This window comes from bacterium (genome assembly GCA_028820935.1).
GTDB lineage: Bacteria > Actinomycetota > Acidimicrobiia > Spongiisociales > Spongiisociaceae > Spongiisocius.
On sequence record JAPPHZ010000050.1, the window covers coordinates 1 to 52797 of the forward strand.

At 65.5% G+C, this 52797-nt stretch carries 47 protein-coding genes and 2 tRNA genes; 15 read left to right on the forward strand and 34 right to left on the reverse strand.

Annotated features, from left to right (window positions below):
- Window positions 1–137 precede the first annotated feature (137 nt).
- The 3 genes from OXM57_14655 to OXM57_14665 are packed head-to-tail and all read left to right on the forward strand — an operon-like array spanning window position 138 to window position 5101.
- Window positions 138–1334 carry an amidohydrolase family protein gene (locus OXM57_14655; GenBank protein MDE0353919.1) on the forward strand — a complete coding sequence of 399 codons (1197 nt, stop codon included), beginning with the start codon at window positions 138–140 and terminating at the stop codon, window positions 1332–1334.
- Between the two features lie 28 nt (window positions 1335–1362).
- Window positions 1363–3402: a hydantoinase/oxoprolinase family protein gene (locus tag OXM57_14660; GenBank protein MDE0353920.1), complete on the forward strand. Its 2040-nt coding sequence runs from the start codon at window positions 1363–1365 to the stop codon at window positions 3400–3402.
- Entirely contained in the window at window positions 3395–5101 is a 1707-nt protein-coding gene (locus OXM57_14665; GenBank protein ID MDE0353921.1) for a hydantoinase B/oxoprolinase family protein, read from the forward strand. Before OXM57_14660 ends, OXM57_14665 begins: the two co-directional genes overlap by 8 nt.
- Before the next feature lie 272 nt (window positions 5102–5373).
- Here OXM57_14665 and OXM57_14670 read toward each other — a convergent pair whose 3' ends face one another.
- Window positions 5374–6180, reverse strand: a complete 807-nt coding sequence (locus OXM57_14670; protein MDE0353922.1) for a hypothetical protein — start codon at window positions 6178–6180, stop codon at window positions 5374–5376.
- A 122-nt stretch (window positions 6181–6302) separates the two neighbouring features.
- A complete protein-coding gene (locus OXM57_14675; GenBank protein MDE0353923.1) occupies window positions 6303–7298 on the reverse strand; it encodes a hypothetical protein in 996 nt (331 codons plus the stop codon).
- 203 nt (window positions 7299–7501) lie between these two features.
- Here OXM57_14675 and OXM57_14680 point away from each other — a divergent pair, with 203 nt between their 5' ends.
- Window positions 7502–9526: a CocE/NonD family hydrolase gene (locus OXM57_14680; protein ID MDE0353924.1), complete on the forward strand. Its 2025-nt coding sequence runs from the start codon at window positions 7502–7504 to the stop codon at window positions 9524–9526.
- A gap of 96 nt (window positions 9527–9622) precedes the next feature.
- Entirely contained in the window at window positions 9623–9895 is a 273-nt protein-coding gene (locus OXM57_14685) for an aminotransferase class III-fold pyridoxal phosphate-dependent enzyme (GenBank protein ID MDE0353925.1), read from the forward strand.
- Window positions 9896–9906: 11 nt separating this feature from the next.
- On the opposite strand, the gene OXM57_14690 is transcribed toward OXM57_14685, so the two are convergent.
- The 3 genes from OXM57_14690 to OXM57_14700 all read right to left on the reverse strand — a co-directional run bounded on the left by OXM57_14690 (window position 9907) and on the right by OXM57_14700 (window position 12077).
- Window positions 9907–9980: transfer RNA gene (locus OXM57_14690), tRNA-Ile, on the reverse strand.
- Window positions 9981–10024: 44 nt separating this feature from the next.
- Window positions 10025–10879, reverse strand: a complete 855-nt coding sequence (locus OXM57_14695) for a universal stress protein (protein MDE0353926.1) — start codon at window positions 10877–10879, stop codon at window positions 10025–10027.
- Between the two features lie 130 nt (window positions 10880–11009).
- Complete coding sequence (locus OXM57_14700; protein ID MDE0353927.1) at window positions 11010–12077, reverse strand: mechanosensitive ion channel family protein; 1068 nt, start codon at window positions 12075–12077, stop codon at window positions 11010–11012.
- Between the two features lie 115 nt (window positions 12078–12192).
- Here OXM57_14700 and OXM57_14705 point away from each other — a divergent pair, with 115 nt between their 5' ends.
- The 6 genes from OXM57_14705 to OXM57_14730 all read left to right on the forward strand — a co-directional run bounded on the left by OXM57_14705 (window position 12193) and on the right by OXM57_14730 (window position 20900).
- Window positions 12193–12855, forward strand: a complete 663-nt coding sequence (locus OXM57_14705; protein MDE0353928.1) for a phosphoribosyltransferase family protein — start codon at window positions 12193–12195, stop codon at window positions 12853–12855.
- A 75-nt stretch (window positions 12856–12930) separates the two neighbouring features.
- The gene (gene dxs, locus OXM57_14710; protein ID MDE0353929.1) at window positions 12931–14781 is read left to right on the forward strand and encodes a 1-deoxy-D-xylulose-5-phosphate synthase; all 1851 of its coding nucleotides are present in this window, start codon (window positions 12931–12933) and stop codon (window positions 14779–14781) included.
- Between the two features lie 64 nt (window positions 14782–14845).
- Window positions 14846–15991 carry an amino acid ABC transporter substrate-binding protein gene (locus OXM57_14715; GenBank protein MDE0353930.1) on the forward strand — a complete coding sequence of 382 codons (1146 nt, stop codon included), beginning with the start codon at window positions 14846–14848 and terminating at the stop codon, window positions 15989–15991.
- A 99-nt stretch (window positions 15992–16090) separates the two neighbouring features.
- Window positions 16091–17644 (forward strand): ABC transporter permease subunit, encoded by a 1554-nt coding sequence (locus tag OXM57_14720; protein ID MDE0353931.1) that lies wholly within the window; start codon window positions 16091–16093, stop codon window positions 17642–17644.
- 1 nt (window position 17645) lies between these two features.
- The gene (locus tag OXM57_14725; protein MDE0353932.1) at window positions 17646–20132 is read left to right on the forward strand and encodes an amino acid ABC transporter permease; all 2487 of its coding nucleotides are present in this window, start codon (window positions 17646–17648) and stop codon (window positions 20130–20132) included.
- A gap of 24 nt (window positions 20133–20156) precedes the next feature.
- A complete protein-coding gene (locus OXM57_14730; protein MDE0353933.1) occupies window positions 20157–20900 on the forward strand; it encodes an amino acid ABC transporter ATP-binding protein in 744 nt (247 codons plus the stop codon).
- A gap of 87 nt (window positions 20901–20987) precedes the next feature.
- Here the strand turns inward: OXM57_14730 and OXM57_14735 are convergent, their stop codons facing one another.
- Window positions 20988–21905, reverse strand: coding sequence for an SPFH/Band 7/PHB domain protein (locus OXM57_14735; GenBank protein MDE0353934.1), 918 nt, complete (start codon window positions 21903–21905; stop codon window positions 20988–20990).
- Window positions 21906–21944: 39 nt separating this feature from the next.
- On the reverse strand, window positions 21945–22400 hold the full coding sequence (locus tag OXM57_14740; GenBank protein ID MDE0353935.1) for an NfeD family protein: 456 nt from the start codon (window positions 22398–22400) through the stop codon (window positions 21945–21947).
- A gap of 140 nt (window positions 22401–22540) precedes the next feature.
- On the opposite strand from OXM57_14740, the gene OXM57_14745 reads away from it, so the two are divergent.
- Window positions 22541–22720, forward strand: a complete 180-nt coding sequence (locus OXM57_14745; protein ID MDE0353936.1) for a hypothetical protein — start codon at window positions 22541–22543, stop codon at window positions 22718–22720.
- 46 nt (window positions 22721–22766) lie between these two features.
- Here OXM57_14745 and OXM57_14750 read toward each other — a convergent pair whose 3' ends face one another.
- From OXM57_14750 to OXM57_14760, 3 genes are all read right to left on the reverse strand, one after another.
- Window positions 22767–23666: a 1,4-dihydroxy-2-naphthoyl-CoA synthase gene (locus OXM57_14750; GenBank protein ID MDE0353937.1), complete on the reverse strand. Its 900-nt coding sequence runs from the start codon at window positions 23664–23666 to the stop codon at window positions 22767–22769.
- Window positions 23666–24016 (reverse strand): hypothetical protein, encoded by a 351-nt coding sequence (locus OXM57_14755; protein ID MDE0353938.1) that lies wholly within the window; start codon window positions 24014–24016, stop codon window positions 23666–23668. Before OXM57_14755 ends, OXM57_14750 begins: the two co-directional genes overlap by 1 nt.
- A gap of 69 nt (window positions 24017–24085) precedes the next feature.
- Window positions 24086–24583 (reverse strand): glycine/sarcosine/betaine reductase selenoprotein B family protein, encoded by a 498-nt coding sequence (locus OXM57_14760; GenBank protein MDE0353939.1) that lies wholly within the window; start codon window positions 24581–24583, stop codon window positions 24086–24088.
- Between the two features lie 103 nt (window positions 24584–24686).
- On the opposite strand from OXM57_14760, the gene OXM57_14765 reads away from it, so the two are divergent.
- Window positions 24687–25574 carry an alpha/beta hydrolase gene (locus OXM57_14765; GenBank protein ID MDE0353940.1) on the forward strand — a complete coding sequence of 296 codons (888 nt, stop codon included), beginning with the start codon at window positions 24687–24689 and terminating at the stop codon, window positions 25572–25574.
- 41 nt (window positions 25575–25615) lie between these two features.
- Here the strand turns inward: OXM57_14765 and OXM57_14770 are convergent, their stop codons facing one another.
- The 11 genes from OXM57_14770 to dnaX all read right to left on the reverse strand — a co-directional run bounded on the left by OXM57_14770 (window position 25616) and on the right by dnaX (window position 36510).
- Window positions 25616–25858 carry an acyl carrier protein gene (locus OXM57_14770; GenBank protein ID MDE0353941.1) on the reverse strand — a complete coding sequence of 81 codons (243 nt, stop codon included), beginning with the start codon at window positions 25856–25858 and terminating at the stop codon, window positions 25616–25618.
- A gap of 74 nt (window positions 25859–25932) precedes the next feature.
- The gene (locus OXM57_14775) at window positions 25933–26394 is read right to left on the reverse strand and encodes a DUF3151 family protein (protein MDE0353942.1); all 462 of its coding nucleotides are present in this window, start codon (window positions 26392–26394) and stop codon (window positions 25933–25935) included.
- 15 nt (window positions 26395–26409) lie between these two features.
- Window positions 26410–26826: a helix-turn-helix transcriptional regulator gene (locus OXM57_14780; GenBank protein MDE0353943.1), complete on the reverse strand. Its 417-nt coding sequence runs from the start codon at window positions 26824–26826 to the stop codon at window positions 26410–26412.
- Window positions 26827–26887: 61 nt separating this feature from the next.
- Entirely contained in the window at window positions 26888–27979 is a 1092-nt protein-coding gene (gene dnaJ, locus OXM57_14785; protein ID MDE0353944.1) for a molecular chaperone DnaJ, read from the reverse strand.
- 19 nt (window positions 27980–27998) lie between these two features.
- Complete coding sequence (locus tag OXM57_14790; GenBank protein ID MDE0353945.1) at window positions 27999–28661, reverse strand: nucleotide exchange factor GrpE; 663 nt, start codon at window positions 28659–28661, stop codon at window positions 27999–28001.
- Window positions 28658–30490 (reverse strand): molecular chaperone DnaK, encoded by a 1833-nt coding sequence (gene dnaK, locus OXM57_14795; protein MDE0353946.1) that lies wholly within the window; start codon window positions 30488–30490, stop codon window positions 28658–28660. The genes OXM57_14790 and dnaK overlap by 4 nt, the downstream gene beginning before the upstream one ends.
- 186 nt (window positions 30491–30676) lie before the next feature.
- Entirely contained in the window at window positions 30677–31156 is a 480-nt protein-coding gene (locus OXM57_14800) for a CoA-binding protein (GenBank protein MDE0353947.1), read from the reverse strand.
- A 3-nt stretch (window positions 31157–31159) separates the two neighbouring features.
- A complete protein-coding gene (locus OXM57_14805) occupies window positions 31160–32434 on the reverse strand; it encodes an O-acetylhomoserine aminocarboxypropyltransferase/cysteine synthase (protein MDE0353948.1) in 1275 nt (424 codons plus the stop codon).
- Window positions 32431–33624, reverse strand: a complete 1194-nt coding sequence (locus OXM57_14810; protein MDE0353949.1) for a homoserine O-acetyltransferase — start codon at window positions 33622–33624, stop codon at window positions 32431–32433. Before OXM57_14810 ends, OXM57_14805 begins: the two co-directional genes overlap by 4 nt.
- An 84-nt stretch (window positions 33625–33708) precedes the next feature.
- Window positions 33709–34344 (reverse strand): recombination mediator RecR, encoded by a 636-nt coding sequence (gene recR / locus OXM57_14815; GenBank protein MDE0353950.1) that lies wholly within the window; start codon window positions 34342–34344, stop codon window positions 33709–33711.
- Window positions 34345–34701: 357 nt separating this feature from the next.
- Entirely contained in the window at window positions 34702–36510 is a 1809-nt protein-coding gene (gene dnaX / locus OXM57_14820; protein MDE0353951.1) for a DNA polymerase III subunit gamma/tau, read from the reverse strand.
- A gap of 43 nt (window positions 36511–36553) precedes the next feature.
- Between dnaX and OXM57_14825 the strand changes: the two genes are divergently transcribed.
- Together OXM57_14825 and OXM57_14830 are read left to right on the forward strand one after the other, a co-directional pair.
- Window positions 36554–37549, forward strand: a complete 996-nt coding sequence (locus OXM57_14825; GenBank protein ID MDE0353952.1) for an HD domain-containing protein — start codon at window positions 36554–36556, stop codon at window positions 37547–37549.
- Window positions 37550–37555: 6 nt separating this feature from the next.
- Window positions 37556–38587: a mannose-1-phosphate guanylyltransferase gene (locus OXM57_14830; GenBank protein ID MDE0353953.1), complete on the forward strand. Its 1032-nt coding sequence runs from the start codon at window positions 37556–37558 to the stop codon at window positions 38585–38587.
- A gap of 58 nt (window positions 38588–38645) precedes the next feature.
- Here OXM57_14830 and rpoC read toward each other — a convergent pair whose 3' ends face one another.
- The 13 genes from rpoC to rpmG all read right to left on the reverse strand — a co-directional run bounded on the left by rpoC (window position 38646) and on the right by rpmG (window position 52708).
- The gene (gene rpoC / locus OXM57_14835) at window positions 38646–42599 is read right to left on the reverse strand and encodes a DNA-directed RNA polymerase subunit beta' (protein ID MDE0353954.1); all 3954 of its coding nucleotides are present in this window, start codon (window positions 42597–42599) and stop codon (window positions 38646–38648) included.
- Between the two features lie 83 nt (window positions 42600–42682).
- Window positions 42683–46051 carry a DNA-directed RNA polymerase subunit beta gene (locus tag OXM57_14840; GenBank protein MDE0353955.1) on the reverse strand — a complete coding sequence of 1123 codons (3369 nt, stop codon included), beginning with the start codon at window positions 46049–46051 and terminating at the stop codon, window positions 42683–42685.
- A gap of 427 nt (window positions 46052–46478) precedes the next feature.
- Window positions 46479–46865, reverse strand: a complete 387-nt coding sequence (gene rplL / locus OXM57_14845) for a 50S ribosomal protein L7/L12 (GenBank protein ID MDE0353956.1) — start codon at window positions 46863–46865, stop codon at window positions 46479–46481.
- A gap of 67 nt (window positions 46866–46932) precedes the next feature.
- Window positions 46933–47454 (reverse strand): 50S ribosomal protein L10, encoded by a 522-nt coding sequence (gene rplJ, locus OXM57_14850; GenBank protein MDE0353957.1) that lies wholly within the window; start codon window positions 47452–47454, stop codon window positions 46933–46935.
- A 314-nt stretch (window positions 47455–47768) separates the two neighbouring features.
- Entirely contained in the window at window positions 47769–48485 is a 717-nt protein-coding gene (gene rplA / locus OXM57_14855) for a 50S ribosomal protein L1 (protein MDE0353958.1), read from the reverse strand.
- A 259-nt stretch (window positions 48486–48744) separates the two neighbouring features.
- Window positions 48745–49173, reverse strand: a complete 429-nt coding sequence (rplK, locus tag OXM57_14860) for a 50S ribosomal protein L11 (protein ID MDE0353959.1) — start codon at window positions 49171–49173, stop codon at window positions 48745–48747.
- Window positions 49174–49237: 64 nt separating this feature from the next.
- Window positions 49238–50092 carry a transcription termination/antitermination protein NusG gene (nusG, locus tag OXM57_14865; GenBank protein ID MDE0353960.1) on the reverse strand — a complete coding sequence of 285 codons (855 nt, stop codon included), beginning with the start codon at window positions 50090–50092 and terminating at the stop codon, window positions 49238–49240.
- A 2-nt stretch (window positions 50093–50094) separates the two neighbouring features.
- Window positions 50095–50406, reverse strand: a complete 312-nt coding sequence (gene secE, locus OXM57_14870; GenBank protein MDE0353961.1) for a preprotein translocase subunit SecE — start codon at window positions 50404–50406, stop codon at window positions 50095–50097.
- Window positions 50407–50464: 58 nt separating this feature from the next.
- A tRNA-Trp gene (locus tag OXM57_14875) sits at window positions 50465–50540 on the reverse strand.
- Window positions 50541–50626: 86 nt separating this feature from the next.
- The gene (locus OXM57_14880) at window positions 50627–51034 is read right to left on the reverse strand and encodes a hypothetical protein (GenBank protein ID MDE0353962.1); all 408 of its coding nucleotides are present in this window, start codon (window positions 51032–51034) and stop codon (window positions 50627–50629) included.
- Window positions 51031–51579 carry a sigma-70 family RNA polymerase sigma factor gene (locus OXM57_14885; GenBank protein MDE0353963.1) on the reverse strand — a complete coding sequence of 183 codons (549 nt, stop codon included), beginning with the start codon at window positions 51577–51579 and terminating at the stop codon, window positions 51031–51033. The genes OXM57_14880 and OXM57_14885 overlap by 4 nt, the downstream gene beginning before the upstream one ends.
- A 19-nt stretch (window positions 51580–51598) precedes the next feature.
- Entirely contained in the window at window positions 51599–52480 is an 882-nt protein-coding gene (locus tag OXM57_14890) for a MaoC family dehydratase N-terminal domain-containing protein (protein ID MDE0353964.1), read from the reverse strand.
- Between the two features lie 45 nt (window positions 52481–52525).
- Window positions 52526–52708: a 50S ribosomal protein L33 gene (gene rpmG / locus OXM57_14895; GenBank protein MDE0353965.1), complete on the reverse strand. Its 183-nt coding sequence runs from the start codon at window positions 52706–52708 to the stop codon at window positions 52526–52528.
- Window positions 52709–52797 lie beyond the last annotated feature (89 nt).

Here is a 52797-nt window from a genome sequence, read left to right on the forward strand (position 1 = left end):
ACAGGGTGGGGAAATTCACTGATCGAGACCGGGGAATCTCGACGATCGTCAACAATGGCTGCATCGAAGGCGGGGACGACTTGTTCCAACTGCCTCGTACGAGTTGGGCACGCGTGTCCTGCCGATGTGAGGCTCCGTTGACCGCCAATCTGCTGTCGATCGTGAACGGTCTGGTGTTCGACGGTGTCGGCCCCGAGCCGGTGGAGTACCCGATCCACACCGAGGGTGGGCGGATCGTGGGCTTGGAGGGTCCACCTCCGGAGGCGGCGCGGGTGATCGACGCCCGGGGTCGTGTCGTGACACCCGGCCTGATCGACGCCCATTTGCATGCCTACACGGTGAGCGTGGATCTCTTGGAGAACGAGGCCTTGCCGATGAGCTACGTGGCCGCCAAGGCGGCCCGCCGCCTGGAAGCCACCCTACGCCGCGGGTTCACCACCGTACGAGACGTGGCGGGCGGCGACATCGGCCTCCGGACCGCCATCGACGAGGGGATCATCGACGGTCCCCGCTACCTCTTCACCGGTCCGGGCCTCACCCAGACCGGAGGGCACGGCGATGCCCGTCCCGGTCACCTCGCCATCGAGGTCCTCGGCCACCATGCCGGGGAGATCGTCGACGGGGTCGACGATCTGCGACGGGCGGTGCGGGAGCGTTTCCGGACCGGTTCCCACGCCATCAAGATCTTCACTTCCGGGGGTGTGGCTTCGCCCACGGATCCGCTCCGTATCAGGCAGTACTCCGCTGAAGAGGTGAGGGCCGTCTGTGACGAGGCATCACGGCGGGACTCCTACGTAGCCGCCCACGCCTACTCCCCAGAGGCGATCGCCCACTCGGTGACGAACGGCGTGCGGACCATCGAACACGGAAACCTCATCAACGAGCAGGCAGCCGTGCTCATGGCGGAACACGGCGCCTATCTGGTCCCCACCCTGATCGCCTATGACGCCATGGGACGGCGCGGCCCCGGTCTCGGCCTTTCCCCGGTCTCCGAGCGCAAGAACCGCGAGGTACTGGAAGCGGGCCTGTCGTCGATCGGCATCGCCCGCCGGGCCGGAGTACGCATCGGTCTCGGAACCGACCTGGTCGGCGACCTGGAGGACGAACAGCTCCTCGAATTCAGGAACCGGTGCGAGGTGGATACGGTAGGCGACGTCCTCCGCTCCGCCACCTCGGTCAACGCATCCATCCTGCGGCGACCGGACCTGGGGGTGATCCGGGAGGGCGCCATCGCCGACCTGGTGGTGCTGGGAGGCAACCCCTTCGAGCGAACCGACGTGCTCTGGTCACCGGATCGGCTGGTCATCCGATCGGGAAAGGTGGTGGAACCATGATGCGCACCTTCATCGGCGAGGAAGGCCGATGAGCCCCAACCGCCTCGCCGTCGACGTGGGCGGCACGTTCACGGACGTGGTCCATCTCGACGGCAGCGGAGAGATCCGCTTCGAGAAGGTACCCACCACGCCGGACGACCCGAGCCTGGGGGTGATCGATTCCATCGCCCGGGTCGACGCGGCGCTTGACCGCACATCCCTGTTCACCCACGGCACCACCCTGGCCCTTAACGCGCTGCTGACCCGCTCCGGCTCCCGAACCGCCGTAGTGGCCACAGCGGGGTTTCGGGACGTTTACCTGCTGGGGCGGACCTCCCGGGACGGGAACTACGACATCCTGTACCGGACCCCTCCCCGCCTGGTGCAACGATGCGACACCTTCGAGGTGACGGAGCGCCTCATGTACGACGGCTCCGTCCGCACCGAATTCGATGAAGCCGACGCCCGCCGGATTGCCGCACTGATACGCGACGGAGGCTACGAGGCGGTGGCCGTTGCCTTCCTGCACTCCTATACCAACCCTGCCCATGAAGTGGCGATGCGGCAGGTTCTGGCAGAGGTCATCCCCGAAGTGGAGGTGTCGATCTCGTCGGATCTTTCCCGCGAGTACCGGGAGTACGAGCGGACCAGTACGGCGGTCCTTGACGCATACATCAAACCGATCGTGCGGACCTACCTGTACGACCTGGGCGCAGAGTTGGCGGCAGGAGGCTTCAAGGGTCGGTTCCTGATGATGCGGTCCGGCGGTGGCGCCATGACGGCGTCTTCCGCCCGTGAGAACCCCGTGAACCTGATCCTGTCAGGACCGGCGGGAGGCGTGATCGGAGCGGCGGGGTTCGCCCGGATGATCGGGGAGCCCAACCTCGTCACGGTCGACATGGGCGGTACCAGTCTGGACGCCTCGCTCGTCATCGAGGGGCAACCGGTCATGCACCAGGGCGCCGAGTTCGAGAGCCTGCCCATAAACATCTCGTCGCTTTACATCCACACGATCGGAGCCGGCGGTGGCTCGATCGCCTGGACTGACGAAGCGGGCGGACTCCAGGTCGGGCCGCACAGTGCCGGCGCGGATCCGGGGCCCGCCTCCTATGGATCCGGTGGAAGCGAGGCCACGTTCACCGACGCCGCCCTCGTAGTGGGTTATCTCGGCCAGGAGACCCCGCTGGGAGGGACCTTGACCCTCGACGCGGATCTAGCCCGCGGCGCACTGGAACCGCTCGCTGAGCGCATGGGCATAACAGTGGAGGAGCTCGCCCTCGGTGTGGTACGGATCTCGGCGGTCAAGGTCATGGGAGCGGTGCGCTCGATCACCGTCGAGTTGGGCCGCGACCCGAAGGACTTCGCGCTCCTGGCGTTCGGCGGCGCCGGCGGGATAGTGGCGGTCGACGTGGCCCGAGAGTTGGGTATGGGCACCGTCATCATCCCTCCGGGCCAGGGCGCCTTCTCCGCGCTGGGAATGCTGATGGCGCACGTACAGCACGACTTCGCGCAGACCGCCTTGATGCCGCTGGAGTCTCTCGAGGCCGGACGGCTCGAAAGCTCGTACGCCGAGATGTCGGCGCGAGCAGTAGATACGCTGCAGTCGGAGGGCTTTCCTGTCGAGAGGCAGGTGCTGGCGCGCTCGGTCGACGTCAGGTACTCCGGCCAGGAACATCCGGTGTCGATCACCCTCCCGGCCGGGACAGCGGACCCGATCGCATATCTGGGACAGCGGTTCGCCGAACTCCACCATCGCCAGTACGGCCATACGATGACCGATCCGGTCGAGGTCACGACGCTGCGTCTGAGCGCCACCGGGACGGTCGATCAACCCAGGTTGCCGACACTTCCCCGCCGGGAGGCCGGGCTGCCCGAGCCGTTCGCGACCCGGCCGGTCCTTGACGCCGGGGGCGCCTACCGGGCCCCTGCCGGGGTGTACAGGAGGGAGGACCTCTGCCGTGATGACGAGATCGCCGGACCGGCGGTGATAGTCGAGCACACCGCCACCACCGTCATCCATCCGGGCGACCATCTGGTGGTGGGGGAGCATGGCGAACTCGTGATAACACTGGGGGTTACCGATGGTTGACGCCATAACGACCGAGATCATCCGTCACGGGCTTCTCTCGGCCTGCGAGGAGATGGCCCGGAACCTGTGCCGTACGTCCTACAACACGGTCGTCTACGAAACCCACGACTACGGGGTGGGACTGCACGATGTGAACGGAGACATCGCTGCCGACGCTCCGGGCATCGCCGTGTTCACCCGCGGCAACGACTACGGCATCAAGCGATCGATCGAGTTCCTGGGAACGGATTCGATGAAGCCCGGGGACGTGTTCATAAACAACTATCCGTACTGGTCGTCGGCCCATACGCTCGACCCGCTCGTGTTCGCTCCGATCCATTTCGACGGGCGCCTGGTCGGGTTCGCGTCCTGCCGGTGCCATGTGCTCGACCTCAAGCAGAAGGACCCGGGATACGTACTCGACTCCACCGACATGTACCAGGAGGGGATCTTCTTCCCGGTCGTGAAGCTGTACCGGGAAGGCGAGATCAACGAGGACGTATTCAACATCGTGCGCTTCAACAGCCGGATGCCCAGCCACACGATCGGGGATTTGCAGGCCCAGGTGTCGGCTGTCGTCACCGGGGTCAGGCGAACCCGTGAAATCGCCGACAAGTTCGGGGTCGAGACCCTCACCGCCGCCATGGACGCCATCAACGTCCACGGCGAACGGCTGGCGCTGGCGGCCCTGCGGCGAATGCCCAAAGGCACGTGGAGCGCCGAGGACTACATGGACAACGACGGGGTGGATCTCGACAGACCGATAAAGATGGCCGTGACTATCACTATCACCGACGACGAGATGATCGTCGACTGGACGGGGAGCGACGAAGGGGTTCGCGGTCCGATCAACCTACCGCGGGGCTTGACCGAGGCGTTCAACTGCCTGATCTTCAAGGCTCTCACCACTCCCGAATGGCCGGTGACGGCCGGCAACTTCCGCCCGTTGCGGGTGATCACCAAGGAGGGATCGGTGATGCACGCCGTTCCACCCATGCCCACCTTCACCCTGTGGGGTGGATTGCTGGGCGGCGAGGTGATGCTGAAGGCCCTGGCACAGGGGATGCCGGACCGCGTACCCGCCTGTTCCGGGGGCGACGTGTGTTCCGTCATGGCTCTCGGAGACGATCCCCGGACCGGAGGACCGTGGCTGGAGGGCATGAACGACGCGGTCGGCTTCGGCGCCCACGCCGGCGGAGATGGTGAAGACGGCATCATGCATCTGAGCGAGCCCGGCTGCCGCAACAATCCCGTGGAGGTGCTGGAAATCAAGGGTCCGCTGCTGATCGACCACTACGGCTACCGGCCCGACACCGGAGGCCCCGGTAAGCACCGCGGCGGCGTGGGTATCAGCAGGGTCTACCGGTTCCTCGCCCCTGCCACCGCCATAGCGATCCTGTACAAGACCGTGAGCCCTCCATGGGGCATCAACGGCGGGAAGGAAGCCGACCCCAACCACGTCGTGATCGACCCGGGAACGGAAAACGAGGAGCGGAAGGCAGGCAGCTACAACTTCCTCGAAGCCGGACAGGTTCTCGCCAACAACACCGGAGGCGGCGGCGGCTGGGGCAACCCCTTCGAGCGCGACCCGGCACTGGTGGCGAAAGACGTCCGCAACGGCTTCGTATCCGTCGAGGCAGCCGAACGCGACTACGGCGTCGCAGTGGACCCCGCCACCTTCAACGTGGACACCAAACGAACGGCAACCCTCCGCGCATGATGGAAACTCGTCTCCCGGCCACCCTTCATCTTCGTCCGGATTGACACTCCGATTGAAGGAGCGAAACGTCTGGCAACCCCTCCCGGTCAGGGCGCGGCAGCATGTCGACCAGGAAGCGGATCAGGTTCTCGGGACCCGTTGCCGTACCTCGTGGCCTTTGTGATGGCCGAATGAGCCGAGCACGCAACGGGGCGGACGTCAGCGTCTACGGCGCCCTCTTCCACCACCCGGTACCCGACATCCGGAGTCGGTGGCACGGTACTCTGGCCGCTCTAGGTGGTGGTCGTCGTCTCTCCCTCCGTGGTATCGGTCGTTTCCCCCTCGGTGGTGGTCGTCGTCTCTCCCTCCGTGGTATCGGTCGTTTCCCCCTCGGTGGTGGTCGTCGTCTCTCCCTCCGTGGTAGTGGTCGTCTCTGCCTCGGTCGTGGTGGTGGCCTGAGCCGCGGTCGTGCCCGTCGTGGGCAGAGACACCCCCGCCCCCACCCCGATGATCTGAACTATCCGGTCGAAGGCACCGGCGAACCGTTCGTACGCCATCAGGAACTCCGTCAGCGCGGGGCGCCGATGGTGTACGGTGTCGGGCGAACGAAACCCGGCCAGGGCGTCGACCGCCGCATCGGCCATCTGGCCCAGCGCCAGCCAAGCCGTCTGGTGTTCCACCGGCAGACCCCGATCCGGTGGTGGTTCGATCAACCCGATGTCGTCGCGGAGGGCGAGAGCCCGACGTTCGATGTCCTCCAATCGCGTTTCCGTATCTCCGTACATCGCTCCGGTCTCGAAGCGGTTGTCCCAATCGTTGTTGGCCGCCCTCATGTCGACCACCAGTTCGCCGACCCGGACCGCTATCCCTTGCATGTCCTCCAGATAGTTGAGAACGTCTCGGCTCGGGAAGAGCTCCGCGGTCGGAGTGGTGGGCGGCTCCGGTTCGGGTTCTGGCAGTGGAGTACCCACCACCGGGGCGGCGGTAGTGGCCGGAGCGGCGGCGGCGACCTTCGCAGCGGATGCGTCAGTCTCCGGCTCGGGGTCATCCCCGCATGACGTGATGGCAGCGACCAGGGAAAGGAGAGCGACCAGGGCCACGATCCTTCGGACAGTGGGAGCGCAAGACCGTCGGTCCGGCACGCCCTTAGCTTCGGATGCTCTTGTCAGCCAACGATGATTTCCCTTCTCTAGGCCTGTCCCAGTTGCAGCACACCGCTGTCTCATCGAACGATTGTCACGTTGACAACCTGGTTGGCCGTCCGGGACAAGTCGACGTTTCTGAAGGCGAAGTTCGAGTCTCCGCCCGGAAAGTCAAGCGCCAGTCCGTCTATATGCAGTGTCCAGTCGCCTGTGCCGGCAACCGGTGCCTTGAATGCCAGATAGAGCTTCCGCTGCGGCGCAAAGTACCAAAGCGACTTTATTTCAAGTTGGATGGTGCTCGTTACGTTCGAGAACAGGGTGTCGTCGAGGTAGGCGCCGAGGCTGGCGTTGCCGTAGTCCGCCACCGTCATCTGCCCCGACCACAACGTCTCGACCGGGTTTTCGCCCACCGCAGCCGTGGCGGCGCTGGTCAATGTCTCCGAGTACCCGTGGTCATCCGTGAAACTGACCTGCACTTTGATCGTCTTGCCCTGGTCGTCTGGTGCCAGGGTGTGGGTCTGGCCGGTAGCGCCGGGAATGTTCGTGTCCGAGTTACCGTCATTGCGGATCCACTGGTCGGCGAACTGCACGCCTGTGAGCCCATTGGCGTCACCGATCCCCGACGTATCCGCGCTGAGCGTCTCACCCACCTGCGGGGTCCCCGAAATCGTGGGCAGGCCGGTGGCCGCCTGGTTCGGCGGCTGTGAAACCTGGGTCGTGGCGGCGCTGGTCAATGTCTCGGAGTAACCGTCGTCGTCGGTGAACGAGACGCTCACCTTGATGGTCTTGCCCTGGTCGTCTCCTGTCAGGGTGTGCGTCTGACCGGTAGCGCCGGGAATGCTCTCGTCCGAGTTACCGTCATTGCGGATCCACTGATACGCGTACTCCACGCCTGTGAGCCCATTCGCGTCACCGATCCCCGACGTATCCGCGCTGAGCGTCTCACCCACCTGCAGGGTCCCCGAAATCGTGGGCAGGCCGGTGGCGGCTTGGTTCGGCGGCTGTGAAACCTGGGTCGTGGCGGGGCTGGTGAGGCTCTCCGAGTACCCGTCGTCGTCGGTGAACGAGACGCTCACCTTGATCGTCTGAGGTCCAGTACGTCCATGTCGGGTGCGTTCACACCGTGCCCCTATTGGAATCTGGGGAGAGCGTACCGCCGGTGGCGCCGCCGTGTCCGGTCTCGGCGGGGCCCGGGTCGTGGCGCTCGGTCGCGCATTGTTAGCCCGCGGGAATCGGGTGGTGCAGGCGGGCGTTCAGGCACGGTGTTAGCCTGCGGCTTATGACCGGCTGGCTCGAAGAAAGACCCGCCGCGGCCCGAACCCGGCCCAATGTCCGTATCCCGATGCGCGACGGTGTCGAGTTGTCGGCCGACCTGTTCTACCCGGAGTCGGACGAGCCCGCTCCGGTGATCCTCAAGTACTACCCATACCGCAAGGACGACCTGCTGCGCGGCGCCACGGTGGATAACGTGGCCTATTACGGCGCCCACGGGTACATAACCGCCCTGCTCGACATCCGCGGGACCGGTGCCTCGGCAGGTGTGTCCGACCGGATGTTACGCCTCCAGGAGTGGGAGGACGGTTACGACGCGGTGGAGTGGGTGGCCGCGCAGCCATGGTGCGACGGCTCGGTGGGCATGACCGGGGTTTCCTACGGTGGTTACTCGACCCTGCTCACCGCTGCCCAGGCGCCTCCCCACCTCAAGGCCATCGCGCCGGTCTACGCCGGATGGGACCTCTACGAGAACAGCCATCCGGGAGGGATGTGGCAGACGTTCATCTGGTCGGGCGCCTACAACGCCATGATGAGCGCGTTTTCCGCGGCGCCTCCGGCGGCCGATCCAGAAGGCGCCTGGTTGGAGATCTGGGAGGAACACCTCACCAACAACAAGCCGTGGCTCAACTCCTGGTTGCGGGACCAGGTCGATGGCCCCGCGTGGCATGAGGGCTCGATCCGGTACGGGCTCGAGAACATACAGTGCGCCACCTTCATCATCGGCGGCTGGCACGACATCTTCGTGTCGGACCCGTTCTACATGTATATGGGCCTGAATCCGGACGTTCCCAAGAAGCTAATGGTGGGCCCATACCTGCACACTCCGCCCAATATCGGGTTCCCGGGGCCGCGCGTCGATCATCTCCACGAGATCGTGCGGTGGTTCGACCAGCACCTGAAGGGAGAGGACACCGGGATCGTCGACGAACCTCCCATCGCCATATGGGTGCGGGGTTACGACCAGCCCCAAGCTCGCCGGGAGACGGCGGCCGGTTACTGGCGGAGCGAATCCGACTGGCCCCTGGCCCGGGCCGAGAGCGAGACCCTCTATCTCCAGCCGGGAGGGCGCCTGACGGATGAGGCGCCCGAAGATGGAGGGGGCGGCAGCGTCTCCTACGCGTGCGACCCCGCGGTGGGTGTGTCGACGATGGGGTTGATGACCGGGCTCGCCGGGGATACGGGCCTGCCCCTGGACCAGCGCCGGGAAGCGCCCGGGTCGGTGGTGTTCATCGGAGAGCGGCTTGAGGCCGATCTCGAATTGACCGGTTTCCCCCACGCCACGCTGTACGTGTCCTCGACCGCCGAGGTCACCGCCTTCTCGGTCAAGCTGGTAGACGTCCATCCCGATGGGCCGTGGGCGCTGGTATCCAGGGTGATCAAGAACGCCACCCAGCGGAACTCCCGGACCGATCCGGCACCCCTCGTGCCGGGGGAAGTTATCGAGCTGAACATCGAGCTGGAACCCGTTTCCTACGTGTTCGGCGCGGGCCACCGATTGGGGATAATGGTCGCCAGCTCCGATTTCCCACTGGTGTGGCCGCTGCCCGAACATGCGACCAACACCGTCCATATGGACCGCGATCACCCCTCGCGGGTCACCCTGCCGGTGGTGAGCCGGCACGACTCCGGCCTGCCCGCGCCGGACTACCGGCCCGCGCCGCCCCTTCCCGAGGCATCGGGGACCACCGAGCCCTTGCGCTGGGAGCTGGTGGAGAGCCTCTCCGGCACGGGGGTGAGCGTGGTTGTCTCATGGGGCAGCGACGCCATCCAAGACAACGGTGCCCGGATCTGCTGGCACGTGGACTTCAGGGCTACCACCGACCGGGCCAAGCCGGCGGAATCGAGCATCGAAGCCGCCTTCCGCTTCGACGTGGACCACGGGGCTTCCACCACCGAGGTCCGGACGACCAGCCGCGTTGCCGGAAACAGTGACGCGTTCCACGGCGTTACGGCGGTCGAGGTTAGAACTGATGGAATGCCCTGTTTCTCGCGCACCTGGCACTGCTCGGTCCCACGGGGATTCCTGTGACCATCGACGTCGCCCACCGCTCGGCGATCGGACGAGACCGCTCGCACGTCCTCCACCCGTAGCCAACTGGCCACCACCGAGGTCACGCCGGACGACATGTATGTGGGCGCGGCCGGGTGCTACCTGGAGGACACCCACGGCAACCGGCTCTTCGACGCCAACGCCGGCCTGTGGTGTGTCAACATCGGCTACGGGCGCGAGGAGATGGTGGAAGCCATCCGGGAACAGGCCGGACGGATGAGCTACGGACAGATCTTTGGCCGGGATCGCAGATCTGGCCCCACCGGGTCTCAACAGAGTCTTCTTCAGCACGGGGGGCTCGATCGCCAACGAGACGGCGGTGCGGACCGCCCACCGGCTAGGGACTAGAAGAAACGGTGTGGGCCCGGCAGGACTCGAACCTGCAACCAACGGATTATGAGTCCGCTGCTCTGACCGCTTGAGCTACGGGCCCTGTGGGGGAAGGATAATCCCGGCGAGTGACCGACCTGGCGGGGGTTAGGGGCGGTAGAAGCGACCCGGCACGCGGGCTATGGCCACATCGCAGGGGACGGTGCGCATGAGGGCTTCGGCGTTGCTGCCCAGGAGGACCATGTTGGCGTTGCCGGCGCCGCGGCTGGCGGCCACCACCAGGTCGGCGTTGCTGATCCGGGCGAACTCGGCCACGGTTTGGGGCGGGGGCCCGTCCAGGACCACCGGGGTGACCAGGCCGCCCCAGCCGGCTACGAACTTCTGCATGCGCTCCTCCAGCAGGGAGAGGCGCTCGCGGCGCAGCACGTCGAGCCGTTCGGGCATGACCCCCGCATCGGAGAGCATGGTCTCGTCGTCGGTGGGTAACGACGCTACGGCCGTCACCGTGTCGGCGCCCGTCGCCAGGAGGAGGGCCAGATCGACGGCTGAAGTGCTGGCCTCGGAAAGGTCTACGGCCGCTATCGCCCGGCGATACGGGGAACGCAGCAGCCTCCGCACGCTGAGCACCGAGGCATGCAGCTTGCGGGCCAGCCTGGTGGTGCGGGGGCCGATCCTCGTTTGATCGACTGAGGACGTGCCGGTGATCACCAACCCGGCTTTGCGGGACAGCTTGGCCAGTTCGATGGCCATGTTCCCCGACCGGACCTCCAGATCCGCCTGGCATCGGGCGCGGGCATTGATCCAGGTCAGCAGGTCCTCCGCCTGGCTCTGGCGGTACAGGTGTATCCGCTCCAGCATCTCGTCGGGGAGCGGGACGTCGGGCGGTTCGGCGACATGGACCAGCCTGAGTTCGGCCTGGTGTGCCTCTGCGAGTATCCGGCCTCGATCGGCCACGCGGCGGGACATCGGGGACAGATCGACCGCAGCGAGCACTTGCTGCATGTCAGCCAAACCGAGCCCGGGGAACCAGCACGGACAGGTACCTTAGCCAACCCCACGGGCGCACGTTCCCGCAACGGGTCATGCTCGAACGAGAGTGAGAAAAAAGGGCAACCGCCCCGCCGTCAGACCCCTAACCGGAGCTACCCGCACCGCCTTCACCCGGCAGGGCGACCCCGCCCGGCTGCGAACGCACCCAGATGGTGCGCTGCGGGAACGGGATCTCGATCCCCGCGTCGTCAAGAGCGAACTTGAGACGCTTTCGCAGTTCCCGCGCCGTGCCGAACTGCTCTCCGGGCTCGGTCCTGACCATCAGGCGCAGGGCGATGGAGTTGTCCCCGAACGCCTGAACACCCGCCATGGTCGGCTCCTGGATGATCGTGAACGACTCGAGTTGCTCACGCCACAACCCGTCCGCCACTTCCTTGATGAGGGCCATCGCCGCCGCGATATCGGTGTCGTAGGCGACCTCGATGTCGACCACGGCCTGGCCCCAGTCCTGGGTGAGGTTGGCTACCCGGGCGATCTCTCCGTTGGGGATGTACCAGAGCGTCCCGTTGATGTCGCGCACCTGGGTGGTACGGAGCTTGACCTCCTCCACGACGCCGACCGTGTCCCCCACATCGACCACGTCGCCCACCCCGTACTGGTCCTCGAGCAGCATGAACACACCGGAGAGGAAATCCTTGACCAGGCTCTGGGCGCCGAAACCGATCGCCACACCGGCTATGCCGGCGCCGGCGATCAGGGGGCCCAGGTTCACGTCGAACTCCGCCAGGGCCATCATCAGGGCCATGCCGTAGATGATCGCCGAGGAGACCGACCGCAGCACCGAACCGAGCGTTCTCGTCCTCTGGCCGCTCCGCTCCTGCTGGTCCACCATGCGGCGGGCCCTCTCGAGCGCGGCCTCGCCCAGTCCGGGCCCGTCGTCATCCGGCTCGAGGGTTCCGGAGATGGCCGCCGCCACCTCAGAGCGCTTGGACAGCCAGCCCTCCACCAGCCTGTCCAGCCATCGGCGCACGATCCGGCTGACGATCCAGGCCAGCAACAGGATGAGTACCACCTTGATCGGACGGGCCGCCAGTTCCGCAAGGCGAGCGGTCCCGCTGCTACCGGTCAGGTCATAGACGAGGCCGCACACGGACCCCGGATCGACACCGCATGCGTCCGCAACGGACTGGGCGATCAGGTAGGAAGACATATGGCGCCACCATTCGATTGAAAGACTCTCTTGGAGGCCGGATGGATGGGTACCGGCCCGAAGGGCAGGTTAGCCCTGTCGGATGGCACAATCACCGCATGGCACGGGACGAGGCATGAGGTTCACCGACCGGGCGCACGCCGGCAGTGTGTTGGCCGGAGAACTCGGCCACCTCGCCGGCCAACCCGCCGTGATCCTGGGCCTGCCCAGGGGCGGGGTCCCGGTCGGCTACGAGATCGCTAGGCGTCTCGGCGCTCCCCTGGAGGTGTTGCTGGTCCGCAAGCTAGGGGTACCGGTCCAGCCGGAACTGGCCATGGGCGCCATCGGCGAGGGCGGGGTACGCGTCCTGGACGAGCAACGGATCGAACGGCTCGGTATACGGTCGGCGGCCGTCGAGCGGGTGGAGCGTAGAGAGCGCCGCGAACTGGCCCGCCAGGCGGAACGGTTCCGTGGCAATGCCCGTCCCGCAGATCTGGAGGGCAAAACCGCGGTGATCGTCGATGACGGCATCGCCACGGGCGCCACCGCCCGTGCCGCCTGCCTGATCACCCGGCGCCTCGGGGCCGGGCGGGTCGTGCTGGCCGCTCCGGTCGCTCCCCGCGACGCATCGGCAACCTTCGCCGAGGTGGCTGACGAGCTGGTGGTGGCCCACACGCCGCGGCGCTTCGCGGCCATCGGCATGTTCTATCGCGACTTCCGGCCCACCCCGGACCATTCGGTGGTCGAGCTACTGGACCTTGCCCGGCAATGGACGCCCGGCCACGAGCCGGGGCGCTGAGCCGGCTTAGCCGGTACTCTCCGCAACCCTCGAAAGTTGGGCGGTGAACAGGGTTTCGCCTGTAGAGTAGTGATAATGACACTTCCCGACACTCCCCTGCTGGATACCATCCGGGGGCCTGCCGATCTCCGATCCCTCGGCTTCGAGGAACTCGAGGAGTTGGCCACCGAGATCCGCCACCTCATCGTGGCCACGGTCACCCGGAACGGTGGCCACCTGGGGTCGAACCTGGGGATAGTCGAGCTCACGCTGGCGCTGCACCGTGTCTTCCGGTCCCCCCACGACGCCATCCTGTTCGACACCGGGCACCAGGCCTACCCCCACAAGCTGCTGACCGGGCGGCGGCGTCAATTCGCCACCCTCCGGCTTCCCGATGGTATGTCCGGTTATCCCAGCCGGGCGGAGTCCGAACACGACTGGATCGAGAACAGCCACGCCTCGACCGCGCTCTCCTACTCCCACGGTCTGGCCGCCGCCTTCCAGGCCGGTGGTGATGACCGCCGGGTGGTGGCGATCGTGGGCGATGGCTCGCTGACCGGGGGCATGGCACTCGAGGGGCTCAACAACATCGGCCATTCCGGTGCCGACGTCACCATCGTCCTCAACGACAACGGCCGTTCCTACGCACCGACCATCTCCAGGCTGTCCGAGAGCCTCATCAAGCTCCGGACCACCTCCGTCTACGAGCGCGGCCAGGGCGTCGCCCGCTCGATTGCCGAGTCGATTCCCTGGGTGGCGGACCTGGTGAGCCGTGGGATAGACGCGACCGAAGTGGCCATTCGCCAGATGTGGGAACCGCCCCAGATCTTCGAGCAGTTCGGCATCCGCTACTTCGGTCCGTTCAACGGCCACGATCTGCCCGAGCTCGAACGCATCCTCAAGAACGTCCGGGCGATGAGCGGCCCCACCGTGGTGCATGTGATCACCCAGAAGGGCCGCGGCTACGCGCCGGCCGAGAACGACCCCATCAAGGCGATGCACGACCTCTCGTCCATCAAGGAAGGCAGCTACACGGCCGCATTTGCCGAACACCTGCTGGCGCTCGCCGGCCGCCATCCCGAGCTGGTGGCGATCACCGCCGCCATGCCCGACTCGACCGGAGTGCTACCGCTCCAGAACCGGTTCCCGGACCGGGTCTTCGACGTCGGGATCGCGGAGCAGCACGCGGTGGCGATGGCCACGGGCATGGCCATGGGAGGCCTCCGTCCGGTGGTGGCCATCTACTCCACCTTCCTCACCCGGGCGCTCGACCAGATCAACCTCGACACCGCGCTCCACGGCTGCCCCGTCATCTTCTGCCTCGACCGGGCCGGTATCACGGGAGACGACGGCGCCTCCCATCACGGACTGCTCGACATGGTGCTGCTCTCGAAGATCCCGGGCATGACCATCTTCGCTCCCTCCTCGTACGAGGAACTCCCCGTGATGCTCGACACCGCGCTCGAGATAACCACCGGCCCCTCCGCCATCCGGTGGCCCAAGACCCCGCCCCTCCGAGCATCGATCGATGAGGTGGGATCCGGGCTGTCGGCTCGCCGGGTCCGCGAGGGATCCGAAGTCTGCCTGATCGGCATCGGCAAGATGCTGGAACCCGTCTCCGAAGCGGCCGACGTCCTCGAACGTGAGGGAGTCAGCTGCTCCGTTTGGGACCCGAGGGTGGTGAAGCCGCTCGATCCGGTGATGATCGGCGACGCCGCCCGGCACGAACTGGTGGTTACCGCCGAGGACGGGCTGCGCGCCGGCGGCATCGGGCAGGCGATCCGCGACCAGGTGGATGGCCCGGGGTCAGCCCGGGTGGTGACGATCGGCCTCCCGACTGCACACCTTCCTCATGGTAAGATCGAAGAACTTCTCGCCCGTTACCGGATGGACGCTTCTGGGATCGTCTCGGCGGTCAAGGAACACCAGCATGCGGCGGTGTTATAGCCAGAAGTCCCGGCAGGTGGGGAATGACGCCAACCAAGACGCGAGAACGGAAAGGGGCCTACTAATGACTCGAAGGCTAGTACCTGTGTTCGTGGTGCTTGCGATGGTCGTTGCTTCATGCGGAGCCGACGACGAGCCTGCCGCCACGACAGCCGCCCAGGAGACGACTACGGCCGCAACCCAGGCTGCCACCACCCAGCCCGAGGAAGTGACGGTAACTCCTCTGCAGGGCGGCACGCTGGGCGAGATCCAGGCCCGCGGTAGCCTGCGATGCGGTGTGTCAACCGCCGCCATCGGTTTCGCCGAGCCCCAGGACGACGGTTCCTACACCGGATTCGACGCCGACTACTGCCGAGCCCTGGCAGCAGCTGTGCTAGGTGATGCCAATGCGGTCGAGTTCGTGGGCACCACCGCCGCCGAGCGCTTCAACGTGCTCGCCGCCGGCGAGGTCGACGTGCTGTTCCGTAACACGACCTGGACCCAGAGCCGAGATACGGAGATCGGCGGTGACTTCGGACCCACCACGTTCTACGACGGCCAGCAGATCATGGGTAAGGCCGACTTCGGCTTCACCGATGCTTCGACTCTGGTGGACGTGGACGGCGCCAGGCTCTGCACCAACGCCGGTACCACCACCGAGAAGAACATCACCGAGGGCGCCCGCGTGGTCGGCGCCGAGATCGAGCTGGTGACCGTGGAGAACTTCCCGGAGGCCATGGACCTCTTCCGGGCGGGTTCCTGCGACCTGGTGACCACCGACGGCTCGGCCCTGTTCGGCCACCGCTATGCCGCCATCCAGAACGGCGAGATCGCCGAGGGAGACTGGATCATCTTCCCGACCACTCCGATCTCCAAGGAGCCGCTCGGCCCCATGTACCGGCAGAACGACAGCCAGTGGGCCGACGTGGTGAACTGGTTGGTGTACATCCTGATCATCGCTGACGAGAAGGGCGTTACGTCCGAGAACATCGACGAGATGGTGGCGAACCCGCCCGACCCCGAAGCGGGTCGCTTCCTCGGCGTAGGCGAGGACGAGCTCCAGACCAAGATGGGTCTCGCGGCTGACGCGTACGCCCAGGCCATCCGGCAGGTCGGCAACTACGACGAGATCTACGCCAACAACCTGCACCCGCTCGGGTTCGCCCGAGCCGGCTCGGCCAATGCCCGCTGGACCGAGGGCGGTCTCGTCTACGCACCACCGGCCCGGTAAAACCAAGTAGATCCGAATCAAGGAGGGGGCGCCTAACCGGTGCCCCCTCCTCGCGTTGTTGGTATCGTTTAGGAGGCCGGCAAAATAACGGAAGGTCAATTGGTCACGCCCCCCGACCGATCCTCTCAGACCCGCGTACCCATATGGCGCAACGTGGTCGTCATCAAATGGGCCACCCAAATCGGCATCCTCGTCGGCCTCCTCTGGCTGGGCTATGTGGTCATAACCCAGGCCACCAGCAATCTTCGGGCCACCGGCATCCCGTTCTCGTGGGACTTCCTAGGCGAACCACTGGGCGTCAAACTCGGTGAGGGGTTCAACACCGATCCCGAGTCGGGCCTGGAGGCGCTGGCGGTGGGAATGGTCAACATGTTGAGGGTCACCTGGAGCGGTGTCATCGCCGCCACCATCCTCGGCACGGTGATCGGGATTTCGAGGCTGTCATCCAACTGGATCGTCTCGAGGATCGCCAACGCCTACATCGAGTTCTTCCGCAACATCCCGCTGCTCGTCCAGATCCTGTTCTGGCAGGCACTGATCGTCGGGCTCCTGCCGGATCTGACCCCCGAGATGGAGGGGTCCCGGTGGCTGTTCGCCAGCCCCAAGGGCATTGCCATGCCCTGGCTCACCCCCCTGGCCGGCCGCTGGCAGTACACCGTGCTGCTCATCCTCGGCGTGGTGGCGGCACGCTGGGTGTACCGGCGCCGGATCGCGCTCCAGGAGCGAGAGGGGCACGATACCCACGCCTTCGCCTGGTCGATCGGCACTTTCGCCGTCTTCCTGGTGGGAGGCTGGTTCGCCCATCCCGTCGCCGGAGCGTTGGGATGGCTGTTCACCGCCCTCGCCTGGGTGGCCGGGGTAGTACCGGTGATCGGTCTCCAGCTGGTACTGGCCGCCCTCGCTGTCTTGTTGGCGGCCCGCTACATCGTGCGGTATCTGAGGCGGCTCCGGTCGCCCGCCGGGATGGCCAAACTCTCGGATGACGACTACTTCCGCCTGGCAGTGGCGGCCGTGGTGGGAATCGGGGTGATGCTGTTCTTCGTATCCGGGGCCGGGCAGGCAACCCTCTCCAGTGTTCTGGGACGGACGCTCTGGTACCAGATGAACTGGGGGTTCGAGCCGCTCTTCGACTTCCTGGCGTCACGGTTCGACTTTGCCGGCGGCGCCCCCCTGCGCTTCACCCTTCCCGAGGTGGTAGTGCCCACCAGATTCCCCCAGTACTCCCACGAGGTCGGTAAGGCACTCACACCGGGCTTCATGGCGGTCTGGATGGGAGTCACGCTCTACACCGCGGCCTTCATCGCCGAGATCGTGCGGGCCGGGATCATGGCCGTGCCGCGCGGTCAGGGTGAGGCCGCGGCGGCGGTCGGTCTGCGCCGGGGCCAGGTGCTGCGCCTGGTCGTGCTGCCCCAAGCCTTCCGGATCATCCTTCCCCCGCTCGGTTCCCAGTATCTGAACCTGGCCAAGAACACCTCCTTGGGTATCGCCGTGGCCTACGCCGACATCGTCCAGGTCGGCCAGACCATCTTCAACCAGGAAGGCCAGGCATTGGCGGTGTTCATCTTCTGGATGGGCTTCTACTCGCTCGTAAGCCTGATCCTGTCGGGCATCGTGAACTACTACAACCGCAAGATGGCCCTGGTGGAGCGCTGATATGACTGATCCCGCATCCGCCGGCGTTGCCGCCGACATGACCGAGCGGGCTCCCGAGCCCCCGCCCACCGGGCCGTGGCGCTGGATGCGCGAGAACCTCTTCTCGGGCCACACCTGGGGACAGATCGCCTTCAACTCCTTCCTCACCTTGGCCTTCGCCCTGGTGCTCCTGAACATCCTGCGGTTCATCACCTCTTACCTATTCGCTCCGGAACGCAAGTGGGCGGCGGTCACCCACAATGCGAAGCTGCTGATGGTCCAGGCCTTCCCGCAGGACGACCTGATCCGGATCTGGATGTCCCTGGGCATATTCATAGTGCTGGTGGTCTGGTCCCTGGCGTCCTGGAAGGTAGGAGGACGGCTCGAGCTCACCACCTTCGCGGGAGGCGTGAGGAGCGGCGCTGTCCTGGTGGCGGTGACGGCGATCATGCACCACGCGGCCGAGGCGCGCACCTTCGGTGTTCCCATCCTGGCATTCGACTCGCCCGCCGACTGGAGCAACGTACGTGCCTGGATACTCGTGGCCGCGGTGCTGGTAGGCGTCCTGGCCCACTTCGCCGTCCGGTGGAGCCGCGCCGCCGCTCCGTCACCGACGATCCCACTGCTGAGCGTGCCGGTGATGGTCATGGCGGCGGTGTCCGCCGTCCTATGGACCGTGGAGCTCCCGGTTCCGTTGGGTCAGTTCGACCAGACCACCGCACCGATAGCCGCCACCACCGCCAGACCGTGGACGATTCTGTTCGCTCTGGCAGTGGCCGCCTATCCCCTCGGGATCCTGGCCGAACGCATCTGGCCGCGCGCCTTCCGGCGGTTCCTCATCTCGGCCTGGGTCCTTTCCTATCCACTGATCATCTTCATCATCCAGCGCAACCCGGTCCTCGACTGGACCGACATGATCTTGCTGCTGGGCATAGTGCTGGGCGCCGGCGCGCTCCGGGTGCTGGTCGCTCTGCCCAGAGGGCCGACCGGCGCCGCGGTGGTGGCGGCTATCGGGCTGGTGATAGCCGCCCTGCCACTCACTTCCGGCGAGGAGCCGCTCTGGGTCGCGGCGGGGTTGGTGCTGATCGGGTTGGCGACACTGATCGCCGCCCTGACGATCAAGGAGCCGGTGGTGACGGTCAGGGCGGCGGCTGCAGGCCTTGTCCTGGCTTGCCTGTTGATCTGGCTCGTCCCGATGCCGTTCCTCTTCCGGGTCCTGGTCACTGCCTTCACCCTGTTCCTGCTCGTAACGCCCACCGTCGGAGGAACGCAGCGGGGGAGGACCTACCTGGTCCGGGTCTGGGTGGCGGCCACGGTGCTGACGGTGGTGGCGTTCCGGCTGGGTGCCACGTTCGTCGACGAATCGGGCCTGACCGCCTTCGTGCGCTCGGATGTCGTCTCCATCCTCCTGGCGGTGGCACTGGGTGGCGGCGCGCTCTGGGTCCTGGGCCTCCCCCCGAGAGGGCATGCCTCCACCGCGGTGGTGGCGGCCATCGGGCTGGTGACAGCAGCCCTGCCATTCGCCTCCGGGGAGGAGCCGCTCTGGCTCACCGTGGGGTTGGTGATAGTCGGCCTGGCGATACTGACCGCCGCCTTCACGATCAAAGAGCCGGTGGAGAAGGTTCGCGCATCGGCTGCAGGCCTTGCGGTGGTGTGCCTGTCGATCTGGTTCATCCCGATGCCGTTCCTCTACCGCACACTGATAGTCGCCTTCACCCTGTTCCTGCTGGTGACGCCCACCTTCGGAGGAACCCAGCGGGGAAGGACCAACCTGGTCCGAACCTGGACAGTCGTTGCGGTGCTGACAGTGGTGGGGTTCCGGCTGGGCGCTGCCAGCACATCCCTCGAGTTCCAGGGAACCACCTTCCTGGGTGGTTTCAACCTGACCATCCTGCTGGCCGTCAGCGGCATCGCCCTGTCCCTTCCCGTCGGCCTGATCCTCGCCCTGGCGCGAACCTCCTCGATGCCCATCTTCCGGCTGCTGGCCACCGGGTACATCGAACTGGTCCGAAGCGTGCCGATGATCACCTGGCTGTTCTTCGGCTCGGCCATGCTGACCGCCTTCCTTCCGGCCGGAGTGGAGTTCGACGAGATCGTCCGGATAGTCGCGGCCATCACCATCTTCAACTCGGCCTACGTGGCCGAGAACATCAGGGGAGGACTGCAGGCCATCGACCGGGGCCAGTACGAGGCGGCCAGGGCTGCGGGCCTGAGCATCGTCCAGTCCACCTCGCTGGTGATCCTGCCCCAGGCGGTGCGGACGGTGATCCCGGCACTGGTCGGGTCGATCATCGTCGCCTTCAAGGACACCTCGCTGGTGGCCATAATCGGGCTGGCCGACATCCTGCTGATCGCTCGCAGCTTCATACCTCAGCAGAGCGACCCCAACTTCCAGGGCACCCTGCCCCAGATGATGTTCTTCATGGCGTTGTTCTACTGGATAGTTACCTTCACGATCTCGAAGCTGAGCATGCGCTACGAGCGCAGCCTCGGTCTTGGAGAACGCTGATGCCGAATCACTGAGGAGGATGTAATGACCACCAACGGATCCCAGGCGATCATCTGCGAAGACGTAAAGAAGTGGTTCGGTGACTTCCAGGCTCTGAGCGGGGTGTCAACCTCGATCGGCTGGGGCGAGGTGGTGGTGGTGATCGGACCCTCCGGCTCCGGCAAGTCCACCTTCATCCGTTGCATAAACCGCCTCGAGGCCCATCAGGCGGGGCGGATCGTGGTCGACGGGATGGAGTTGACCAACGATCTCCGCAACATCGACGCCATCCGCCGCGAGGTGGGCATGGTGTTCCAGCAGTTCAACCTGTTCCCCCATCTCACGGTCCTGCAGAACATCACCCTGGCGCCGATCTGGGCTCGCAACCGGACCAGGTCGGCTTCCGAGGCCGCCGCCATGAAGCTCCTCGAGCGGGTCGGCATACCCGAGCAAGCGCACAAGTACCCCGGCCAACTCTCCGGCGGGCAGCAGCAACGGGTCGCCATCGCCCGGGCCCTGGCCATGAACCCGAAGATCATGCTCTTCGACGAGCCCACCTCGGCGCTCGACCCCGAGATGATCAAGGAAGTCCTCGATGTGATGAAGGAGCTGGCCGAATCGGGCATGACGATGATCGTGGTCACCCACGAGATGGGGTTCGCCCGCGAAGTCGCCGATCGAGTCCTCTTCTTCGACTACGGGATGGTCGTCGAGGAAGGAACGCCCGAACACTTCTTCCACAACCCCCAGCACGACCGCACCAAGCTCTTCCTCAGCCAGATCCTTTAACTAGTTGCGAGTTTGTAGTTGCTAGTTTCTAGTTAGTAGTTGAAAATAGTGGTTAATAACTATTGACTAGCGACTAGCAGCTAACAGCTATTCGGTTGTGCCCTCCTTGAACATCTCGCCGATCGCGGCCACCGCGCCCAATAGGCCCGACGTGTCGAGCGGCAGGAAAATCTTGGTGGCCTGACCGTCGGCGATGCCCTGCAGAGCCTCCAGGTATTTGATAGCGATCAGGTCATCGGTCGGATCGCCGTTGTGGATCGCCAGGAAGACCCTTTCGATGGCCTGTCCCTCACCCTCTGCCACCGTGAGCTTCTGGTACTTGTCCGCGTCGGCCACCCGCTTGATGGCCTCGGCCTCGCCCTCGGCCTGGAGGATCGCGGCCTGCTTGACACCCTCGGCCTTGAGGATGGCGGATCGCTTGTCGCCCTCGGCTTCGGTCACCACCGCCCGGCGGCCCCGCTCCGCCTTCATCTGGCGGTGCATGGCTTCGGTCACGTCCGGCGGCGGCTCGATCCGCTGGATCTCCACCCGCACAACCCTCGTTCCCCACTTGTCGGTGGCGTCGTCGAGGATCTGGCGGAGCTTGCTGTTGATGACCTCGCGGGAGACCAGAGCCTCGTCGAGCTGGAGGTCGCCGACCACGTTACGCAGGTTGGTCTGGGCCAGCTTGGTGATGGCCAGGATGAAGTTCCCGACCGCGTACTTGAGCTTCACCGGATCGGTCGCCTCGAAGTAGATCACCGCGTCCACCGTGACCACCACGTTGTCCTTGGTGATGACCTCCTGCGGCGGCACGTCCACCACCTGCTCCCGCATGTCGACCTTGAGGATTCTCTGCACGAACGGGATGACGAACCGGAGCCCGGGCGAGACGGTCCTCTGGTACTTGCCGAGGAACTCGATCAGACCCTGCTCGTACGGCCGCACGATACGGAACCCGCTCGCTGCGATCAGCAAGACCGCCAGGGCAATGATGCCTAAGAGCAATACGCCCGCTACCTCCATCGGATTTCCTTTCTCTGGTGTTCTCTAGTGGGTTGGTCTCTAGTGGATTTCTCTGACTACCAGGCGGGTGCCTCGCAGGTCCACCACTTCCACCCTTCTACCCTCGGCAATGGGCTCACCTTCGGTGACGGCCCGCCATTCCTCCGCCTCGACCCTGATCAGCCCGGTGTTGGCGCCGGTGTCGACTCTCTCCAGCACCAAGGCTTCCATCCCGACGTAGCGACCGGGCCCCACCACCAGCCCCCCGTCCTCATCCTGGGCTCTCATGAAGCGACGCACGTACAGGAAGGAGATCCCGGTACCGACGAAGAAGAGCAACCATTGGACGATGTCGCTCAGTCCTGTCCAGGCAGCAATAGCGGCGAGCCCGGCGCCGATCGCGAACGGGAGCAGGAAGAACCCGGCCGTGACTATCTCCCCGAGACCCATGAGCAGGGCCAGGCCGGTCCACACCCATCTCCAGACTTCGTTGTCCATCATCGTCTCCAGTCTCATGAGGACGCGCTCGCCGTCACGATGGTTCACCACGCCTACCCGGATACCGTGGCTCGGGCAAGTCCTGCCGTCAGGTCGCCTACCGGATGTCCCTGCTAAGGATACTGACGACTGCCTCCTTAACCTAGACTGCGCACAGCATGTATGGACCCCTCAACGGCGTAAGGGTGGCGCTCGTGACGCTGGCGGTGATCGCTGCCCTGTTTGCCGCAGTTCTCGGTTACTGGATCGTCACCCTGGTCCTGCTTGCCGGAGTGGCTCTTCACGGTCTCGGCTGGCTCTACCTAGCCCAACAAGCCAAGACCGACAATAGTTCCTAGTTTGTAGTCTCTAGTCTCTAGTCTACTTACTGACTACAACTAGCAACTAGTAGTAACGGGGGAAACGCGAGAAATCCTTCGGACGCTTCTCTACGAAGGCATCCCGCCCCTCCTGGGCCTCTTCGGTCATGTAGCCGAGGCGGGTGGCCTCGCCGGCGAAGACCTGCTGTCCCACCAGACCATCATCGATCAGGTTGAAGGCAAACTTGAGCATCCGCTGCGACATGGGGCTCTTGGCGTTGATGATCCCGGCCCATTCCAGCGCAGTCTCCTCCAGGTCCGCATGAGGCACCACCTTGTTGACCATCCCCATACGAAATGCCTCCTCGGCCGAGTAGTCGGCACCCAGGAAGAAGATCTCCCGGGCCCGCTTCTGGCCGACCATGCGGGTCAGGTAGGCCGAGCCGAACCCGGCGTCGAACGAGGCCACATCCGAGTCCGTCTGCTTGAAGATGGCATGCTCCTCCGAAGCCAGGGTCAGGTCGCAAACCACGTGGAGGCTGTGACCACCCCCGACCGCCCAACCCGGCACCACCGCGATGACCACCTTCGGCATGAACCGGATCAGGCGCTGGACCTCGAGGACATGGAGCCTTCCAAGACGGGCCGGGTCGATATCCGCGGCGCCTTCACCCTCGGCGTACATGTAACCGGCTCGACCGCGAATGCGCTGGTCCCCGCCCGACGAGAAGGCCCAACCACCGTCCTTAGGAGACGGGCCGTTCCCGGTGAGCAGGACGGTCCCCACGTCGCTCCATTGGCGGGCATGATCGAGGGCGACATAGAGCTCGTCCACCGTCTGCGGCCGGAAGGCATTTCGCACTTCGGGTCGGTCGAAAGCCACCCTGACCGTCCCCTGATCGACCGCCCGGTGGTAGGTGATGTCGTCGAAGGAGAAGCCCTCTACCGGGCGCCAGGCACCGGGGTCGAACAGCTCGGAGACCATCAGGAGCGAGGCATGTCACGCGGGGCGCCGGCGCAGCAGGCGACCTCCGCACCGTATGCCGCCACCGCCGCCTCCCGATCATCCTGATTCTGGTACTGGGGGGTGTCGTGACGAGGGGTGCGATGGTCCTCCGGTCGCAGCGCTTCTTCCTTCCATGGCGCGGGCCACGTGTAACCCAAGTCCACGATTCCCGGCCGGTCCATGGTCTCGAACAGGGCCAGGGCGTCGCGCATGATCGACCGCTGCTCCCCGGGCCGGTCAGGCGGCCCGCAGGTGTGCCCCAGCGGGAAATCGGTGAAGGCCGCTCGAGGCGGGTTGGCCGATGCCGTGATCGAACGGGCGCTGGTCATGGACAGGGTGGGGACGCCCTTACGCTCGATCGCCCTGCTGACCAGCCCAACTGACTGGTGGCACACCGGTCAGACGGGTACCAGCAGCACCGCGTCCGCCCCCATTTCGAGGGTACGGTCCACCAATACCGGGATCAACTCGGCGGCCAGCCGCCGCTGCGAGTAGATGCCGCCCATAAAGGTGAGCGCCAGCGGCGCCAACTCTCCCACCGTGCCCTCGGCGACCAGTGACCGAAGGGTGTCGATCGGGAAGACCACGTTGGGATCCCGCCGGGCGGCGGCCGGATCGAAGGCGAAGTGAGTCACCCGGAGTTCGGCGCTGTCCACGTCGGTGGGGATCTCCCGGTGGGTCACGTCGTCTCGATGCGTGAAGGCCACCTGCCCGTGGCGGTAGATACCACCCGAGGCGATCAACCCCAACCGGGCTTCCGAAAGCGGTTTGCCGAGCGTGGCCCACGAAGGCGGATCCTCGTTGAGAGCCCAGCGGTAGGGCTGGTAGCCCAGCTGGGCGTAGGTCTCCCTGGTTACCGCGATGTAGTCGATCGGTCGGCGGTCGGTCTCGGTCATACGCCGATTGTAGGACGCTGCCCGGCCATCCATCGCAGCCTTCCAGGTCGGCGATCAGCCGGACGAACATGCAGGGTCGCCGGCTTGGTTAGGGTTCTGACCTGTGTGGAAGGTTCCGGAACCGAGTTCGGTGCAGGGTGTTCGTCTGGAGGACGGCACCCAGATCACCCTGCGCCGCCACGGAAAGGCGTCGGGTCAGCGTCTCGTTCTGAGCCACGGCAACGGGCTGGCCATTGATCTATATTTACCTTTTTGGTCGCTACTTGCCGAAGATTTTGACCTTATACTCTACGATTTGAGAAATCATGGTTGGAATGAACCAGGGTCTTTGAGAGCCCACACCATACCTACATTCATTAAGGATCATGATCAAATTCTAGAGGCTATTGATAAAACATATGGACAGAAACCGAAGATAGGCGTATTCCATTCCTTGTCCGGCCTGGTAAGCCTCCTGTCCCCGACAAGGGGGAGCGGCTTCGCAGCACGGATCCTGCTCGATCCGCCGCTATGCACTCCCGGTAGAAGCTACGAAGAGTTCGACATAGCCGCTACCCGGACAGCGGCCATCGCCCGGCGCCGTAGCGACCGATTCCGCTCTCACGATCAATTCGTGGAGCTGCTCGGCTTCTCACCCGCCTTCCGTCAGGTAGTACCCGGAGTTCTCGATCTGATGGCAAGGACGACTCTCCGCGGAGACGGTACCGGAGACACATACACGCTTAGATGCCCCCGGGAATATGAGGCCCAGATAATCGACTACGCCAGCTCGTACTCGGTGCTTGTGGACTTCAACGATCTCGAATGCCCGACCAAGGTCTTAGGGGCTGACCCATTGGTACCGTACTCGTACCTGCCCACACTCGACCTCAGTGACATGCTGAGCGTCGACTACGACTTCCTTCCGGAAGCTACCCATTTTCTTCCGCTCGAACAGCCGGAGCAGTGCGCGGCGATAGTACGCGACTACATCAACTCGATTAGTTTCTAGTCCGTAGTTGCTAGTTACTAGTTATGTATCTGTACTAGCGACTAGGACTTGCTGTCGATAAAGGCTGCGACATCCTTCAATGTGTCCAACGCGTAGCAGTCCTCTACAGCAAACTCCACACCAAACTCTTGAGTTATCAGCTTCGCCAGGGCAACGGCCTCCAAAGAGGACACACCGGAGTTCATGAGGCTGATGTTCAGATCGTCCGGGATGTCGAGGGTCTGACCATCGACCTCTATGTTCTCGTTGACCAGACTGGTGAGCCGTTCAGCAGTTGAAGCCATTGATGCATTCCCCCTCTCAGGTTCGCGTAGCGTTCACAGCCCTGGTACAGAGCCGCATGGTGAATCCTAGTCAATCAGCCCACCGGTTCCGCCATCCCGGTTGACCGGTTCCAGTCCGGATCCAGGTCGATAAGGAACCGGGCGCATCGCTCGGCTTCGGGGAGTTCACCGAGGCGCTCGGCCATCCGCGCCAGCCCTGAGACGCAGCGCAGGAATCCCCGGTTCGTCTCGTCCTCCCACCTGACCGACTGGCCGCCGTTCCAGCCGTTGCGGCGCAGAGCATCCAGCCCGCGGTGGTAGCCGACGCGGAAACAGGCATAGGCGGCGACCGCGTTCACCAGCGTGGCCTCGCTCCGCTCGTACCACCGCCCCAGGGCCGCCCAGGCATCCATCAAGTCAGGATGGTCGGCAACCGCCCGGGCGAGTTCATCGAGCGTGGAGGCCGCGCCGATCCGGCCCGACAAGCCGGGATCGGGGGCGGGCAACACAACTCTGGGGCGCTCGCTGCCACCGAAGCCGACCGGCTGGAACTCCATGTGTTCTCCTCCCGGCTATCGCGGGAACTCGGGGAAGCGGAGGATGTCGCGACGGACCAGGATCTCGCCGGCCAGGTTGCGCCGGGTCTCCTGCAGCGCCTCGGTCGCGGCTATCGCGGTCTCCTGAGCGGCTCTCTTCTGGCGGCGTAGCCTCCGCACCTCGTCCCGGAGGAACTGGTTCTCCTCCTCGAGGGCGATGATGCGCTTGACGCCTTCGATGTTGATGCCCTGGCCGGTCAGACCCTGGATCAGGGAGAGGCGCTCGAGGTCGGCATCCGAATAGCGGCGGGTACCACCGGGAGTCCGGAACGGCTCGATCAACCCCCTTCGCTCGTAGATGCGGAGGGTCTGGGGATGCATGCCGGATAGCGAGGCTGCCACCGAGATGACGTAGACCGCCTCCATTTCGGGTGAGATTCTCTTGCCGGGCATGCCGCTAGCCTCCTTCCTACAGGCGTTCCGCAGTTCTCATCAAATCATCGACACCGCAGCCCTAGAGATGCGCTCTCGGGTCGGCGGTCTCGTACTTGTCCTTAAACTCTTCCAGGAGCTTCTTGGCATCCCGCGGCAGCTTCTCCGGGACGGTCACCTGCGCCGTGACCAGCAGGTCGCCAGGGCGCCCCTTGTCCCTCCGGACTCCCTCCTTGCGTATCCGGAAGGTCTTGCCGGAAGGTGTGCCGGCCGGGATCTTGAGCGTGACCGGGCCGTTCAGCGTCATCACCCGCACCTTTGCGCCCAGGGCCGCCTCGGTGAACGTGATCGGCAGCTGCATGGTCAGGTTGTCGCCCTTACGGGAGAACACGGGATGCTGGCCCACGCTCACCTTGACCAGCAGATCGCCCGGGGGACCGCCCCTCGGCCCGGGCGCTCCCCGGCCCCGCAGCCGGATCGTGTTTCCGTCCTTGATGCCGGGAGGGATACGGACCTTGATGGTACGTGCGCGGACTTCCTGGCCGGAACCGCCGCACTGGAGGCAATGCGACTCCACGTTCCTGCCGGCGCCGCCGCACACCGGGCACGGGTTGGTGAAGGAGAAGAAACCCTGATTGGAAGCGACCGTGCCGGTGCCGCCGCAGTTCCCGCAAACGTCCACCGTGGTCCCGGGCTCCCCTCCCGAGCCTGAACAGCGCCCGCACTGGACCGCGCCCTGCACCCGTACCGGACTGGTGGTTCCCCGGACGGACTCCTCGAAGGTCAGGTCCAGGGTGGCCGACATATCGGCGCCGCGCTGGGGGCCTCTACGGCCGCGGCCGAAGTTGAACAGGTCACCGATGCCCCCCGCACCGCCGAACAGGTCTTCGATCCGGACCTGCCCTCCGGCGAACGGGCCACCCCCAGGGCCGAAACCCTGCGCTCCCATGGAACGGACCTGGTCGTACTCCCTTCGACGGTCGGCGTCCGACAGCACCGAATATGCCTCCGAGACCCCCTTGAAGCGCTCAGCGGCATTCGGATCGTCCGGATTGGCATCCGGATGCAGCTTCTGTGCCAGGCGCCGGTACGCCTTCTTAATGGTCGCCTGGTCGGCATCCTTCCCCACCTCGAGGAGCCGGTAGAAGTCCTTCTCGAGCCAGTCACGGTTCATGGCCTACCCCCGGACAGGATCACGCCGGATCCTCCTCCCCGGCTTCCACCCCGGAGGGTGGGGAAGGCTCGTAGCCCACCGCGACCAGGGCAGGCCTGACAACCCTCCCCTTGAGGAGGTAGCCACGCCGCAACTCGGCCGTGACCACCATCGTGCCGCTCCCCTCGGCCATCTGGGCCGCTTCATGGAGCGTGGGATCGAACGCGGCGCCCAGGGCCTCGATCGGCAGGAGGCCCTCCCGAGACAGCGTGGAGAGCAGCAGCTCGCGCGTGCTGGACATTCCCTGGCGCAAGCCGTCGTCCGGAGACCCGGCCGCGCTCTCCATGATCAGGGCGGCATCGAGGCTGTCGAGCACCGGAAGGATCTGGAGCATCACCCGCTCCGACGCCCTCGCGACCGACTCCTGCTGGACCCGCGCCGTGCGCTTGCGGTAGTTGTCGAACTCGGCGACCGACCGCTTCCACCTGTCCTCCGCCTGCTCGGCCGCTTCCCGCGCCGCCAGCAGTTCGTTGATCAGGAGCGCCACGGCCTCGTCCGGATCCTCGGGAAGCTCCATGTGACCGATCCGGCCATTCGGGTCGTCTTCGAGGACGGCCTCGACCACCTCCTCGGGCGAGGGCGTGGTCACCTCCTCAGGCGGGACGCCGGAACGATCGGCGCTCGGCCGGGTGGCGCCGGTCAACCGTCCTCCCCCTCATCGATGATCTCGGCCTCCACGATGTCCTCATCATCCGGCATCGCCTGACCCTCATCGGCGGACGCCTGCTCCTCGGCCTCCGACGCGTACATCTTCTGGGCCAGCACGGCGGACGCCTGGAAGAGGGCATCGATTCCGGACTGGATGTCGTCGGCCGAGGACGCCTCGTCCTCCGAGACCGACCGCAGGGCCGCCACCGCATCGTCGATGGCGGACCGCTCATCGTCATCGAGCTTGTCTCCGTGGTCCTCCAGCAGCTTGGCAGTCTGGTTGAGGACCTGATCGGCCCGGTTACGGGCATCGGCCAGGTCCCGGCGCTGGCGGTCCTCGTCCGCGTAGCGCTCCGCATCCTCCACCATCCGCTCTATCTCGTCCTGCGACAGGGCGGTGCCGCCGGTGATGGTCATGGCCTGCTGGCGACCGGTGCCCAGATCCTTGGCGTTGACCGACACGATCCCGTTGGCATCGATGTCGAAGCTCACCTCGATCTGGGGCACACCCATCGGGGCTGGCGGGATCCCGGTCAGGCGGAACTTGCCCAGGCTCTTGTTGTCGCCCGCCATCGGGCGCTCGCCCTGCAGGACATGTATCTCGACCTCCGGCTGGTTGTGATCTGCCGTGGTGAAGATCTCCGTGCGCTTGGTGGGGATGGTGGTGTTGCGCTCGATCATCTTGGTCATCACGCTTCCCTTGGTCTCGATACCGAGCGTCAGTGGCGTCACGTCCAGCAACAGGATGTCCTTCACGTCACCGGTCAGCACGCCGGCCTGGAGGGCCGCGCCGGCCGCCACCACCTCGTCCGGGTTGACCCCACGATGGGGGGTCTTACCGGTCAACCGCCTCACCAGGTCCTGGATGGCCGGCATCCGGGTGGAACCGCCCACCAGCACCACGTGGTCGATCTCGGCGGCGGGCACCCCGGCGTCAGCCACCGCCCGCTTGAACGGGCCCTCGGTCCGGCCTACCAGATGATCGGTGAGCTTCTCGAACTCGGACCGGGACAGCTTGGCCTGGAGATGCAGCGGCCCGTCTGAGGTGGCGGTGATGAACGGGAGGTTGAGGTCGGTCTCCGGCACGGTCGACAACTCGATCTTGGCCTTCTCCGCGGCTTCCTTGAGCCGTTGCACCGCCATCTTGTCGGTGCTCAGGTCGACGCCGTTCTCGTTCTTGAAGCCGTTCACCAGCCAATCGATGACCGCCTGGTCCCAATCGTCCCCGCCCAACTGCGTGTCGCCGCTGGTCGACTTCACCTCGAACACGCCTTCGCCGATCTCCAGGACCGACACGTCGAACGTTCCTCCACCGAGATCGAATACCAGGATGGTCTGGTCGGACTCCTCCTTGTCGAGGCCGTACGCGAGGGCGGCCGCGGTGGGCTCGTTGACGATCCGCAGCACGTCGAGGCCGGCGATCTGCCCCGCTTCCTTGGTGGCCTGCCGCTGCGCATCGTTGAAGTAGGCCGGCACCGTGACCACAGCGGACGTGATGGGCGTTCCCAGGTATGCCTCGCCGTCGCGCTTCAGCTTCATCAGGGTCCGGGCCGACACTTCCTGGGCCGTGTAGGACTTACCGTCGGCGCCGACGGACCAGTCGGTTCCCATGTGGCGCTTGACGGATCGAACGGTGTGATCGGGATTGGTGATGGCTTGCCGCTTGGCGACCTCGCCGATCAGCACCTCACCGTCCTTGAAGGCCACCACTGATGGCGTGGTGCGAGCCCCTTCGGCATTGGCGACCACGGTCGGTTCGCCGCCTTCCAGCACCGCGATCACGCTGTTGGTGGTCCCCAGATCGATTCCGACGGCCTTGGCCATACGTTCTCCCTTTCCGTACTTCTCAGTGTCTTCGATAGGTATAACCTAAGTCATACCTTATCATATTCCCGTGAATCCTCCGCATCGCCGGGATTCCGGAAGTGGTCGAGGGTCAGCGTCAGTTGCCTGTAGAATCTAATCCAAAGCAGTACTAGCAACTAGCAACTAGCAACTAGCAACTAGCAACTAGATATCCCTTAGGCGCTTGCTGGAGATGACTCCGGTGTCGAAGCCGGCCAGGTTCAGGCGGCCCGAGAAACGGGCGTGCTCGATCTTGAGGCAACGGTCCTGAACCACGTCGAGGCCGGCGTCGATGGCTGTCCGGGCCGCGCCGTCGTGGCGAAGGCCGAGCTGGAACCACACCACCTTGGCGCCGATGGCGATAGCGTCGTCCACCACCTCTGGGATGAAGCGAGGATGGCGGAAGATGTCGACGATGTCAGGCACCTCCGGCAGGTCCGCAAGCGATGCGTAGCACTTCAGGCCGAGCACCTCGTCGTACATGGGATTGACGGGGTAGACGCGCAGGTGGGTACGGACAAGGTAGGTGGCGACGAAGTTGGACGCCTTCAACTCGTTACCGGACACGCCGACCAAGGCCACCGACTTCGCCTGGCGGATGATCCGCAGCCTCGTGCGGGCGTCGGCTTCCAGTACCTCAGTCATCGTTCAACCCCCAAGTGCTTGGTCGAGGTCCCAGAGAATGTCTTCGATGTTCTCGAGACCGATCGAGATCCGGATCATGTCGCCGCCCACCCCGGCCGCATCCCTCTCCTCGGGCGGAACCTGCTGGTGCGTGGTGCTGGCCGGGTGGATCACCAGCGTCTTGGCATCACCCACGTTGGCAAGATGGCTGGCCAGCTCCACCCGCTTGATGAACGACACCCCCGCCTCGTAGCCCCCGGCTATGCCAAAGGTGAACACCGCTCCCGGCCCGCCCGGCACGTACTTACGGGCCAGGTCGTGCGAGGGGTGGGCAGGCAACCCGGCATAGGACACCCACGACACCCGGCTATCCGCGTCCAGGAACTCGGCCACCGCCTGGGTGTTGGCCACGTGGCGCTCCATCCGCAACGAAAGCGTCTCGAGGCCCTGCAACAGCAGGAACGAGTTGAAGGGCGACAGGACCGCGCCCACATCCCGCATCAGCTCCATGCGAGCCTTCATCAGGTAGGCGTACTCCCGGAAGTTCGCCCAGAAGGTGAGGTTGTGATAGGCCGGTGACGGCTCGACGATGGCCGGGAAGCGTCCGTTGTCCCACGGGAAGACCCCGCTCTCCACGATCACACCGGCGATCGAGGTGCCGTGGCCGCCGATGAACTTGGTGGCCGAATGCACTACCACATCGGCGCCGTGCTCGATCGGTCGGCACAACGCCGGGCTGGCGAAGGTGTTGTCCACCACCAGGGGCAGGCCGTAGGAGCGCGACAGCTCGGCCATCGGCGCAAGGTCGAGCACGTCACCCGCCGGGTTGCCGATGGTCTCTCCGTAGACGAGCCGGGTCCGGTCGGTGATGGCCGCCTCGACGGCATCGAGGTCGTTGGTGTCCACGAAAGTCGTTTCGATGCCCATCCGGCGTAGCGTCACGTCGAACTGGGTGAACGTGCCGCCGTACAGCGACCGGTTGGCGACGATGTGGTCCCCCACCTCGCAGAGAGTGAGTACCGCCACGAGCTGGGCCGACATACCGGAGGCGGTCGCAAGGCCGCCCAGGCCACCCTCCAGGGAGGCCATGCGCTCCTCGAATGCCGCGTTGGTGGGGTTCCCGATCCGCGTGTAGATGTTGCCGAAGCTCTGGAGGGCGAACAGGTCGGCAGCCTGCTGGGGATCCTCGAACACGTAGGACGTGGTCTGGTAGATGGGCATGGCGCGCGCGCCGGTCTCGGGATCCGGCCGCTGGCCGGCGTGGATGGAACGGGTGTCGAAGCCGAACTCGTGGCTCATCTGGCGCGCCTCCTGCCCCGGGTCGTAGACGAGGGATCCCAATCGGACTCCAGATGGTAACGGAGGTGGGGCTCGAACAGATGCGGCTCGAGCAGGAAGGCATCGTGACCCTTCTCGGAGTGCACGGTGATCCAGTTGAAGTCCACGCCGGCCGCCTTCAACTCCTCCGCCAGTTCCTTCTGCTCGCTCGGGTAGTAACAGACGTCGGAGTCGATCGAGAAGACCAGATACTCGTGGGATCCGGCCGCCAGCAGCTCCTGGAGCTTGACCTGCCGGCGCTCCGCCTCCGCATACAGATCGAAGTCCTGCCAGGCCCACATGGTCCGCAGGTAGGCGTTGGCGTCGAAACGCTTGACGAACTTCTGGCCCTGATGCCACATGTAGCTCTCGATCGGAAGCCGTACCCGATCTCCATCTCCGGACTCGGCCACCTCGCCCCTGGCCCGCTTCTTCATCTGGTCCAACGACACGAACGTCTTGTGGCCGATCATCCGGGCGAGGGCGAGGCCGGCATCGGGCGCCGGCCCGTCGTAATAGTTGCCCCCGTTGAAGTCCGGGTCGTTGTAGATGGCGTTGATCTGCTCGAAGTCATGGATCACGTGGAGGGTGGTGGCCCGCAGGCCTGCCGCGATGGGAATGACGAAGCGCACCCGATCGGGGTAGCGGACCGCCACGTCGAGGCACATCATCCCGCCCACGCTGCCTCCGACCACCGCATGGAGCCGGCTCACGCCGAGGTGGTCCAGCAGCCTGAAATGTGCCCGGACCGTATCGCCGGCGGAGACGCTCGGGAAGTCCGGTCCGTAGGGCTTGCCGGTGAGCGGATTGATGCTGGCGGGGCCGGTGGTGCCATAGCAGTGACCCAGCCAGTTGGCGCAGATCACGGCGAACTTGTCCGTGTTGAGGGAACGGCCAGACCCGATGAATTCATCCCACCACCCGGTATGCACCTCGTCGGTCCAGCGGTCCTCGGCGCCGGCGTAGTGGCGGTTCTCGCCGGCCGCGTGGTGGCTGCCGGTGAGGGCGTGGAAGAGGAGGATGGCATTGTCGCCGTCCTCGTTGAGCTCACCGTAGACCTCGTAGGCAAGGGTTACCTCGGGCAGTTCTTCGCCGTTCTCGCAGACGAACGGATCCGATTCGCTGCCGAACGTGAAGAACCGGGTCTCGACCGGTCCGATGCCTGTGCCCATGAGTCCATTCCGAGCGCTTCTGGATCGGCGCATACGATATCAACCTATCCGGCTATCCCGAACATCGGGGATGGGATGGAGCTTCTAAAGCTCCCGCCGGTCCGCCAGAGCCCTGCCGAGGGTGATCTCGTCGGCGTAGTCCATGTCGCCCCCGACAGGCAGACCGCTGGCAGGTCGGGTAACGGTAATCCCGAAGGGTTTGAAGCGTCGCGCCAGGTACATGGCGGTGGTATCGCCCTCGATGGTGGGGTTGGTGGCGATGATGATCTCGATCCGCAACTCCCCGGTCCCGCCCGCGCCGTTGTCCCCGCCCCGGTCCCGGAGCTCCTCGATCCGCAGCTCGAGTTCCTCGATCCGCAGCTGGGAGGGTCCGATCCCGTCGATGGGCGAGAGGGCGCCGCCCAGCACGTGGTACTGGCCGGCGAACTCGCGCGTGCGCTCGATGACGGCGATGTCCTGGGCGCGTTCGACCACGCAGATGTACCCGGGCTCGCGGCGCGGGTCGCGGCAGATCGAGCACTCCTCTCCGGCGGTGACGTTGTAGCACCGAGAGCAGAAGGAGGTCTGCTCTCGCAGGTCGATGATCGCCCCCGCCAGGCGGCGGGCGTCAGCCTCCTCGACGTTCAGCAGGTGAAAGGCGAGGCGCTGGGCGGACTTGCGACCCACTCCGGGGAGCCTGCTCAGCTCGTCGATAAGTCGTTGAACGGGACGCTCGAACATCAGCCTGACCAGGGTAGTCGGTGATAGTGACGAAACCGTCGCACCCTCCAGGAGGGTACTGAAAAACGTCCAGTCGGCCCGGCATCCTTCAACGAAACCAGGTCGAGACATGGCGAGTCCAACCCATCCCCGTCTTTTTCAGCACCCTCCTCTAGCCCTGATTATTCCTGTTCCCAGCACACCAACGCGCATCGGGCCACTTCAACCCACATAATTCGCAAGCGGCCACACCTCACCCTGCGGTTGATTCCGCACCGACTGGAAGACGGGGGCCATCAGATGGGTGTAACCCAAGGCCAGGAGTACGAAGGCTCCATTCTCGTCATCCGGACAGACCCCCACCATGAATAATCGGGGCTAATCGGGCTGGACCTCCTGGAGGTTCAGCTCGGATTCGCGCAGCAGTAGCTCCGCCTGATGCATGGCCGCCGCCGGGTCCACTTGCGGCGGCGCCGGCGTGGGGGTGGGTTCATCTACCGGCTCGGGTGGGTCGTGGGCGTCGGGCTCCGGTCCGGAATCGGGGATGCGGTCCGGCGGGGGCGAGGGATCCGATCCGGCATCCTGCCCGTGCGACCCGCCCGGCGCGCCCGCCATACGGAAATCGATCTCCACCGACCTGCCGAGGAGCCTTCCTCCCTCCCGAGCGAGCAGCGCGGCCAGATCGGCGTCGTTCGAGAGGGTCTTGTAATGGAGTTCGTATCCGGCCGGAAGGTTCAGTACCAGCGTGGAACCCTCCACTGCGCCCGGAACAGCCTCGCGGAAGAACGCACCCAGCCTGCCACCCAGCCTTTCGATGACCGCGTTGCTGAGCTGCGGCCAGATGCGGTCCAGGTCCAAATCGGTGAGTCGCTGGTCGGACGCCGGGACGGGGGCCTGCGGCTCTTGAGGCGGAGGGTCCGGAGTCTCCACCGGGGCTTGGGCCCCAACGGCCGGAGCGGAGGCGGCCGGAGCGGAGGCGGCCGGAGCGGAGGCGGCCGTCGGGGTGCGGGCGGGCGCCACCGGTCGGCCCATCTCGAGCCGCTTGATCCGCCTCAGCAGTCCCTCCGGGCGGTCGTCCAACTCGGGGCGCGATAGCTTCAGGACGGCCAGCTCCAGCATCATGCGCTCGTCCCGGCCCTCCCTGAGCTTGACGAGCGCCTCCCCCAGAAGGTCGATCGACCTCATCACCGAAGCCGCGGGGAGCCGGCCTGCCACCTCCTGCCAGCGCTCGATCACCTCAGGCGGCTCGTCGGTGAACTCCCTCACATTGGAGCTGTAGTGGGTGAGGAAGACCCCTCTGAAGAACCCCAGTGCATCGCCGGCAAAGCGCCGCAGATCGACACCGCCCGCCGACAGGTGGGCCACCAGCTCGAGGGCGGCGGCCGGCGCCTCGTCCACAACCGCATCCACCAGCTTCATGAGCGACTCCGGCCCGGCCACCCCGAGAGCCGTCTGGACGCCCTCCTCCGTGATGGTGCCGTCCCTGGCGGCTACCTGCTCCAGGAGGCTCAACGAGTCGCGGACCGACCCGGCAGCCCGCCGAGCCACCGCCAGCAGGGCGCCGTCGGTGGCCTCGAATCCTTCGGCCTCGGCTATCCACCTCAGGTGGTCGGTCAGCGTGTCGGTGGGCACCAGGTGGAAGTCGAACCGCTGGCTCCGGGAACGGACCGTGTCGAGCAACCGGTAGGGCTCGGTGGTGGCCAGCACGAAATGCACGTGATCGGGTGGCTCCTCCAGGGTCTTGAGCAGAGCATTGGCGGCCGACTTGGTGAGCATGTGGGCTTCATCGAGGATGAACACCCGCCGAGCGCCCCCAACCGATGCCACCGTGGACACCCCGGCCCGCAGTTCCCTGATGTCCTCCACCTTGTTGTGGGAGGCGGCATCGAGCTCCATCACGTCCATGGAGACGGATGACGCCACACCGGAGCAGGAGTGGCAAGCACCGCACGGTTCGCTGTCCGGACCCCGGTCGGGACAGTTCAGCGCCATCGCCAGCAGGCGGGCGGTGGTTGTCTTGCCCGTGCCTCTGGGACCGGTGAACAGGTAGGCGTGAGCCACCCGACCTGCGGCGATTTCCCTGGCCAGGGTCACCGTGACATGCTCCTGACCGATTACCTGATCGAAGCGCTGCGGCCGGTACTTGCGGTAGAGCGCCTGGTACTCCATCGCCGGAAGCGTACTCATCCGGCACGGTCCGGCAACCTGGCCGCCTAGCTATCGTCGGAGTGTGGTCGTCCATGCGGAACCCTTCCGGCACGTTGCCCGCGAGGCTCGAGAGAACTCCGAATACCTGCGGCTGGCGCCCGCCGCCGCCAAGGCTGCCGAGTCCAAGGGCAGGGAGAGTCCGGAGGAGCCCGACCCGCTGCGCACCGCATTCGAACGGGACCGCGACCGCATCGTCCACTCCAACGCCTTCCGGCGGCTGGCTCGAAAGACCCAGGTCTTCATCGACCCCGGCAACGACCACTTCGTCACCAGGCTCACCCATACGCTCCAGGTCGCCCAGATCGGACGCTCGATGGCGGTGGCGCTCGGCCTGAACGAGTCCTTGACCGAGGCCATCTGCCTGGGTCACGACATCGGCCACGCCCCGTTCGGTCATACCGGGGAGGATGCCCTCGACGAGATTCTGGACGGGGGTTGGATCCATGCCGATCACTCGGTGCGGATACTGTCGGTGATCGAACCGCTCAACCTCACGTGGGAGACAAGAGACGGCATCCGCGCCCATCCGTGGCGGATCAAGGAGGGACCCGCCACCCCGGAGGGGACCCTGTGCCGCTACGCCGATCGGATCGCCTACCTGAGCCACGACCCGATCGATGCCATGAGGGCCGGGATCATCCGCTACCGGGACCTGCCGTTCAGGGCGCAAGCCCTGCTCGGCGACCAGCACGGTCGTTGGGTGACCGCGATGGTGCACGCCGTGGTCGACGGCTCGATCAGTGCCGGCATGGTTCAGATGGCGCCCGATGTGGCCGAGGCCATGGACGACCTGCGGAACTTCATGTTCGAGCGGGTCTACCTTCGGCCTGAAGGTCAACCTCTGAGGAAGCAGGCAATGGCGGTGGTGCAGGACCTGGTCCGCTTCTACGAGACGCACGCGTCCGAGCTACCCCCCTCGGCGCGGCGGTCCGATTCGCCGCAGCGCCAGGCGGTCGACTACGTGGCCGGCATGACCGACCGTTTCGCCAACCGGGTCCACGCGGCCCGTTGCGGGTAGGGCGAGATGCTTCGACCGGTAATCCTGGCGGGAGGTTCGGGCACCCGGCTGTGGCCGCTGTCGCGTCCCGAGCATCCCAAACCCCTGACCCGGCCGGACGGCGAGCACTCGATGTTGCAGGCAACCGTCCTGCGCGCCGCCCTACTCCGGGATCCGTCGGATCCGATCATCGTGTGCGGCAAGGACCACTACCCGCTGGTCTCGGACCAGCTGGCCGAGATCGGGGTGAACCGATTCCGAGCAGTCCTGGAACCGGTGGGACGCAGCACCGCCCCTGCCGCGGCCGCCGCGGCCTTGCTGTCGGCGGCGGACGACCTGCTGCTGGTGCTCCCCGCCGACCATGCCGTCAGGGACACCGAGGCCTTCGTCGAGGTGGTGGAACGAGCCATGGACGCCGCCCGGGCCGGCTGGCTGGTCACCTTCGGCGTCACGCCGGACCGGCCCGAGACTGGTTACGGCTACATCGAGCACGGGCCGTCCATCGGCCTCCCGGGCGTGATCCGGATCGCCTCGTTCCGGGAGAAACCCGACCGTCCCACCGCCCGCCGTTACCTCGAGTCGGGCCGCTACTCATGGAACTCCGGCATGTTCCTGTTCCGGGCCGGCACCTTCGTCGACGAGCTGGCTTCGGCGAGTCCCGGCATGGTCCGCCAGGTACGAGCCGCGCTAGGCGGCGAGGGCGAGAATGGTCCGGCTGTGCTGGACGAGCAGGCCTTCTCAGCCTGCCCGGATGGCTCCATAGACCGGACCGTGATGGAGCGGACCAGCCGGGGCGCCATGGCGCCCCTCGAGGCCGGGTGGTCCGACCTCGGGTCGTGGGCCGCTCTCTGGGAGAGAGCAGCCGGTGACGGGCGCGGGAACGTGGTGGCCGGGCCGGCCGAGCTGCGCTCGGTCTCGTCCAGCTACGTCTCCGCCGGAGAACGGCCCGTCCTGGTACTCGGCCTCGACAGGGTCATCGTGGTGGACACCGGGGACGCGGTCCTCGTCGCATCCATGGACAAGGCCCAGGATGTCAAACCACCAGAGGTTAGCTGTTAGTTATTAGTTGCTAGTTAGTAGTGGTAAGAACTAGCAACTAGAGACTAGAAACTAGCAACTACTCAACTGCCGGATCGCTGGTGACGAGTTCCTCTTCGGGTTCGCGGAGGCCGACTCCGGCGCCCGTGTCGCCGTGCTCGGCCAGCTCCCCGTTCGGCTCGCCATCCTCGCCGGGCATCTGGAGGGATGCCAGCCAGTCGGCGCCCAGGTTCGACGGGAGGACGCTCGCCTCGGGAAGATCCGGCTGGATGGACTGGTAACGGGTGGCGCCCGTTCCCGCCGGGATCAGCTTGCCGATGATCACGTTCTCCTTGAGACCCCGCAGGTGGTCCGAGCGGCCGTTGATGGCCGCCTCGGTCAGAACCCGGGTGGTTTCCTGGAACGAGGCCGCCGACAGCCACGAGTCCGTGGCCAGCGATGCCTTCGTGATTCCCATCAACTCGGGCCGTCCCTCGGCAGGCTGGCGGCCCTCCTTGACCAGACGGCGGTTCTCCTCGCGGAACTCCCCGTAGTCGACCAGCTGGAGCGGCAGGAATTCCGAGTCGTTCGAGCGTGCTACCCGGACCCGGCGCAACATCTGGCGCACGATCAACTCGATGTGCTTGTCGTGGATGTCCACGCCCTGGTTCCGGTAGACCTCCTGAACCTGTTCCACCAGGTACTGCTGGCAGGCCCTCACTCCCTGGATGTCACACACTTCCTTGGGATCCAGCGGACCCTCCGTCAGAGGTGTACCCGGCGCGATCTCGTCGTTGTTGCGAACCCTGAGGCGAGCCCGGCGGGAGACCTCGTACTGGGTCTCTCCCTCCGAGGACTCGATCACGATGGCCCGTCCGCCGTCCTCCGTCTCTTCGATCCGGACCCGTCCGCCGACCTCGGAGAGCACCGCCTTCCCCTTGGGAGAGCGGGCCTCGAAGAGCTCGACCACCCTGGGAAGACCGTGGGTGATGTCCTGGCCGGCCACGCCACCGGTGTGGAACGTGCGCATGGTCAGCTGCGTTCCCGGCTCGCCGATCGACTGGGCGGCCATGATCCCGACCGCCTCGCCGGGCTCGACCATCCGGCCCGTGGCCATGCTCAGCCCGTACGAGGCCTGGCTTATCCCGTGGGGGATCTCGTCGGTCAGGGGCGAGCGCACCCGCACGCTCCGAACCTCCGAGGCGGCCTCCAGGGCGACCATGGCGTAACGGTCGAGCACCTCGCCGGCCACCAACTCCCGCCCGTCCTTCGTCACCAGCGGATCGTCGTCGACCAGCACATCGTCGACGAGTACCCGTCCGTACACACGGTTCCGCAGGTTGGTGATCAGCTGCCACTCCTTGCCTTCCATGACCCGGATAGGAATGCGGATGCCCCGATCCTCCGATTCCTCTTCCTGCACGATGATTTCCTGGGAAACATCGACCAGGCGGCGGGTCAGGTAACCCGAGTCGGCGGTCCGGAGGGCGGTGTCGGCCAGGCCCTTCCGGGCGCCGTGGGTGGAGATGAAGTACTCCAGCACGGTCAGGCCCTCCAGGAAGTTGGCCTTGATCGGGCGGGGGATGATGTCACCCTTCGGGTTGGCGACCAGGCCCCGCATACCGGCGATCTGGCGGACCTGCATCCTGTTCCCCCGGGCGCCCGACTTCACCATCATGTCGATCGGGTTGAAGTCGTCGCTGGCCAGGGTCTTCTCCATGGAAGCGGTCACCTCTTCGGTGGCCTCGGTCCATATCTCGATCAGCTCCTGATGGAGTTCGTCCTGGGTGATGATGCCGCGCTGGTACTGGCGATCCTGCGCGTCAGCCTTCTTCTGGTGCTTGTTGAGTATCCGCTGCTTGTCACGGGGCGCCCGCACGTCGCGCAGCCCCATGGTCAGCCCGGACCTGGTCGAGTAATCGAATCCCAACTCCTTGAGCCCGTCCAGGGTTCGCTGCACCACGTTCTTCCCGTACCGCTCGATGATCTCGGCGATCAGCACCTTGAGGTCGCCCTTCAGCACCACGGCATCGAGAACCGGGAAGTTCTCGGGCATGGCCTGGTTGAGCAGGGTCCGCCCGAGGGTGGTCTCGAACAGCCGGCTGCCGTCCACCGGCGTCTCGGTGATGAGGTTCGGGATGAAGTCGGCCAGTTCGGCATGCAGATCCGGATCGCCGGCGATCTCGCCCAAGCGCAGCTTGATCGGGGCGTGCAGGGATATCTCGCCCAGGTCGTAGGCCATCAGCGCTTCGTCAGGGTCGGCAAACACCCGGCCCGCCCCCGCGGCGTCCTCCACCTTCTCGGACAGGTAGTAGATGCCGATCACCATGTCCTGGGACGGCGCCACGATCGGGTAACCGCTGGCCGGGGAGAGGACGTTGTTGGTGGAGAGCATCAGGATCCTGGCCTCCGCCTGAGCCTCGGCCGACAGCGGCAGGTGGACCGCCATCTGGTCCCCGTCGAAGTCGGCGTTGAACGCCTCGCACACCAGCGGGTGTATCTGGATCGCCTTACCCTCGACCAGGATGGGCTCGAAGGCCTGGATGCCCAACCTGTGCAGCGTGGGGGCGCGGTTGAGCAGCACCGGGTGCTCCTGGATCACCTCTTTGAGCACGTCCCAGACCTGGGGACGCCGCCGCTCCACCATGCGCTTGGCGGATTTGATGTTCTGGGCGATGTCCCGATCGACCAGTCGCTTCATGACGAAGGGCTTGAACAGCTCCAGGGCCATGACCTTGGGCAGACCGCACTGATGGAGCATGAGCTGGGGCCCCACCACGATTACCGAGCGCCCCGAGTAGTCCACCCGCTTACCCAACAGGTTCTGGCGGAACCGGCCCTGCTTGCCCTTCAACATGTCGGTCAGGGACTTGAGAGGCCGGTTGCCCTGGCCGGTGACGGCCTTGCCCCGCCGACCGTTGTCGAACAGGGCGTCCACCGCCTCCTGGAGCATGCGCTTCTCGTTGTTGACGATGATCTCGGGAGCGTTCAGATCGAGCAGTCGCTTCAGCCGGTTGTTGCGGTTGATGACCCGCCGGTAGAGATCGTTGAGGTCCGACGTAGCGAACCGGCCGCCGTCCAGCTGGACCATCGGGCGGAGATCGGGCGGGATCACCGGCACCGACTCCACGATCATGCTCCGCGGAGAGTGCTTGCCCTCCCAGAACGGCTTCACCACCTTGATCCGCTGGGTAGCCCGGTGGCGGCGCTGGGCGGAGGTGGCCACCAGGTTCTCGCGCAGCATGGCCATCTCGGCATCCAGGTCGATCCGCCTCAGCAGGGCCTTGACCGCCTCGGCGCCCATTCCTCCCGAGAAATAGTCCGAATACTGGTCATCGAGCATCCGCCAGAGCTGCTCCGATTCCACCAGCATCTTGGGCTTCAGGCTGCGGAAGGTCTCGAAGGCCTCCCGGTAGAGATCGCACTCCCGCTCGCACCGGTCCTGGCGGTCGGCGATCTCACGCTCGACATCGCGCCGCCGCGCCGTGATCTCCTGGGGCTTGGCGCCCCCTTCCTCCATGCGCCGGATCTCTTCCTCGTGTCGCGCCAGACGGTTGTCCCGCCACTCCTCAAAGTCCTCGCGCTCCAGATCGATCTCGACCTCCATGCGGGCCTCCAGATCGGGCAGCTCGGACAGACGCTTCCTCTCGTCGAGTTCGGTGACCACGTAGGAGGCGAAGTAGATGACCTTCTCGAGCTCCTTGGGGGACATGTCGAGCAGGTAGCCGAGGCGCGAGGGAACGCCCTTGAAGAACCAGATGTGGGTCACAGGAGCGGCCAGCTCGATGTGGCCCATGCGCTCCCGGCGCACCTTGCTCCGGGTCACTTCCACATTGCACTTCTCGCAGGTGATGCCCCGGTAGCGGATGCGCTTGTACTTGCCGCAGGCGCATTCCCAGTCCTTCTGGGGACCGAAGATGCGCTCGTCGAACAGACCCTCCTTCTCGGGCTTGAGAGTCCGGTAGTTGATGGTCTCCGGCTTCTTCACCTCCCCGAACGACCAGGAACGGATCTGTTCGGGCGAGGCCAGGCCGATCTTGAGCTCGTCGAACACATCCCTCGTGGGCGCGCTGGAGGAAGCCGCGTAGCTCCCGTACGTACTGAACCGGTCAGGTGTTTGACCCCAATCCACGCTTATCAACCTTCTTCCCTGCGCTCCGGACGCGACAGATCGATTCCGAGCGACTCCGACGTGCGGTAGAGGTCCTCGTCCAGGTCTCTGAACTGGACCTCTTCCCCCGCCGACAGCAGCTCTACGTTGAGACACAGGCTCTGCATCTCTTTGATTAGCACCTTGAAGGATTCCGGAATCCCCGGTTCGGGTATGTTGTCGCCCTTCACGATCGACTCGTAGACCTTGACCCGACCGAGGACATCGTCCGACTTGATGGTCAGCAGTTCCTGGAGGGCGTAGGCGGCGCCGTAGGCCTCGAGTGCCCACACCTCCATCTCGCCAAAGCGCTGGCCGCCGAACTGCGCCTTACCACCCAACGGCTGCTGGGTGATCATCGAGTAGGGACCGGTCGAACGGGCATGGAGCTTGTCGTCCACCAGGTGGACCAGCTTGAGGATGTAGAGGTATCCAACCGTGATGGTCGTGTCGAAGGGCCGCCCGGTACGACCGTCGTAGAGGACCGCCTTGCCGTCGTCGCCCACGAGGCGCACCCCGTCCCGGTTGGGGAGGCTGTTGGCGATGACGTCCCGTATCTCGCTCTGGCGGGCGCCGTCGAACACGGGAGTGGCCACGGGAGATCGGGGCGGCCTGCCCTCCGCCGCCGGGGTCGCGCTCTTGAAGGGCCGCCATCCCTGAGCGGCAGCCCAGCCGAGATGTGTCTCCAGCACCTGGCCGAGGTTCATCCGGGATGGAACACCCAGCGGCGAGAGCACGATGTCGATGGGGGTTCCGTCTGCCAGGAAGGGCATATCCTCCTCCGGGAGGATCTTGGCGATCACGCCCTTGTTGCCGTGCCGGCCGGCGAGCTTGTCCCCTTCGGAGATCTTGCGCTGGCTGGCCACGCACACCCGTACCAGCTCGTTGACTCCGGGCTGGAGATCGTCGTAGCCGTCGTCCCGCCGGTAGACCCTTACATCGATCACCTTGCCGGACTCACCGTGGGGAACCTTGAGAGAGGAGTCTCTGACCTCGCGGGCCTTCTCGCCGAAGATGGCCCGTAGCAGGCGCTCCTCGGGGGTCATCTCGGTCTCGCCCTTGGGAGTCACCTTGCCGACCAGGTAGTCACCCGGGCCCACGTTGGCGCCCACGCGGATAACGCCCTCGTCGTCGAGGTCCTTGAGCACCTCTTCCGCAACGTTCGGAATGTCACGGGTGATCTCCTCGGCACCCAGCTTGGTGTCGCGAGCGTCGACCTCGTACTCCTCGATATGGATCGAGGTCAGCACATCCTTCTTCACCAGGCGCTCGCTGAGGACTACGGCATCCTCGAAGTTGTGGCCCTTCCACGGCATGAAGGCGGCCAGCAGATTCTTGCCCAGCGCCAGCTCGCCCGCTTCGGTGGAGGGTCCGTCGGCGATTACGATCCCGGCCGCCACCTCGTCACCGACGTCGACCACCGGCTTCTGGTTGATCGAGGTGCCCTGGTTCGAGCGCTCGAACTTACGCAGCCGGTAGCGATGCTCCTCATCGGTGCCGGTCTCGACGATCACGATCTCGTTGCCGTTTACGGAGGTCACCACGCCCGCCACCTCGGAGGTGATCAGATCGCCGGAATCCTGGGCCGCCCGGGCTTCCACGCCGGTGCCCACCAGCGGCGCCTCGGCCTGGAGCAGGGGCACCGCCTGGCGTTGCATGTTGGAGCCCATGAGCGCCCGGTTGGCGTCGTCGTGCTCCAGGAACGGGATCAGGGAGGTGGCCACCGAGACGATCTGCTTGGGTGATATGTCCATGTAGTCGACGTCTCGGGGCGGCACCCGGTCGATCTCGCCGCCGGCCCGGCGGACCAGCACCCGGTCACGAACGAAGGTGCCGTCCGGGTTCAACTCCGAGTTGGCCTGGGCGATCACGAAACGTTCCTCCTCCGATGCGGTCAGGTGCTTGGTGACATCGGTCACCCGGCCGTCCTCGACCTCGCGGTAGGGGGTCTCGATGAAGCCGAACCGGTTGACCCGGGCGTAGCTGGCGAGGGACCCGATCAACCCGATGTTGGGGCCTTCGGGGGTCTCGATGGGGCACATGCGCCCGTAGTGGGAGGGATGGACGTCCCGTACCTCGAAGCCTGCCCGCTCCCGCGACACGCCGCCCGGACCCAGCGCCGACAGGCGCCTCCGGTGGGTGAGCCCGGCCAACGGGTTGGGCTGGTCCATGAACTGGCTGAGCTGGCTGGATCCGAAGAACTCCTTGATAGAACCCACCACGGGCCGGATGTTGATGAGCGAGGTGGGCGTGATGGAATCCGGGTCCTGGGTCGACATCCGCTCCCTGACCTGGCGTTCCATCCGGCTCAGACCCACTCGGATCTGGTTCTGGACCAGCTCCCCGACCGTCCGCACCCGGCGGTTACCGAAGTGGTCCGTGTCGTCGGTACGGACCACCACCTCGTTACCGGCCCGGGTGGTCATGGTCTCCTTACCCTGCTGGAGGTGGATCAGGTAGCGGATGGTGTCGATGAAGTCGTCCGGGGTGAAGAGGCCGTTCTCGGTTGGGTGTCCCTCCGGGTTCTCGAACTTCTGGTTGACCTTGTAGCGGCCCACCTCGGTGAGGTCGTAACGCTTCGAGTTGAAGAAGATGGAACCGATCAGTCCCTTGGCGGAGTCCAGGGTGGTCGGCTCGCCCGGGCGCTGCTTGCGGTAGAAGTCCAGCATGGCCTCCTCCACGTCACCCACCGGGTCCTTCTCAAGGGTGTTGGCGATGACATCCGCGTCATGGAACAGTCGGAGGATCTCGTCATCGGTCTCGGCGATGCCCAGCGCCCTCACGAACGACGTGATGTACTGGCGCCGCTTGCGATCCACCCGTACGCCGACCGTTTCGCGCTTGTCTATGTCGAACTGCATCCAGGCGCCCTGGCCGGGTATCACCTTGGCGCCGTACACGTCCTTGTCGGAGGCCTTGTCGACGGAGTGGTCGAAGTACACGCCGGGAGATCGCACCAGCTGGCTCACCACCACCCGCTCGGTGCCATTGATGATGAAGGTGCCGTTGCGGGTCATCATCGGGAAGTCGCCGAGGAACACCCTCTGTTCCTTGATCTCCCCGGTATTGCGGTTTACGAACCGGGCGATCACGTGAAGAGGCTTGGAGTAGCTCGTGTCCCGCTCCTTCGCCTCCTCCTCGGTCATGAGCGGCTCCCCGAAATAATGATCGCTCAGGTCGAGAGCCAGCTGCCCGCCGAAGTCCTCGATGGGTGAGAGCTGCTGGAAGATCCGGCTGAGGCCTTCTTCGAGAAACCAGTTGAAGGACTCTCGCTGGACCGCGATGAGGTCGGGCAGGGGGCTGACCTCGGGGATCTTGGAGAAGGACAGTCGATCAACAGCAGGGGCTATGGCCAAAGCTTCCTCCTAATAGACACCCAACCGGTAACACCGGCCGGTTCGAACTCACTTGACCCGATACATCCGTGTTCCGACGCCAGTCCGGACACGAACTATCACCATGCTCTCCGAATATCGGTCGCCAATCAGGCGGGATGTGTGAAGGTACGCGCGCTCTCCCGACACCATAGGGCACAGCAAACCGGTAGTTTAGCACGCGGCAAAGCCCGCCTAAACCCGAAGCCTTAGGCGGAAGTCAACTCCTATCGACGGGCTCCCGTCGCTGCACCCTACGGGCTATGCCGTCCACTCCGCGGAGATGTTAACGGGACACCGGAGCGGCCGTCAACATCTGTTTCTAGTCTCTAGCCTCTAGTCTCTAGTCTGTAGTTCTTAGTAATTCACTATAGAACATCACTAGCAACTAGTAACTAGCAACTAGCAACTAGCGGGTCTCGACTGAGCCTCCGACCGCCTCGATCTTCTCCTTGGCGGCGTTGGCCTCCTCCTTGGAGACTGCCTCGAGGACGGTGCTGGGTAGGCCGTCCACCACCGCCTTGGCCTCCTTGAGCCCGAGACTGGTCATGGCCCGGACTTCCTTGATGACCTGGATCTTCTTGTCGCCGGATCCGGTGAGCACCACGTCGAACTCCGTCTGCTCCTCGGCGGGCGCCTCGGCGCCGGCGCCGTCGCCGGCCGCGACCGCCATCGCCATCGGGGCTGCCGCGGTCACGTCGAAGTGCTCCTCGAAGGCGTCGAGGAACTCCTTGAGCTCGAGGACCGTCATCTCCTCGAACACACCCAACAGTTCTTCAGTAGTCATGCTGGCCATTGCCATCCTCCTAGATTCCGTACTTTCGGCCGGTGCAGGACACCGGTGGCCGCGCCTGGGCTCGGCCTTATCCTTCTTCCTTCTTTTCGAGCAACTGCGAGAACACCGAGGCTGCGTTCCTGGTAAAGGAACCCATCAACGAGGCGGCTCTGGTCAGGGGCGCGTTGAATGCCCCGGCGACCTTGGCGAGCATCACATCCCGGCTGTCCAGGGTGGCGAGGCGCGCCACCTGATCGGCGGCGATGGCCCGGCCGTCGAGCATGCCGGCCTTGATGACCAGGCCTTCGTGGTCGCGGCTGAAGGCGACCAGTGCCTTGGCGGCCGGTACCGGATCGTCCTCTACGAACGCCACGGCGGTCGGACCCGTGAGCCACTCGTCGAGGTCGACGTGGCCGAGATCGTGGAGGGCGCGCCTGGTGAGCGTCATCTTCAGGACCCGGTATCTTGCCCCGGCATCCTTGAGGGTACGGCGAAGTTCCTGCTGGGCCGCCACCGGCAGGCTGCGGTACTCGGTCAGGAACGATGAGGACGAGGCCGAGAAGTAACCCTTGATGTCTTCAACCGCCCGGACCTTGTCGGGTCGTGGCATGAGGTTCCTCCGCTGGATTGCGGGTCGCGGGCCGCCCCGCGACTTTGCTGGCGGTCGGCCGCACGCGCCGGAACGGCGCACAGGGACAGCAAGGAGGAGTCGAGACGGATGCCTCGATCCGACCTCGGCAGGCGAATCCTCCCGGATTGCTTTACACCCGTGACGGGTACCGGCTGTCTACGGCCAAACATTCCCGGCCGGGACCGGGAAACCGCGGGCAGTGTAGCGGCCGCGCCCATCCTGCGCCAGGCAGGGGTCACCGCCCGTTGCCGGTTGCCGCTCGTCGGTGGGACGAGAAGACTGCTAGCTACCGGCTAGGAAGCCACGCTGGACAGGCGGTCCACCTTGGTCACGTCCACCCTGATGCCCGGACCCATGGTCGAGGCTATCGACAACCCCCTGAGATAGGTGCCCTTCGAAGCGGCCGGCTTCACCCGTAGGAGCTCGGAGACCAGGGCGATCAGGTTCTCGTGGAGGCGCGCCTCGTCGAAGGAGGCCTTGCCGATGGGAGCGGCCACGTTGCCGTAGCGATCGTTGCGGTACTCGATCTTGCCGGCCTTGAACTCGCCGACGGTCCGAGCCAGATCTCGGGTGATCGTCCCGGCCTTCGGGTTGGGCATCAGACCCCGAGGTCCCAGGATCCTTCCGAGGCGACCCACCTTCGGCATCATGTCCGGCGAGGCGATGGCCACGTCGAAGGTTATGTTCCCGCCCGAGGCGATCGACTCGATCAGTTCGTCGCCACCGACCACCTCGGCTCCCGCCTCCTCGGCCTCGGTTGCCAGGTCACCGACCGCGAACACGCCGACGCGAACCGCCTTGCCCGTTCCGTGGGGAAGCACCACCGTGCCCCGTACCAGCTGGTCGGCCCTGCGGGGATCGATCCCCAGCTTCATCACCGCCTCGATGGTCTCGTCGAAGCGGGCGGCGGCGGAAGCCTTCACCATGCGAACTGCCTCGAGCGGCTCGTAGTGGTGATACTTGTCGTATGCGGCGGAGAGCCGGTCGTAGCGCTTGCCCCTGCGGGCCATTGGATTCCTCCTTGTGGTCATAGCGAGCCACTCTCGCGGTAGCTCTCCCATCGGTGTTCGGTTGTAGTGGTCGGTCTGCGAAACAACCGGGTGCTATGGCGGCCATCGGCGTCCCGTCGCTGCGTTCCGCTTCCTCAACGTACCGCTGCGGGTACGCCTTCGTCAGCGGGCCTTGCGAGGAACACCGCTGCCGACGCCATACCACACCGACATTACACAGACAGACCACTAGCCCCGCTTCTTGGGGCGAAGGGCCCGGTCAGTCGGCGACGATGATTCCCATCGACCGGGCGGTGCCGGCCACGATGTTCATGGCGGCCTCAATGTCGTCGGTGTTCAGGTCGGGGAGCTTGGTCTCGGCGATCCGCCTGATCCGATCCCTGGACAGGGTGGCGACCTTCTCCCGGTGCGGCTCCGCCGACCCCTTCTCCACCCGAGCGGCCTGCCGGAGCAACACCGCCGTTGGAGGTGACTTGGTGACGAAGCTGAACGACCGATCGGTGTAGATGGTGATCTCGGCCGGAACGATGGTGCCCACCTGGGCCCGGGTGGCATCGTTGTAGGACTTGACGAACTCCATGATGTTGATGCCGTACTGGCCCAGGGCGGGCCCGACGGGCGGCGCCGGGCTCGCCTCGCCGGCCGGGATCTGAACCTTCAGGATGGCTGCAACCCTTTTTCTGCCCATGGTCCTCTGTCCTTACATCTCTCGTCTTAGTGATCCGGTCTCGGTCCGGCTAGTCGGTGGCGTTCTACTGCTTCTGGATGTCCTCGAAATCCAGTTCCATCGGCGTGTCCCGACCGAAGATCTCGACCAGCACGGTGACTTTCTGCTGGTCGACATTGATGTTCTCCACCACTCCGTTGAAGTCGGCGAAGGGCCCCCTCGACACCCGCACCGTCTCCCCGATCTCCCACGCCGGGCGGAACCTCGGGGCCTTCTTGGCCGCCTCTCTCTTGAGACCGAGGAAACGCTCCACCTCGCGGCGTGACAACGGGGTGGGCTGGAATCCGCCTCCCATCCCGCTACCCACGAACGAGGTGACTCCGGGGGTATTCCTCACCACGTTGAAGGTATGGGTGTCGTCGTACATCCGGATCAAGAGGTAACCGGGGAACATGCGCCGCTCCACCTCCACCTTGCGGCCGCCCTTGATCTCGACCACCTTCTCGGTGGGGATGACCACCTCGAAGATGCTCCCTTCCAGGTGCTGGGAGGTCTTTAGGGTGTCGAGGTTGGCGCGAACCTTTCTCTCGTGACCCGAATAGGCATGGATCACGTACCAGGACCCGCGCTTGTCGTAGGGACTGATCGGATCTTCCTCCACGAACTCGGGAACCAGTTCCTGAGTGGTGGCGGTCTTGGCTCCGTCCGCCGGAGTCTTCGCAACCGGCTGCTTCGGCTCGGGCTCGGCCGGGGTCTCGGCTTCCGCAACCTCCGGGCGGGGGGCTTCCTCGGCGGGTCCCGGCTCGGTCTCGTCACGGGATCCATCGGCCAGGAAGCCGGCACTCAGGAACGCCGCTCCCAGGGAACCGAGCGACGACTCCTCGCCATCTCCCGGCTCGGCGGGAACTCCATCCTGCTGTGTTGCTGTCCGTTCCGCCATGATCAACCTGTCAGAGCTCTGATCCCGGCCAGGACGGATCGGCTGAGGGCCAAGTCCACCAGGAATACGTAACCCGTCAGAACGCCGGTCGTGATGACGGTCACGGTGGTGAATGCGATCATCTGCCGGCGGTTGGGCCAGTTGACGCGGCTCAACTCCACCCGCACCTCGCGGAGGAACTGGACCAGCCGGCCCAAGCGGCCGGACACCGACCCATCGCCACCCGGCGAACCGGGGAGGGTACGGCGCCGGTCACCCTGCTGTTTGTTGCGCCGCTCTTCCCGCTCGGCCATGCGACGCATCTCGCGGTTCATTTTCTGCTGCCTTTTTCTTGTGGGTTACTGCGACGAGAGCCGCAGTGAACGAGTCGAGCAGGGGCGGAGGGACTCGAACCCCCAACCTCCGGTTTTGGAGACCGGCGCTCTAACCAACTTCGAGCTACGCCCCTCGGCTGCCGCAGGGAGTATACGAACAGGTCTGCCCTAGTTTAGACACCTCACGACCCGGTCCGGTCGTCGGTGGCCGGCCTCCCGCCTAGGCCGGCTTCCGGATCTTGGGCGATCTCATCCGGCGGGCCAGCACCACCACCCCTATGGCGGCGATCGATACCGCCGACGCCACCGCGGTGGTGGTTCTTCGATTGGTGGATCTGCGCTGTGCCGAGGGGTGGTCGGTTCCCACCTCGGCCGGATACTCCAGGCCGGCCGTCATGTCATAGGGCACGGGCTCGACCTGGGTTCGCAACGCGCCCAACTCGGCCAGCATCCTCCGCTGGCGAGCGGTGGCGGCCTGGCAGGACAGGCAGCCCCGGCGATGTCGCTCCATCACCGGGGGCAGGTCTATCCCGCCCGACTCGGCGCCGTGGAGGACCAGCCGGGTGAGGCCGCAGGTGGCGATCCGCGGGACGCGATCGAGGCTTGCTCGGTTCACCAGGCGGCTCAACGCGCCTCCTTCAGCAGCTCCCTCAACCGGAGATGAGCGCGGTGCAACCGCACCTTGGAGGCGGTCACCGAAATCGATAGCGCCTCGGAGATCTCCTTGTGCGACCAGCCGTAGACATCCTTCAGGATCACCACGGTGCGCTGGGATCGCGCCAGTTCTGCGAGCGCCGCCCCGAGCCGGGCGCGCAACTCGGTCCGCTCTCCCGCGACCTCGGGATTGCCGCGGTCGCTCGCCTGGGGTTGGAAGATCATGGCGTCGAGTTGGTAGGTGCGCTGGCGAGCCGCCCGTCCTTTGAGCGTCCAGGCGACGTTGGCCGTGATCCGGTACAGCCAGGTGGAGAAGCTCGAATCACCCCGGAAACGCCCGATGGCCCGCCACGCCCGGATCAGCGCCTCCTGCGTGACATCGGCGGCCAGGGTTCGATCACCCGTCAGCCGGACCGCCAGGGTGTAGACCTCGTGTTGATGGAGCCGGGCCAGCTCTCCGAAGGCGTCCCGATCACCCTGTCGCGACCGCTCCACCAGCTCGTTCACATCAGGGTCCAACCGGTGGTCCTGCACCGTCCTACCCGCTCCCGCCGTCCGTATGCATCTCGATGCTAGCCGAGACGTGATCTCCGGCTCCGGACGAGACTTTCGAGCCGAGGACGATCCGGCGCTCATCTCGATCCTTCACCAAGGTGGTGACCAGGGCAGCCTGGTCGGGATACAGGGGCCGCCGGAACCGGAAACGGGCCCTGACCAGAGGATGGGGCCCCGGCGACGATGCAGCGGCCGGCTGGGTAGCCCAGGCGGCCATCAGCAGGCCGTGGCAGATGACACCGCCCACTCCCGACTCGACCCCTCGTAGGTGGTCCCAGTGGACGGGGTTGAAGTCCTCGCTGGCGGCGGCGTACCGCACCAGATCGACCCGGGAGGCCGACTTGGCCAGCGGCGTGAGGGATTCGCCCACCGCGGGAAGGGACTCCGCCCGGGGAACGGAGTTGGCCCGGCGCGCCTCCGCCGCCGGCTCGGAACGCTCCGCAGCCGTGCCGCCCGGCGGACTTTCCGGGGACATGAGGAACAGCGATCGGGACGACAGCACCGTCCGGTCCGCGGAGTCGACGACCTCGGCGCCGAAAGTGACGAAGGCGGTGCCGGCCCGCTCCCGGAGGCGGTCGACCCGGGCTGAGATGGCCAGGTTGGCGCCGATCCGCCAGGGTTGACGCCAGGTGAATGCCTGCTCACCGTGGATGAGCAAGCGGGCATGCGATGCCACGCTCGGATCGCCCAGGAAGGAGGTGGCCACCTTGAAGAGAGCCGCCCCCGCGAAGGAGGGTGGGGCATAGGAGTGCCAGCGCTCGGGATCGTCGCCGGTCGCCGCCACGTATGCGGCCACCTGGGCCCGGCCGACCCCGAACCGCGCCGGGCCGTAGGTACGACCGGCCAGGTCCTCCAAGCCCGTCACCGTCCCGGCCTGCCCCTACAGGGCCGGCGTGGCGCCATCCATCAACTAGCGGGTTTCGCGATGCAGGGTGTGGCGCCGCAGGAAGGGGTTGTACTTCCTGAGCTCGAGCCGTCCGGTGGTATTGGTCCGGTTCTTGGTGGTGATGTAGCGCGACGGGGGCTTTCCCTCGGCCCTCGCCTCGGTGCACTCAAGGGTGATCTTGATGCGGCTTCCCTTTTTCTTGGCCATGGCGGCCCTCCCGCTGTCCGGTTCTCCGACCTGGTCTTCCTGCGTTCCCGTTATTCGATGATTTTGGTGACTGTGCCTGCTCCTACGGT

What these genes read in the sequence shown, in the direction of transcription:
- OXM57_14660 (MDE0353920.1), top strand. Translation starts at nt 1,363, where the DNA reads ATGAGCCCCAACCGCCTCGCCGTCGACGTGGGCGGCACGTTCACGGAC.
- OXM57_14665 (MDE0353921.1), top strand. Translation starts at nt 3,395, where the DNA reads ATGGTTGACGCCATAACGACCGAGATCATCCGTCACGGGCTTCTCTCG.
- OXM57_14680 (MDE0353924.1), top strand. Translation starts at nt 7,502, where the DNA reads ATGACCGGCTGGCTCGAAGAAAGACCCGCCGCGGCCCGAACCCGGCCC.
- OXM57_14685 (MDE0353925.1), top strand. Translation starts at nt 9,623, where the DNA reads ATGTATGTGGGCGCGGCCGGGTGCTACCTGGAGGACACCCACGGCAAC.
- OXM57_14695 (MDE0353926.1), bottom strand. Translation starts at nt 10,879, where the DNA reads ATGCAGCAAGTGCTCGCTGCGGTCGATCTGTCCCCGATGTCCCGCCGC.
- OXM57_14700 (MDE0353927.1), bottom strand. Translation starts at nt 12,077, where the DNA reads ATGTCTTCCTACCTGATCGCCCAGTCCGTTGCGGACGCATGCGGTGTC.
- OXM57_14705 (MDE0353928.1), top strand. Translation starts at nt 12,193, where the DNA reads ATGAGGTTCACCGACCGGGCGCACGCCGGCAGTGTGTTGGCCGGAGAA.
- dxs (MDE0353929.1), top strand. Translation starts at nt 12,931, where the DNA reads ATGACACTTCCCGACACTCCCCTGCTGGATACCATCCGGGGGCCTGCC.
- OXM57_14715 (MDE0353930.1), top strand. Translation starts at nt 14,846, where the DNA reads ATGACTCGAAGGCTAGTACCTGTGTTCGTGGTGCTTGCGATGGTCGTT.
- OXM57_14725 (MDE0353932.1), top strand. Translation starts at nt 17,646, where the DNA reads ATGACTGATCCCGCATCCGCCGGCGTTGCCGCCGACATGACCGAGCGG.
- OXM57_14730 (MDE0353933.1), top strand. Translation starts at nt 20,157, where the DNA reads ATGACCACCAACGGATCCCAGGCGATCATCTGCGAAGACGTAAAGAAG.
- OXM57_14735 (MDE0353934.1), bottom strand. Translation starts at nt 21,905, where the DNA reads ATGGAGGTAGCGGGCGTATTGCTCTTAGGCATCATTGCCCTGGCGGTC.
- OXM57_14740 (MDE0353935.1), bottom strand. Translation starts at nt 22,400, where the DNA reads ATGAGACTGGAGACGATGATGGACAACGAAGTCTGGAGATGGGTGTGG.
- OXM57_14745 (MDE0353936.1), top strand. Translation starts at nt 22,541, where the DNA reads ATGTATGGACCCCTCAACGGCGTAAGGGTGGCGCTCGTGACGCTGGCG.
- OXM57_14750 (MDE0353937.1), bottom strand. Translation starts at nt 23,666, where the DNA reads ATGGTCTCCGAGCTGTTCGACCCCGGTGCCTGGCGCCCGGTAGAGGGC.
- OXM57_14755 (MDE0353938.1), bottom strand. Translation starts at nt 24,016, where the DNA reads ATGACCAGCGCCCGTTCGATCACGGCATCGGCCAACCCGCCTCGAGCG.
- OXM57_14760 (MDE0353939.1), bottom strand. Translation starts at nt 24,583, where the DNA reads ATGACCGAGACCGACCGCCGACCGATCGACTACATCGCGGTAACCAGG.
- OXM57_14770 (MDE0353941.1), bottom strand. Translation starts at nt 25,858, where the DNA reads ATGGCTTCAACTGCTGAACGGCTCACCAGTCTGGTCAACGAGAACATA.
- OXM57_14775 (MDE0353942.1), bottom strand. Translation starts at nt 26,394, where the DNA reads ATGGAGTTCCAGCCGGTCGGCTTCGGTGGCAGCGAGCGCCCCAGAGTT.
- OXM57_14780 (MDE0353943.1), bottom strand. Translation starts at nt 26,826, where the DNA reads ATGCCCGGCAAGAGAATCTCACCCGAAATGGAGGCGGTCTACGTCATC.
- dnaJ (MDE0353944.1), bottom strand. Translation starts at nt 27,979, where the DNA reads ATGAACCGTGACTGGCTCGAGAAGGACTTCTACCGGCTCCTCGAGGTG.
- dnaK (MDE0353946.1), bottom strand. Translation starts at nt 30,490, where the DNA reads ATGGCCAAGGCCGTCGGAATCGATCTGGGGACCACCAACAGCGTGATC.
- OXM57_14800 (MDE0353947.1), bottom strand. Translation starts at nt 31,156, where the DNA reads ATGACTGAGGTACTGGAAGCCGACGCCCGCACGAGGCTGCGGATCATC.
- OXM57_14805 (MDE0353948.1), bottom strand. Translation starts at nt 32,434, where the DNA reads ATGAGCCACGAGTTCGGCTTCGACACCCGTTCCATCCACGCCGGCCAG.
- OXM57_14810 (MDE0353949.1), bottom strand. Translation starts at nt 33,624, where the DNA reads ATGGGCACAGGCATCGGACCGGTCGAGACCCGGTTCTTCACGTTCGGC.
- recR (MDE0353950.1), bottom strand. Translation starts at nt 34,344, where the DNA reads ATGTTCGAGCGTCCCGTTCAACGACTTATCGACGAGCTGAGCAGGCTC.
- dnaX (MDE0353951.1), bottom strand. Translation starts at nt 36,510, where the DNA reads ATGAGTACGCTTCCGGCGATGGAGTACCAGGCGCTCTACCGCAAGTAC.
- OXM57_14830 (MDE0353953.1), top strand. Translation starts at nt 37,556, where the DNA reads ATGCTTCGACCGGTAATCCTGGCGGGAGGTTCGGGCACCCGGCTGTGG.
- rplL (MDE0353956.1), bottom strand. Translation starts at nt 46,865, where the DNA reads ATGGCCAGCATGACTACTGAAGAACTGTTGGGTGTGTTCGAGGAGATG.
- rplJ (MDE0353957.1), bottom strand. Translation starts at nt 47,454, where the DNA reads ATGCCACGACCCGACAAGGTCCGGGCGGTTGAAGACATCAAGGGTTAC.
- rplA (MDE0353958.1), bottom strand. Translation starts at nt 48,485, where the DNA reads ATGGCCCGCAGGGGCAAGCGCTACGACCGGCTCTCCGCCGCATACGAC.
- rplK (MDE0353959.1), bottom strand. Translation starts at nt 49,173, where the DNA reads ATGGGCAGAAAAAGGGTTGCAGCCATCCTGAAGGTTCAGATCCCGGCC.
- nusG (MDE0353960.1), bottom strand. Translation starts at nt 50,092, where the DNA reads ATGGCGGAACGGACAGCAACACAGCAGGATGGAGTTCCCGCCGAGCCG.
- secE (MDE0353961.1), bottom strand. Translation starts at nt 50,406, where the DNA reads ATGAACCGCGAGATGCGTCGCATGGCCGAGCGGGAAGAGCGGCGCAAC.
- rpmG (MDE0353965.1), bottom strand. Translation starts at nt 52,708, where the DNA reads ATGGCCAAGAAAAAGGGAAGCCGCATCAAGATCACCCTTGAGTGCACC.